Source organism: Micromonospora cynarisoli (assembly GCF_030518815.1).
Classification (GTDB): Bacteria; Actinomycetota; Actinomycetes; order Mycobacteriales; family Micromonosporaceae; genus Micromonospora; species Micromonospora wenchangensis.
This window is the reverse complement of sequence record NZ_CP130426.1, coordinates 461,373-518,596: the sequence shown is the minus strand read 5'-3', so window position 1 is coordinate 518,596 and position 57,224 is coordinate 461,373. Positions and strand designations below refer to the sequence as shown.

At 74.1% G+C, this 57,224-nt stretch carries 51 protein-coding genes (2 of these 51 cut by a window edge); 18 read left to right on the top strand and 33 right to left on the bottom strand.

Annotated elements, in window-relative coordinates; translation table 11 throughout:
- The 9 genes from Q2K16_RS01850 to Q2K16_RS01810 all read right to left on the bottom strand — a co-directional run.
- A protein-coding gene (locus Q2K16_RS01850) for an N-acetylmannosamine-6-phosphate 2-epimerase (protein ID WP_302743214.1) crosses the window boundary here: on the bottom strand, positions 1-513 show its 5' portion. 171 nt of this gene lie to the left of the window's left edge; 513 of the gene's 684 nt are visible here — the first part of the coding sequence; its start codon is at positions 511-513; its stop codon lies off the left edge, out of view.
- Positions 510-1,475, bottom strand: a complete 966-nt coding sequence (locus Q2K16_RS01845) for an N-acetylglucosamine kinase (RefSeq protein WP_302743213.1) — start codon at positions 1,473-1,475, stop codon at positions 510-512. Before Q2K16_RS01845 ends, Q2K16_RS01850 begins: the two co-directional genes overlap by 4 nt.
- Positions 1,472-2,494 (bottom strand): ABC transporter ATP-binding protein, encoded by a 1,023-nt coding sequence (locus Q2K16_RS01840; RefSeq protein ID WP_302743212.1) that lies wholly within the window; start codon positions 2,492-2,494, stop codon positions 1,472-1,474. The genes Q2K16_RS01845 and Q2K16_RS01840 overlap by 4 nt, the downstream gene beginning before the upstream one ends.
- Positions 2,469-3,491 (bottom strand): ABC transporter ATP-binding protein, encoded by a 1,023-nt coding sequence (locus Q2K16_RS01835; RefSeq protein WP_302743211.1) that lies wholly within the window; start codon positions 3,489-3,491, stop codon positions 2,469-2,471. The genes Q2K16_RS01840 and Q2K16_RS01835 overlap by 26 nt, the downstream gene beginning before the upstream one ends.
- 26 nt (positions 3,492-3,517) lie before the next feature.
- Positions 3,518-5,032 (bottom strand): ABC transporter substrate-binding protein, encoded by a 1,515-nt coding sequence (locus Q2K16_RS01830; protein ID WP_302743210.1) that lies wholly within the window; start codon positions 5,030-5,032, stop codon positions 3,518-3,520.
- A gap of 22 nt (positions 5,033-5,054) precedes the next feature.
- A complete protein-coding gene (locus Q2K16_RS01825) occupies positions 5,055-5,999 on the bottom strand; it encodes an ABC transporter permease (RefSeq protein ID WP_302743209.1) in 945 nt (314 codons plus the stop codon).
- A gap of 3 nt (positions 6,000-6,002) precedes the next feature.
- Positions 6,003-6,926 carry an ABC transporter permease gene (locus Q2K16_RS01820; protein WP_302743208.1) on the bottom strand — a complete coding sequence of 308 codons (924 nt, stop codon included), beginning with the start codon at positions 6,924-6,926 and terminating at the stop codon, positions 6,003-6,005.
- Between the two features lie 10 nt (positions 6,927-6,936).
- A complete protein-coding gene (locus tag Q2K16_RS01815) occupies positions 6,937-7,920 on the bottom strand; it encodes a Gfo/Idh/MocA family protein (RefSeq protein WP_302743207.1) in 984 nt (327 codons plus the stop codon).
- A gap of 94 nt (positions 7,921-8,014) precedes the next feature.
- On the bottom strand, positions 8,015-8,905 hold the full coding sequence (locus Q2K16_RS01810; RefSeq protein WP_302743206.1) for a S1 family peptidase: 891 nt from the start codon (positions 8,903-8,905) through the stop codon (positions 8,015-8,017).
- A gap of 187 nt (positions 8,906-9,092) precedes the next feature.
- Between Q2K16_RS01810 and Q2K16_RS01805 the strand changes: the two genes are divergently transcribed.
- Both Q2K16_RS01805 and Q2K16_RS01800 read left to right on the top strand, forming a co-directional pair.
- On the top strand, positions 9,093-9,752 hold the full coding sequence (locus Q2K16_RS01805; RefSeq protein WP_302743205.1) for a response regulator transcription factor: 660 nt from the start codon (positions 9,093-9,095) through the stop codon (positions 9,750-9,752).
- Complete coding sequence (locus tag Q2K16_RS01800) at positions 9,749-10,852, top strand: sensor histidine kinase (RefSeq protein ID WP_302743204.1); 1,104 nt, start codon at positions 9,749-9,751, stop codon at positions 10,850-10,852. Before Q2K16_RS01805 ends, Q2K16_RS01800 begins: the two co-directional genes overlap by 4 nt.
- 29 nt (positions 10,853-10,881) lie before the next feature.
- Here the strand turns inward: Q2K16_RS01800 and Q2K16_RS01795 are convergent, their stop codons facing one another.
- Complete coding sequence (locus Q2K16_RS01795) at positions 10,882-11,352, bottom strand: septum formation initiator (RefSeq protein WP_302743203.1); 471 nt, start codon at positions 11,350-11,352, stop codon at positions 10,882-10,884.
- Between the two features lie 136 nt (positions 11,353-11,488).
- On the opposite strand from Q2K16_RS01795, the gene Q2K16_RS01790 reads away from it, so the two are divergent.
- Together Q2K16_RS01790 and Q2K16_RS01785 are read left to right on the top strand one after the other, a co-directional pair.
- The gene (locus Q2K16_RS01790; RefSeq protein ID WP_302743202.1) at positions 11,489-12,790 is read left to right on the top strand and encodes a sensor histidine kinase; all 1,302 of its coding nucleotides are present in this window, start codon (positions 11,489-11,491) and stop codon (positions 12,788-12,790) included.
- A gap of 75 nt (positions 12,791-12,865) precedes the next feature.
- Positions 12,866-13,354 carry a PepSY domain-containing protein gene (locus Q2K16_RS01785; protein ID WP_302743201.1) on the top strand — a complete coding sequence of 163 codons (489 nt, stop codon included), beginning with the start codon at positions 12,866-12,868 and terminating at the stop codon, positions 13,352-13,354.
- Positions 13,355-13,523: 169 nt separating this feature from the next.
- Here the strand turns inward: Q2K16_RS01785 and Q2K16_RS01780 are convergent, their stop codons facing one another.
- The gene (locus Q2K16_RS01780) at positions 13,524-14,885 is read right to left on the bottom strand and encodes an outer membrane protein assembly factor BamB family protein (RefSeq protein WP_302743200.1); all 1,362 of its coding nucleotides are present in this window, start codon (positions 14,883-14,885) and stop codon (positions 13,524-13,526) included.
- A 271-nt stretch (positions 14,886-15,156) separates the two neighbouring features.
- Here Q2K16_RS01780 and Q2K16_RS01775 point away from each other — a divergent pair, with 271 nt between their 5' ends.
- Together Q2K16_RS01775 and Q2K16_RS01770 are read left to right on the top strand one after the other, a co-directional pair.
- Positions 15,157-17,097 carry a sensor histidine kinase gene (locus Q2K16_RS01775; RefSeq protein ID WP_302743199.1) on the top strand — a complete coding sequence of 647 codons (1,941 nt, stop codon included), beginning with the start codon at positions 15,157-15,159 and terminating at the stop codon, positions 17,095-17,097.
- Positions 17,094-17,783 carry a response regulator gene (locus tag Q2K16_RS01770; RefSeq protein ID WP_302743198.1) on the top strand — a complete coding sequence of 230 codons (690 nt, stop codon included), beginning with the start codon at positions 17,094-17,096 and terminating at the stop codon, positions 17,781-17,783. Before Q2K16_RS01775 ends, Q2K16_RS01770 begins: the two co-directional genes overlap by 4 nt.
- Positions 17,784-17,854: 71 nt before the next feature.
- On the opposite strand, the gene Q2K16_RS01765 is transcribed toward Q2K16_RS01770, so the two are convergent.
- Positions 17,855-18,673 (bottom strand): SDR family NAD(P)-dependent oxidoreductase, encoded by an 819-nt coding sequence (locus tag Q2K16_RS01765; RefSeq protein WP_302743197.1) that lies wholly within the window; start codon positions 18,671-18,673, stop codon positions 17,855-17,857.
- A gap of 145 nt (positions 18,674-18,818) precedes the next feature.
- Between Q2K16_RS01765 and Q2K16_RS01760 the strand changes: the two genes are divergently transcribed.
- Together Q2K16_RS01760 and Q2K16_RS01755 are read left to right on the top strand one after the other, a co-directional pair.
- Positions 18,819-19,688 carry a hypothetical protein gene (locus Q2K16_RS01760; RefSeq protein WP_302743196.1) on the top strand — a complete coding sequence of 290 codons (870 nt, stop codon included), beginning with the start codon at positions 18,819-18,821 and terminating at the stop codon, positions 19,686-19,688.
- A gap of 13 nt (positions 19,689-19,701) precedes the next feature.
- Positions 19,702-22,143, top strand: coding sequence for an ATP-binding protein (locus Q2K16_RS01755; RefSeq protein WP_302743195.1), 2,442 nt, complete (start codon positions 19,702-19,704; stop codon positions 22,141-22,143).
- On the opposite strand, the gene Q2K16_RS01750 is transcribed toward Q2K16_RS01755, so the two are convergent.
- The 4 genes from Q2K16_RS01750 to Q2K16_RS01735 form a co-directional block, all read right to left on the bottom strand.
- The gene (locus tag Q2K16_RS01750) at positions 22,029-22,766 is read right to left on the bottom strand and encodes a hypothetical protein (protein WP_302743194.1); all 738 of its coding nucleotides are present in this window, start codon (positions 22,764-22,766) and stop codon (positions 22,029-22,031) included. The genes Q2K16_RS01755 and Q2K16_RS01750 overlap by 115 nt on opposite strands.
- Before the next feature lie 45 nt (positions 22,767-22,811).
- The gene (locus Q2K16_RS01745) at positions 22,812-23,654 is read right to left on the bottom strand and encodes an AfsR/SARP family transcriptional regulator (RefSeq protein WP_302743193.1); all 843 of its coding nucleotides are present in this window, start codon (positions 23,652-23,654) and stop codon (positions 22,812-22,814) included.
- A gap of 399 nt (positions 23,655-24,053) precedes the next feature.
- Entirely contained in the window at positions 24,054-25,376 is a 1,323-nt protein-coding gene (locus Q2K16_RS01740; RefSeq protein WP_302743192.1) for an FAD-dependent oxidoreductase, read from the bottom strand.
- Complete coding sequence (locus Q2K16_RS01735) at positions 25,376-25,954, bottom strand: 4'-phosphopantetheinyl transferase family protein (RefSeq protein ID WP_302743191.1); 579 nt, start codon at positions 25,952-25,954, stop codon at positions 25,376-25,378. The genes Q2K16_RS01740 and Q2K16_RS01735 overlap by 1 nt, the downstream gene beginning before the upstream one ends.
- Positions 25,955-26,174: 220 nt before the next feature.
- Here Q2K16_RS01735 and Q2K16_RS01730 point away from each other — a divergent pair, with 220 nt between their 5' ends.
- A complete protein-coding gene (locus Q2K16_RS01730) occupies positions 26,175-27,194 on the top strand; it encodes a methyltransferase (protein WP_302743190.1) in 1,020 nt (339 codons plus the stop codon).
- 24 nt (positions 27,195-27,218) lie between these two features.
- Here Q2K16_RS01730 and Q2K16_RS01725 read toward each other — a convergent pair whose 3' ends face one another.
- From Q2K16_RS01725 to Q2K16_RS01710, 4 genes are read right to left on the bottom strand one after another with little or no spacing between them, the layout of a single operon-like run.
- Positions 27,219-28,148: an acyl-CoA thioesterase gene (locus Q2K16_RS01725; RefSeq protein WP_302743189.1), complete on the bottom strand. Its 930-nt coding sequence runs from the start codon at positions 28,146-28,148 to the stop codon at positions 27,219-27,221.
- The gene (locus Q2K16_RS01720; RefSeq protein ID WP_302743188.1) at positions 28,145-29,398 is read right to left on the bottom strand and encodes a glycosyltransferase; all 1,254 of its coding nucleotides are present in this window, start codon (positions 29,396-29,398) and stop codon (positions 28,145-28,147) included. The genes Q2K16_RS01725 and Q2K16_RS01720 overlap by 4 nt, the downstream gene beginning before the upstream one ends.
- A complete protein-coding gene (locus Q2K16_RS01715; RefSeq protein WP_302743187.1) occupies positions 29,361-30,290 on the bottom strand; it encodes an SDR family oxidoreductase in 930 nt (309 codons plus the stop codon). Before Q2K16_RS01715 ends, Q2K16_RS01720 begins: the two co-directional genes overlap by 38 nt.
- Complete coding sequence (locus tag Q2K16_RS01710) at positions 30,287-31,321, bottom strand: ketoacyl-ACP synthase III family protein (protein WP_302743186.1); 1,035 nt, start codon at positions 31,319-31,321, stop codon at positions 30,287-30,289. The genes Q2K16_RS01715 and Q2K16_RS01710 overlap by 4 nt, the downstream gene beginning before the upstream one ends.
- Positions 31,322-31,648: 327 nt before the next feature.
- On the opposite strand from Q2K16_RS01710, the gene Q2K16_RS01705 reads away from it, so the two are divergent.
- Positions 31,649-31,927 carry a phosphopantetheine-binding protein gene (locus Q2K16_RS01705; protein WP_302743185.1) on the top strand — a complete coding sequence of 93 codons (279 nt, stop codon included), beginning with the start codon at positions 31,649-31,651 and terminating at the stop codon, positions 31,925-31,927.
- A gap of 185 nt (positions 31,928-32,112) precedes the next feature.
- Here the strand turns inward: Q2K16_RS01705 and Q2K16_RS01700 are convergent, their stop codons facing one another.
- Complete coding sequence (locus Q2K16_RS01700) at positions 32,113-38,673, bottom strand: type I polyketide synthase (RefSeq protein ID WP_302743184.1); 6,561 nt, start codon at positions 38,671-38,673, stop codon at positions 32,113-32,115.
- Between the two features lie 256 nt (positions 38,674-38,929).
- Here Q2K16_RS01700 and Q2K16_RS01695 point away from each other — a divergent pair, with 256 nt between their 5' ends.
- From Q2K16_RS01695 to Q2K16_RS01685, 3 genes are all read left to right on the top strand, one after another.
- Positions 38,930-39,751, top strand: a complete 822-nt coding sequence (locus Q2K16_RS01695; protein WP_302743183.1) for a glycosyltransferase domain-containing protein — start codon at positions 38,930-38,932, stop codon at positions 39,749-39,751.
- Positions 39,748-40,446, top strand: a complete 699-nt coding sequence (locus Q2K16_RS01690) for a class I SAM-dependent methyltransferase (protein ID WP_302743182.1) — start codon at positions 39,748-39,750, stop codon at positions 40,444-40,446. The genes Q2K16_RS01695 and Q2K16_RS01690 overlap by 4 nt, the downstream gene beginning before the upstream one ends.
- 64 nt (positions 40,447-40,510) lie before the next feature.
- On the top strand, positions 40,511-41,464 hold the full coding sequence (locus Q2K16_RS01685) for a hypothetical protein (RefSeq protein ID WP_302743181.1): 954 nt from the start codon (positions 40,511-40,513) through the stop codon (positions 41,462-41,464).
- Between the two features lie 120 nt (positions 41,465-41,584).
- On the opposite strand, the gene Q2K16_RS01680 is transcribed toward Q2K16_RS01685, so the two are convergent.
- From Q2K16_RS01680 to Q2K16_RS01645, 8 genes are all read right to left on the bottom strand, one after another.
- Positions 41,585-41,845 (bottom strand): hypothetical protein, encoded by a 261-nt coding sequence (locus tag Q2K16_RS01680; protein ID WP_302743180.1) that lies wholly within the window; start codon positions 41,843-41,845, stop codon positions 41,585-41,587.
- 139 nt (positions 41,846-41,984) lie between these two features.
- The gene (locus Q2K16_RS01675; protein ID WP_302743179.1) at positions 41,985-42,395 is read right to left on the bottom strand and encodes a hypothetical protein; all 411 of its coding nucleotides are present in this window, start codon (positions 42,393-42,395) and stop codon (positions 41,985-41,987) included.
- Positions 42,396-42,601: 206 nt separating this feature from the next.
- Entirely contained in the window at positions 42,602-43,276 is a 675-nt protein-coding gene (locus Q2K16_RS01670; protein WP_302743178.1) for a hypothetical protein, read from the bottom strand.
- A 135-nt stretch (positions 43,277-43,411) separates the two neighbouring features.
- On the bottom strand, positions 43,412-43,987 hold the full coding sequence (locus Q2K16_RS01665) for a TetR/AcrR family transcriptional regulator (protein ID WP_302743177.1): 576 nt from the start codon (positions 43,985-43,987) through the stop codon (positions 43,412-43,414).
- 13 nt (positions 43,988-44,000) lie between these two features.
- Entirely contained in the window at positions 44,001-45,509 is a 1,509-nt protein-coding gene (locus tag Q2K16_RS01660) for an MFS transporter (RefSeq protein WP_302743176.1), read from the bottom strand.
- A gap of 101 nt (positions 45,510-45,610) precedes the next feature.
- Entirely contained in the window at positions 45,611-46,495 is an 885-nt protein-coding gene (locus tag Q2K16_RS01655; protein ID WP_302743175.1) for a fructosamine kinase family protein, read from the bottom strand.
- A complete protein-coding gene (locus Q2K16_RS01650) occupies positions 46,492-47,136 on the bottom strand; it encodes a hypothetical protein (protein WP_302743174.1) in 645 nt (214 codons plus the stop codon). The genes Q2K16_RS01655 and Q2K16_RS01650 overlap by 4 nt, the downstream gene beginning before the upstream one ends.
- Positions 47,137-47,309: 173 nt before the next feature.
- Positions 47,310-48,551, bottom strand: a complete 1,242-nt coding sequence (locus tag Q2K16_RS01645) for a hypothetical protein (protein ID WP_302743173.1) — start codon at positions 48,549-48,551, stop codon at positions 47,310-47,312.
- Between the two features lie 168 nt (positions 48,552-48,719).
- Between Q2K16_RS01645 and Q2K16_RS01640 the strand changes: the two genes are divergently transcribed.
- From Q2K16_RS01640 to Q2K16_RS01625, 4 genes are all read left to right on the top strand, one after another.
- Positions 48,720-49,160, top strand: coding sequence for a YkvA family protein (locus Q2K16_RS01640; protein ID WP_302743172.1), 441 nt, complete (start codon positions 48,720-48,722; stop codon positions 49,158-49,160).
- A gap of 391 nt (positions 49,161-49,551) precedes the next feature.
- Positions 49,552-50,127, top strand: coding sequence for a hypothetical protein (locus Q2K16_RS01635; protein WP_302743171.1), 576 nt, complete (start codon positions 49,552-49,554; stop codon positions 50,125-50,127).
- Positions 50,128-50,371: 244 nt separating this feature from the next.
- Positions 50,372-51,055: a lytic polysaccharide monooxygenase auxiliary activity family 9 protein gene (locus Q2K16_RS01630; RefSeq protein ID WP_211291402.1), complete on the top strand. Its 684-nt coding sequence runs from the start codon at positions 50,372-50,374 to the stop codon at positions 51,053-51,055.
- Between the two features lie 202 nt (positions 51,056-51,257).
- On the top strand, positions 51,258-52,058 hold the full coding sequence (locus Q2K16_RS01625; protein ID WP_302743170.1) for an ABC transporter ATP-binding protein: 801 nt from the start codon (positions 51,258-51,260) through the stop codon (positions 52,056-52,058).
- A gap of 37 nt (positions 52,059-52,095) precedes the next feature.
- Here the strand turns inward: Q2K16_RS01625 and Q2K16_RS01620 are convergent, their stop codons facing one another.
- The 4 genes from Q2K16_RS01620 to Q2K16_RS01605 are packed head-to-tail and all read right to left on the bottom strand — an operon-like array spanning position 52,096 to position 56,013.
- Complete coding sequence (locus Q2K16_RS01620) at positions 52,096-52,908, bottom strand: ABC transporter ATP-binding protein (protein WP_302743169.1); 813 nt, start codon at positions 52,906-52,908, stop codon at positions 52,096-52,098.
- On the bottom strand, positions 52,905-53,939 hold the full coding sequence (locus Q2K16_RS01615; RefSeq protein WP_302743168.1) for a FecCD family ABC transporter permease: 1,035 nt from the start codon (positions 53,937-53,939) through the stop codon (positions 52,905-52,907). Before Q2K16_RS01615 ends, Q2K16_RS01620 begins: the two co-directional genes overlap by 4 nt.
- The gene (locus Q2K16_RS01610; RefSeq protein WP_302743167.1) at positions 53,936-54,976 is read right to left on the bottom strand and encodes a FecCD family ABC transporter permease; all 1,041 of its coding nucleotides are present in this window, start codon (positions 54,974-54,976) and stop codon (positions 53,936-53,938) included. Before Q2K16_RS01610 ends, Q2K16_RS01615 begins: the two co-directional genes overlap by 4 nt.
- On the bottom strand, positions 54,976-56,013 hold the full coding sequence (locus Q2K16_RS01605; RefSeq protein WP_302743166.1) for an iron-siderophore ABC transporter substrate-binding protein: 1,038 nt from the start codon (positions 56,011-56,013) through the stop codon (positions 54,976-54,978). The genes Q2K16_RS01610 and Q2K16_RS01605 overlap by 1 nt, the downstream gene beginning before the upstream one ends.
- A 98-nt stretch (positions 56,014-56,111) precedes the next feature.
- On the opposite strand from Q2K16_RS01605, the gene Q2K16_RS01600 reads away from it, so the two are divergent.
- Positions 56,112-57,224: the 5' portion of an ABC transporter ATP-binding protein gene (locus Q2K16_RS01600; RefSeq protein WP_302743165.1), read on the top strand. Its footprint extends 582 nt past the window's final position; 1,113 of the gene's 1,695 nt are visible here — the first part of the coding sequence; its start codon is at positions 56,112-56,114; its stop codon lies beyond the right edge, outside the window.

The window sequence follows — 57,224 nt, the reverse complement described above, 5'->3', positions numbered from 1 at the left end:
TCGACTGAGCGTCCCCACCAGGGCGATGTCCGGTCCGTCCGGAACGGGGCCTGCGGTGTACCCGGACAGCGTGGTGCCGACCAGGTCGGCGCCGGCGTCGACGGCGGCCAGGGCCGCGTCCAGGCTGTCGACGTCCGCCATGAACAACGCGCCGGCGGCGTGGGTCGCCGCGACGAGGTCGGACAGCTTCTCGCCGCCGGGCCGGGGCCGGCCGGTGCCGTCGGCCGCGACGATCTGCGCCCCGGCACCGGTCAGCGCGGTCACGTCGGCCTCGGTCGGGGTGATGTAGACCGGGCTGCCGGGGACGTGCCGCTTGACCAGCCCGACCACCGGCACCCCCAGGTCGACCATGCCCCGCACGTGGTCCACGCCCTGCCCCCGCAGACCGGCGGCGCCGCCGAGCACGGCCGCGGCCGCCATCGCCATCATGTGTCCGGTGTCCCGGAACGGGCTGCGGCCCTGGGCCTGACAGGACACGACCAGGCGTCCACGGATGGCATCGGCCACGTTCATCGGTGTTCTGCCTTTGCGTCGAAGTCGGTCTGGACGATGAGTGCGGCGAACGGGCCGGGCGGTGCGTCGGCCAGGGCCAGCGCGCCGGCGAGCGGGTCCCCGGCGGCCGGCACCGGCTGCGCCGCGGGCGCTGCGGCGCGCAGCGCCGCGGTGAACGACGGCCAGAGCAGGTCGGTGGCCCGGAAGACCCCGCCGGTGCCGGCGACCGGCACCGGGGCCGCACCGAGACCGGCCCGGAACAGCGCCCCGGCCACCGACTCGGCGAGCAGTTCGCCGGCCCGACGCCAGATCCGTGCGGCGTCGTCGTCGCCGGCGCGGGCCAGGTCGGCGACCGTGGCGGCGAAGCCCGCGACCCGTTCCGGGGTCGGTGGGTCGGCCCGCCAGCGGGCCGGCAGCGTCTCGACCGGCCCCCAGGCGGCGGTCACCGCGTCGGCCAGTCGGCCGGGTACGGCCCGGTCCCGGTCGCGCAGGGCGAGCCGGATCGCGGTCCGGCCGATCCAGTGCCCCGACCCCCGGTCGCCGAGCTCGGCGCCCCAGCCGTCGGAGCGGGCGGTCCGGCCGGTGGCGTCGGCGGCGAGGGCCACCGCGCCGGTGCCGGCGGCGACGACCGCGCCGGCGACCGGACCGAGCGCACCGAGGTACGCGGTCACGCTGTCGTCGGCGACCCGCAGCCGTCCGGGCCGGCCCAGGGCACGCAGTCCGGCTCCCAGCGCCCCGGTGGCCGGGGGCCGGCCGTTGAGGCCGGTCATGCCGACCCCGACCAGCACCCTCGGGTCCGGGTCGGGCAGCGGACCCAGGTCGGCCAGCGCACCGGCCACCGCCTCGGCGATCCGGGCGTCGGCGTCACCGGCCCAGAAGCCCGGGGTCTCGGCGTGCCCGGTCGACCGGCCGTGCCGGGCCACCGCACGGCAGCCGCCCTGGCCCAGGTCGACCCCGACCCGGACGGGTTCGACGCCGCTCACCGGGTCACCGCCGGATGCGACGGTGCGCTGTCGGCCAGGCTGGCCTCGGCGTAGTGGCAGGCGACCTCGCGTCCGGCGACCGTGCGCAGTTCCGGTTCGACCTCGGCGCAGTGCGGCTGGGCGAGGCGGCAGCGGGTCCGGAAGCGGCAGCCGGACGGTGGCGAGGCCGGGGACGGCACCTCGCCGGTGAGCAGGATGCGTTCGGTCGGCGGCGTCGCCCAGGGCCGGGGCACCGGGGCCGCCGAGATCAGCGCCCGGGTGTACGGGTGGGCCGGGGTGTCGTACACCGTCGCCGCCGGGCCGGTCTCCACGATCCGGCCCAGGTACATCACCGCGAGGTCGTCGCTGATGTGCCGGACCACCGACAGGTCGTGCGCGATGAACAGGTAGCCCAGCCCCAGGTCGGCCCGCAGGTCGGCGAGGAGGTTGAGGGTCTGCGCCTGGACCGACACGTCCAGCGCGCTCACCGGCTCGTCGCAGACCAGGATCCGGGGCGACATGGCCAGGGCGCGGGCGATGCCGACCCGCTGGCGTTGACCGCCGGACAGCTGGTGCGGATACCGGTCGGCGAGTTCGGCGGCGAGACCGACCCGGGCCAGCAGGTCGGCGGTGCGGGCCGGCCACTGGTCGCGGGGGACGGAACCGCGGTGCACCCGCCACCCCTCGGTCACGATGAAGGACACCTTCTTGCGGGGGTTCAACGACGAGTACGGGTCCTGGTAGACCATCTGGATCTCGGCGGTCAGCCGGCGTCGGCGGGCCGCGTCGGCGGTGTCGACCCGTTCGCCGGCGTACCAGATCTCGCCGCCTGTCGGTCGGCGCAGGCCGACGATGGTCCGGGCCAGGGTGGACTTGCCGCAGCCGGACTCGCCGACCAGGCCCAGGGTGCGGCCGGTGGTGACGGTCAGGCTGAGCCGTTCGACCGCGTGCACGGCCGCCGACCGGTGCAGCAGGCCGCCGTGGGTCGGATAGCTGACCTGAAGCTGCCGGACCTCAAGCCGCGTCTGCGACGTCGACACCGGCCATCACCTCCTCGGCGTAGTGGCAGGCCGCCTCGTGGCCGGCGGCGACGGTGCGCAGGGTCGGCCGGTCGGTGCGGCAGGCGCTGCGGGCGACGGGGCACCGGGGGTGGAACGGGCAGCCGGCCGGCGTCGCCAGTGGCGACGGCGGCATCCCCTCGATCGGGGTCAGCCGCTCGCCGCGGCGGTCGGGGGCGGGGACCGAGGCCATCAACCCCCGGGTGTACGGGTGGGCCGGGGCGTCGTACACGGTGCGCAGCGGGCCCGACTCGACGACCGTGCCGGCGTACATGACGGCGACCCGGTCGGCCACGTCGGCGACCACCCCGAGGTCGTGGGTGATGAGGATCATCGACATCCCGTCGGCCTCGCGCAGTTCGCGCAGCAGGTCCATGATCTGCGCCTGAACCGTCACGTCGAGCGCGGTGGTCGGCTCGTCGGCGATGAGCAGCCGGGGGCGCAGGGCGAGGGCCATCGCGATCACGACCCGCTGGCGCATCCCGCCGGAGAACTGGTGGGGGTAGTCGTGGGCCCGGCGGGCGGCGTTCGGGATGCCGACCCGTTCCAGGCCGGCGACCGCCTGCTGCCAGGCCTCCCGGCGTGAGGTGCGTTGCCGGACCCGGAACAGTTCGGCGATCTGCTGTCCGACCCGGACCACCGGGTTGAGCGCGGTCAACGAGTCCTGGAAGACCATCGCCATCTCGGTGGCGGACAACTCGCGGGTACGCCGTACCGGCAGCGCGGAGATCTCCTCGCCGTCGTACCGGATGGTGCCGCGTTCGATCGTGGCGCTGTGCCGGGGCAGCAGCGCCATCACCGCGCGGACGGTGACCGACTTACCGGACCCGGACTCCCCCAGGATCGCCAGTGTCTCGCCCCTGCCGACGGAGAACGAGACACCGTTGAGCGCCCGGTAGGCGCCGAGCGGGCCGTCGAACGAGACGACGAGATCGTCGACCGTCAACAGGGGACGGGGGGTGTGCGGTGGTGCGACCATCGGGTCCTCCGGGTCCGGTTCTCGGGTCAGCGCAGCGATACGCCGGCGAAGTCGGGCAGGTCGTTCGGGGTCGGGGTGAACCCCTCGACGTTGCCGCGCAGCACGACGTTGCCGTTGAGGTCGAGCGGGAAGATGCCCACCGCCTGGTCCCAGACGATCTTGCCGGCCTGGGCGTACAGGGTGGCCCGCTTGTCCTGGTCGAGTTCGGCGCGGGCGGCGAGCAGGATGCGGTCGAGTTCCGGGTTGGCGTAGCCGTTGCGCTTGGCGGTCGACAGGTACAGCCGGGCCAGGGTGAAGTCGGCGTCGCCGGTGACCGTGCTGCCGGTGGTCATCGTGCTGTCCCAGTCGAGCTTGAGCAGCTTGTCCAGCCAGGTGGCCCGTTCCAGTTCCTGGGGCTTGACCACGATGCCGACCTTGGCCCAGTCGCTGATCATCGCGTCGGCGAAGGAGTTGCCGTTGGTGCAGCAGCCGCTGCTCCACATCATCGTGGTGCTGAACCCGTCCGGGTAGCCGGCCTCGGTGAGCAGCTGTCGGGCCCGGGCCGGGTCGTAGCGGTACGGGTTCTGCCCGGCGGCGCCGAACACGGCCTCCGGCAGCGGGCCGGTGGCCGGGGTCCCGGCCTGGTCGAACAGCGACTTGCTGATCTTGGCGTAGTCGACCGCGTGCCACATGGCCTGCCGGACCCGCGCGTCGGTGAACGGCTTACGGGAGCTGTTGAACCAGATGTAGTAGTTGGCGTACGTCGGGAACGACCGGACGGTGAGGTCCCTGTTGTCCCGCAGCCCGGTCAGCTGGTCCGGCGGCAGGCCCCAGGTCACGTCGATCTCGTTGTTCGACAGCGCCGTCACCCGGCCGGACACCTCGGGGATGTAGCGGTAGGAGATGCTGGTCAGCTTCGGCTGGTCGCCCCGGTACTTGTCGTTGCGGACCAGGTTCACGCTCTGGCCGGCGGTGAACGACGAGACCTTGAACGGGCCGGTGCCGTACGGGGCGTCGAAGAACGCGTTGTCGCCGATCTTGGCGGCGGGGGCGATCCAGAGCAGGGTGAGGTTGCTCAGCACGGTGCCGAGCTGGCTCTTGGTGTGGATGGTCAGGGTGCGCTCGTCGGGGGTGCGGATGTCGTCGACGGTGGCCCACAGCCCGGCCAGCGGCCCCTTGCCGTCGATCAGCGCCTGGAGCGACGCCTTGGCGTCGGCGCTGGTCATCGGCGTCCCGTCGGCGAAGGTGACGCCGCTGCGCAGCACGAACTGCCAGGTCAGCGGGTCGGGGTTGGTCCAGCTCTCGGCGAGCTTCGGGGCGATCTTCCCGTCCTGGCGGACCACGAGGGTCTCGAAGACCTCCTGGACGACGGTGAGGGTGGGCTGGTCCGCCGAGTTCGCGGCGAACGGGTTCAACGACACCACCGGGGTCGGGTTGGCCACCCGGAGGGTGGTGACGCCACCGCCGTCACCGGCGGGGTCGTCGGAGCCGAAGGAGCATGCGGTCAGTCCGAGTACGCCGGCGAGGGCCAACGCACCGAGTCGGGTGGTCGAAGATCTCATGTCTTCCCATTTCACTGACGGGTTACCGGGTGGAGAGGTTCGGATCGGAGCGGTCCCGTAGTTCGTCGCCGAGCACGCCGACGCAGACCACGAAGACGGCCAGGACCAGGCCTGGCAGGGTGGCGATCCACCAGGCGCTGGCCAGGTAGTCGCGTCCGTTGGCGATGGTGGTGCCCCAGCTCGGTGTACCGGCCGGGATGCCCAGCGACAGGAAGCTCAGCGACGCCTCGGCGACGATGACGAATCCGAGCTGGACGGTGGCGATGACCAGCAACGGGCTGGCCACCGCGGGGAGCACGCAGTGCCGTACGACGTGCCACGGCCCGGCACCGAGGGTGCGGGCCGCGTTGGCGAAGTCCCGGGAGCGGGTCGCCATGGTCTGCGCCCGGGCCACCCGCGCGAAGATCGGCCAGGTGGTGATGGACAGGGTGAGTACGACGTTGGTGACGCTGGAACCGAGCACGCCGGCGACGAAGACGGCGAGCAGGATCGACGGGAAGGCCAGTTGGATGTCGGCCAGCCGCATGAGGATCGCGTCCACCACCCCGCCGAGGTAGCCGCAGAGGATGCCGATCGCGGCGCCCACCGTGCCGGCCAGCAGCAGGGTCGCCGCGCCGACCAGCAACGAGATCCGGGCGCCCTGCATGATCTGGGGCAGCAGGTCCCGGCCGACCTGGTCGGTGCCGAGCAGGGCCAGGCCGCCGTCGGACATCCGGCTGCCCGGGGGGAGCAGCCGGTCGGCGACGGAGGTCGCGATCGGGTCGTACCGGGCGATCAGCGGCCCGATCAACCCGGCGACCAGGTAGGCGGCGATCACCCCGAGGGGGAGCCACAGGCGCAGCCGGCGACGTCGGCGGGGTGGGGCGGCAGGTGGGCTCGACGTCCCGTCGGGCGGGCCGCCGTCGGTGGGCACGAGCGGGACGCCGAGCACGGCCGGGCCGGGTACGCCGTCGGACACGGTGGTCACCTCTCAGACGCTCTCGCGGACCCGGGGGTCCAGCCGGACGTACAGCAGGTCGACGAGCAGGTTGATGACGATGAAGACCACCGCGACGGTGATCACGCAGGCCTGCACGACCGAGTAGTCGCGGGCGGCGATGGCGTCGGTCATCAGTCGGCCCACCCCCGGCCAGGCGAAGACGGTCTCGACGATCACCGCCCCGCCCAGCAGGCTGCCGAACTCCAGGCCGGCCACGGTGACGACGGGGATGAGCATGTTGCGCATGGCGTGCCAGCCGACGACCCGGGTCTCGGACAGGCCCTTGGCCCGGGCAGTGACCACGTAGTCCTCGTGCAGCACGTCGAGCAGCCCGGAGCGCACCAGCCGGAGCACCACGCTGAGCAGCGGCAGGGCCAGCGTCACCGCCGGCATGACCATCGCGGCCGGGGACGCGGCGCCGGAGCTGGGCAGCAGGTGCAGGAACCGGGAGAAGACCAGGATCAGCATGATGCCGACCCAGAACGTCGGCAGGGACTGGGTGAGCATCGACAGCACCGAGACCACCCGGTCCACGACGCCGTTGGGTCGGGTCGCGGCCAGGGTGCCCAGGGCGAACCCGAGGACCAGGGCGATGGCGAAGGCGGTCAGCGCCAGGGCGGCGGTCGCCGACAGGTGGGTGAGCACCAGGTTCGTCGCGGCGTCGTGGAGCCGGAACGACTCACCGAAGTCGAGGGTGAGGGCCCGTCGGAGGAACTGGACGTACTGGACGGGCAGCGAGGCGTCGAGTCCGTACTCCCGGCGCAGGGCCTCGATGGCCGACTGGTCGGCGTCCGGGCCGAGCACCGCGGTCGCCGGGTCACCGGAGACCGCCCGCATCGCGAAGAAGACCACCGTCGCCGCGCCGAACAGGACCAGCACCGAGATCGCGAGGCGACGCAGCGCGTACCGCAGCATCCCGGACCCCTCAGTTGCCGGGCGGCGGGTCGCCGGCCAGCGCCGCCTCGATGTCCTCGACGACGGCGACGGCCGCGCGGCCCTCCTCGCCGCTGACCGGTGTCGGCCCGCCGGTCAGCGCGGCGTCGACGAACGCCTCCAGCTCGGTGCGCAGGTTGTAGGCGCCCCCGCCGTCGCGGCTGGGCCAGAAGTAGGTGTCCATGAAGCTGGCCACCCCGTCGCGGCGGGCGTACAGCAGGTCGTTGTGCGAGAGGTTCATTTCGAGGATCCCGTGCTCACCGACGATCCGCAGACCGGCGTCGGCCCGCGACGGGCGGGAGTGCGGCAGCGTCCAGTTGTTCTCCATCGTGCCGATGGCGCCGTCGTCGAAGCGGACCGTGGCGTGCACGACGTCGTGACTGGGCGAGAGCACCTTGCGGCCGACCGCGCCGGTGACCTCGACCTCGCGGCCGGTCACGAACCTGAGCAGGTCGGCATCGTGGATGCCGAGGAACCAGGCGACCGAGGTCCGGTCCCAGATTCCCTCGCCTACCGCCTGGGAGGTGCACCGCCACACCTTGACGTGCCAGATGTCCCCGAGTTCGCCGGAGCGCACCACCTCGCGCAGTCGCAGCACCCGGGGGTCGAACCGCAGCACGTGGCCGATCATCAGGGCGTCGGGATCGGGTCGGCCGGCGATGATCCGGTCGCAACTGGCCCGCGACAGCGCCATCGGCTTCTCCAGCAGCACCCGCTTGCCCGCGGCGAGCGCGGCGAGGGTCGCGTCCTCGTGCAGGTGGTCCGGCGTGCAGACGCTCACCGCGTCGACCTCGTCGAGGAGGTCGCCGACGTCCGGGACGGCCCGGACGCCGAGGTGGGTCTCGGCCCATTGACGGTTACGCGGCGAGACGTCGGCGACGGCCACCAGTTCGGCCTGTCGCACGTCGCGCAACGCGCGGGCGTGCAGCTGCCCCTGGACCCCGATCCCGACGACACCGACCCTTAAGCGGTCCACACCCGGCCCCCACTGTTGCGTACCAACGAAAGCTAGATGTGTACCTAGCTCCGATAGTTGTACACCTGCGGTCCGGGTCGCGCAAGACGCGAATTCACCTCCGCATCCGGCCTCCGACCTGCGGGATCGACGATCGCCGGTGGCCACCCGCGCGGCGGCGACGCAGCAGCACGAAGACCACCGACAGCAGCGCCACCCCCGCACCGACACCGGCCGACAGCCACCGGACCGGCTCCGGCGACGGATCGACCGTGTCGGCGATCCACTCGCCGAGGACGTCGGTACGGGCGCTGAAGTCGGGACCCGGGTGCGGACATCCCGGACCGGTGCTCACCACCGCGACCAGGACGGCCGTACCGTCCGCCCGTTCCCGGAAGTACGGGCCGCCCGAGTCGTGCGGACACGGACTGGTGTCCGCACGGGGCCGCCGACCGGAGGTCTCGATGAGGCCGGCACCGACCCGACCGACGGTGAACTCGCCGGTCTGGAGCCGTTGCGCCGGCGCGGCGGCGTCGGCGGCGGTCAGGCCGTACCCGGTCAACCGCAGCACCTCGCCCGCCACCGGCGGCCCGTCGGCGAGCCCCAGCGGCGGCACACCGGTGATCGCGGTGTCGAGTTCGACCAGGGCCACGTCGGCACCGTCCGCCTGACGGACCGCGACCACGTCGGCCTCGTAGCCGCCCCGACCGCCGAGGTCCGTCCGCCCGACCGTGACGGTGGTCCGCTCGGCCACCGTCCGGCTCACCCGCCGGCCGTCCTCGGTACGGAAGCAGTGGCCCGCGGTGATCACCCAGCGCGGCGCGACCAGCGCGCCGGAACACCAGCTGTCCCGGGCCCCGCCACCGGCCACCGGCAGACCGGTCATGGTCAGCCGGGCGGTGAACCGGTACGCGCCGTCGGCGGCGTCCTCGCCGTGCGCGATCGCCGACGCCGGCCGGGACGCGACGGGAGCGACGGCAACCACCGTGGCCGTCAGGGCGACCATGACACACTGTGTGGCGAGTCGGAGCACGGGTTCACCAGCCTGTACGTACGGAAACAGGAACGCTGCGATGCTGCGACCCCGGCCGTCCGGGCGGCGTCAGCGGCACCCTTATCGGTTCTTTATCTGCCGGGTGCCAACCTTGCGGGCGGTCGGCGGGCACGGGGGAACGACGGGAAAGGGGGACGGCGTGCGGGTGCTGATGGCCGACGACGAGCGGGTGCTGGCCGACATGGTGGCCGAGGGGCTGCGCCGGCTGTCCATGGCCGTCGACGTGGTCTACGACGGCGACAGCGCCCTGGAACGGCTCGCCGTCAACCGCTACGACGTGGCCGTGCTCGACCGGGACATGCCCGGCCAGACCGGCGACGAGGTGTGCCGGTGGATCGCCGGCTCCGCCACCGGCACCCGAGTGCTGCTGCTGACCGCCGCCGCCGGCATCCGGCAACGCGTCGAGGGTCTCGGCCTGGGCGCGGACGACTACCTGACCAAGCCGTTCGCCTTCGCCGAACTCGTCGCCCGGTTGCAGGCGCTGTCCCGGCGATCGACCCCGGCGCTGCCCCCGGTGCTGGAACAGGACGGCATCGTGCTGGACGTCACCCGGCACACGGCCGCCCGCGACGGGATGCCGCTGTCGCTGTCCCCCAAGGAGTACGCCGTCCTGCACGTGCTGATGCGCGCCGGTGGCCGGGTGGTCAGCGCCGAGGACCTGCTGGAACAGGCGTGGGACGAACACGCCGACCCGTTCACCAACACCGTACGGACCACCGTGATGACCCTGCGCCGCAAGCTCGGGGACCCGCCGGTGATCCACACCGTGCCCCGCGTCGGCTACCGGCTCGGAGCATGAACCTGCCCTCACCGGCCCGGCGGATGCTCCTGGTCGTCGGGGCGCTCCTGCTCGTCGCCCCGTTCGTGACGACGGCCGCCGACATGCTGCTCGCGCTGTGGCGGGAGTTCGGCCCGTCCTGGTGCGCCACCCCCGCGTCGCAGGCCCCGGCGGACGACGCCCCGTTCGTCTGTGTCCAGGTGTTCCGGCGGCCGAGCATCCCCCTGGCGATCGCCGTGACGCTGGTGCTGCTGGCCCTGCTGGCCGCCGCCTACCCGGCCGTCCGCTGGTGCCTGCGCCCGCTGCGGGACCTCGTCCCGGTGATCGCCGACGTCGGGCCGCAGAACCTGGGCCACCGGCTCAGGCCCGGCCCCGGCCGCGACGAACTGGCCGTCCTCGGCCGCACCATCGACGAGATGATGGACCGGATCGCGGTGGGGTACGAGGCGCAGCGCCGGTTCGCCGCCGATGCGTCCCACGAGCTGCGCACCCCGCTCGCCGTCCAGCGCACCCTGATCGAGGTCGGCCTCGCCCGCAGCCTCACCGACGACCAGCTCGCACTGCTCGCCGCGCAACTGCTGGAGACCAACGAACGCAACGAGCGCCTGATCGAGGGGCTGCTGGTGCTCAGCGAGAGCGACCGTGGCCTGCTGACCCGCGTCCCGCTGCGGCTCGACCGGATCGTCGCGACGGTGCTCGACGCCCACCGTGGCCGGGCCGAGGAGGCCGGGGTCACGATCGTCAGCCGGCTGAGCCCCCGGCTGGTCGTCGGGGAACAGGTGCTCCTGGAACGGCTGGTCGTCAACCTGGTGCAGAACGGCCTGAAGTACAACCGGCCCGACGGCACCCTCACGGTGCGGGTGGGCACCGACCCGGCGCTGGTCGTCGAGAACACCGGCGACGACGTCCCCCCGGACGAGGTCGCCGCCCTGTTCGAGCCGTTCCGCCGCCGCTCCGGCAGACGCATCGACCACAGCGGCGGCGCGGGCCTCGGGCTGGCGATCGCCCGCTCGATCACCCGGGCGCACGAGGGCATCATCACCGCCTCCTCCACCGGTCGGGACGGGCTGCGGGTGCAGGTCACCTTCCCGACCGTGGCGACCGGCACGGACGACGGCTGAACCTGTGGGCCGGCGGCGGAGGCCGCAGCTCAGTCGCTGTCGCCCGGGCGGGCGACCGGTTCGCCGCCGATGCAGCCCACGTTCACCTCGAACTCCCCCGCCGGGCCGGCGAACGTCACCTCGGCGTCGTCGTCCGGGCCCCGGTCCACGTCCTTCACCCGGTAGTCCTGCGCCGGGGCCCAGGAGACCAGCCGCACCTCGGCCCCCACGCACTCGGCGACCGCCGTACCGCCGGGGGTGGAGAAGCTACGGCGCTGGCCGGGCGTCGGGGCGGGGCCGGTGGTCGGAGCCGGCGGCGCGGACGACGCCGGGGCCGACGGCGACGTCGGGGTCGGCTCCGGGGCGGCCAGGGCCCGCTCGACCTCGGCCTGGCTGCGCACCCCGCCGGGAGTGCCGGTGATGCTCTCCCCGACCAGCCGGATCGCGGCCACCCCGATCAGGGTGGCGAGCACGGCGGCGGCCAGCCAGCCGGCGGTGGCGAGGAGCGTACGGCGACCCATGCCCCGACTATGCCCGACCGGCCGCCAAGCCGGGCCCGGCGGCAGGATAAGCGGAGGTTAAGAGCCGGCCCGCAGGCCGGTGGCACCGGCTAGCCTGCCTAGCGGTGGCAACCCTGCTCCTGATCGGGGACGACGGATGAGACGGCGGCTGGCGCTCCTGGTCGCGGCGACCAGCTGCCTGACCCTGGTGGCCTTCCTGGTGCCGCTGGCCCTGCTGGTGCGCACGGTCGCCGAGGACCGGGCCACCGTCCGGGCGACCGCCGACGTGCAGGGGCTGGTGCCGGTGGTCGGCACCGCCGACACCGCGACGATCCGGTTGACCGTGGAGCAGCTCGCCGCCGAGTCGGGGCGGCCGGTCAGCGTCTACCTGCCCGACGGCACGGTGCTCGGCGCGCAGGAGCCGCGTACCCCCGCGGTGGCGCTCGCCACCCGGGGCCAGAGCCTCACCGCGGAGCTGGACGGTGGCCGGGAGATCGTGATCGCGGTGCAGGGCCGGGCCGACGGCACCGGCGTGATCCGGACCGTGGTGCCCCGCGCGGACGTCACCGCCGGGGTGGCCCGCGCCTGGCTGGTGCTGGCCGCGCTCGGCATCGTGCTCGTGCTGCTCGGCCTCGCCGTCGCCGACCGGCTGGCCCGCACCCTGGTCCGGCCGATCACCGAACTCTCCTCGGTCTCGCACCGGCTGGCCAACGCCGAGCTGACCGCCCGCGCGGAGCCGGCCGGCCCGCCGGAGCTGCGGGAGGTCGCCGGTGCGCTCAACCACCTGGCCGCCCGGATACAGGTGCTGCTGCGGGAGGAACGCGAGCAGGTGGCGGACCTGTCGCACCGGCTGCGGACGCCGTTGACGGCGCTACGGCTGGAGGCGGAGTCGCTGCGCGACCCGGACGACGCGGCCCGGGTGGCGGCGGCCGTGGACGGGTTGGAGCGGGCGGTGACCGGCCTGATCCGGCAGGCGCGCTGGCGCAGCGACCCGGCCGACGGTGATCCCGGCGCGGTCACCGCCGACGCCGCCGCGATCGTCGGGGAACGGGTCGCCTTCTGGTCGGTGCTGGCCGAGGAGACCGGCCGGACGGTCGACCTCGACCTCGCGGCCGGGCCGCTGCCGGTCGGGGTGCCCGCCGACGAGTTGGCCGCCGCCGTGGACGCGCTGCTGGGCAACGTCTTCGCGCACACCCCGGAGGGCACCGGCTTCACCGTCCGGTTGACCCGGGAGGCGACCGGGGCCGCGTTGACCGTCTGCGACGCGGGGCCGGGGATTCCGGCCGTCCTGGTGGAGCGGGGGGCCAGCCAGGCCGGTTCGACCGGGCTCGGCCTGGACATCGCCCGGCGGGCCGCGCAGGCCAGCGGCGGTCGGCTCGACCTGGGGTCGGGCGCGCAGGGCGGCGCGGTGGTGACGCTGCGGCTCGGGCCGCCCCGGTCGGCCTTAACCGGAGCTTAGGGTCGGCGCAGCGCGCCGCTATCCACCGCCGGAGCACGCTGAGCGCACCAACCGAGAACTCCGGAGGTACGCATCATGAAGCGCACATCCCTGCTCCTGGCCGCTGCCGGCGGCGCGGCCGTCCTCGCCGTCACCGGCACGGCGATCGGCGTGTCCGCCGCGCAGCGGGCCCCCGGCCCCACCGCCGCGACGACCGCTCCCGCCCCGGCGGACCCCACCGCCGCGCCGACGGCCGGAACCCCCGGTGGCACGCCGACGGCCGGGACGCCTGGTGGCGGCCCGACGGCGGGGACGCCGGGCAGCACCGCCCCGGCCACCGACGACGCGGTGAGTCGGCAGCGGGCCGGTGAGATCGCGCTGGCCAAGGTGGGCGGTGGTCGGATCACCGAGATCGAGCGGGAGCGGGAGGAGGGCCGCCCGGTCTGGAGTGTGGAGATCATCAACGGCGACACCGAGCACGAGATCGAGGTCGACCGGGAGAACGGCGGCATCGTCAAGTCCGAGCAGGAGAAGGCGGACGCCGACGACCGGTCCGGTCGGGACGACGACTCCGACGACGACTGACGGTCCGGACGTCGGGTGGTGACGCCCGACCCGGTCCGATCCGCCGACCGGCGGTACGCAACGGCCGGTACCGGCACCACACGGTGACGGGTGGGCCGCCCCGGCGACAGCTGCCGGGGCGGCCCACCCGTCGGTGTCGGCGTCGGTCGGCGGTCAGGTCGGTCGGCGGTCAGAAGGTGTGCAGGTCGACCGTGAGGCCACCGGGACCGGAGTGGCTGACCGCCACCCAGTCCGTGCCGGCTCCGGCGAGCCACCCCGGATAGCGGCCGAGTTGGCAGCCGGTGTCCACCTCGTACACCAGCACCATCGGGCGGTCGTTCTCGGTCCCGCTGACCGCCACCAGTCCGGCCGTGACCGCCGACCGCCAGCTCGCCGACGTGCCGGGTAGCGCCGGGTCCGGCGCGGTCCAGCGGGACACACCGGTGGCCAGGTCGAGCAACGCCAGCGCGCCGGTGTCGGCGGTGTCGCGTACCAGGACCGACCTGTCGTCGCCGTCGATCGGGACGCCGGCGGCGACGCCCCGCCAGACCGTCCGGCCGGTGCGCAGGTCGACCAGTTGCGGCCGTTCGTCGGCGGTGACCGCGACGAGTCGGGTCCCGACCCCGATCAGCTCCTTCCCGCTGCGGTCGTGCGCCAGCCGCTTGGCGCACTCGCCGTTCTCCCGACGCCCGCTGTAGACCGCGCCGGACCAGCCCTTGGCACCGGTGTCCGCGTCGACGCTGGCGATGCTGACCGTGCAGCGCTGGTCCCCCTTGGGCGGGTCGTGGTCGGTGCTGACCAGCAGGTCGTCGGCGGCGAAGCCGAACCAGGCCCGGTTCGGCAGCCGCCCGACGCCGGTCCGGCCGGTGGTGGGGACGACCGGGGTGTAGGTGGCCGCCCGGGCGGAGGTGCTCAGCCGCACCACGACGTACCGGCCGGTGGCCGGCGCGTACGGCGGGCGCGCGCCGAGGGTGACGTCGCTGACCCGGGCGAACCGGTCGGACGGCAGCTTCCACAGTTGACGGCCACTGTCCAGCTCCCTGCCGGTGATCACGCAGGTCGCCGCCACGCCGACGCCGACGCAGTCCCGGGCGTAGACGGCCTGCCCGTGGACGACCACGTCCTGGCTCCCGGCCGCCCGCCACCGGGTGACGCCGGTGACCACGTCGAGCACCTCCACACCGCCGTCGTCGTTGTCGCTGACCACGACGGACCCGCCGGCGATGACGTACCGGAAGCTGCCGTCGAACGGGTGCCGCCACCGCTCCTGCCCCGTGCGACGGTCCACCGCCCGCAGCTCCCGTCCGTCGGGAAGGACGATGAGCTGACCGGTCTCCCCCAGTTCCTGGTCGATCCGCCGTACCGGCACCGACCAGGCCGCCTGCGGGCCCTGCGGGGTGGGTGACCTGGTGCCCTCCCGCAGGCGCTCCGGGGTCTGCTCGACAGGCGTCGGTGGTCGCTGCGGCTGGGGCGCGGCGCAGGCGGGAAGCCCGACGACCAGGGTCAGGGCGACGGCGGCGGTACGCCAGCGGGCTGGTCGGTGCGACGGCAACGGGTTCCCCCTCGGTGGACGGTCGAGCCGTCACCCTAGGACCCGCGCGCATCCCGTGCCACCGGACGGCCGATGTGCCGGTCCCGGCGACGCGGGACATCCACCCCTGGCCGGCGGGACAGGACGCGGAACAGGCTGCGCTGCGCGTCCGACGGCGCGCGGTGACCCGGAGGAGACCCGTGGGTGTGCTGGTGCGGTCCCCGTCGCCGACGGCGGCCGGGGACGCCGTCCGTGGCGGTGGTGGTGGTCATGCTGAGACAGTGGACCGGCCATGCCGAACGTATCTGTGACCGCGCGGTGGACCGGGTGGGCGGTTCTCACCGGCACCGTCCTGCTCAGCCTCGGCGCGGTCGTCGCCTGGTCGGTGGCGACGCCGCCGTGGTCCGCCACCCAGCTCTACTCGCTGGTCGACCTGCTCGACGGCATCGTCTACGGCACGTTGGCGTGGCTGATCCTGAGCCGGCAGCGGACCGGCAGTCGGGTGCCCGCCGTGATCGCCTGCGCGGCGGCGCTGGGCGGCGCGGTCGCCGCGTGCGCCGGCCAGTGGCAGCTCGCCGTGGGTGGGCCACCGGTGCTGACCGCGCTGCACCGCTGGGCCTGGGTGCCCGGCCTGTACGCGCTGGTCGTGGTGATGCCCTGGCTGCTGCCGGACCGGCCGCTGGACCGGTTCGGCCGGTGCGCGGTCGCCGCCGGGGTCGGCTACGTGGTGGTGACGATGGCCGCCGCCGTCACCGCGCCACCGCCGCTGGGGGCGCTGCCGCTGCCGGAGGGGCTGCGGGGCGTCCGGGCCGCGCTGCTGCCCGTCCTGCCGTACCCGTTGGTCGGGCTCGGTCTGCTGGCCTGCGCCGGGTTGGGGTGGCGGTGGCGACGCGGTCCCGCCGCGCAGCGCCACGGCCTCGGCTGGGCGACGGCCGGCAGTGGGCTGCTCACCCTCGCCTTCCTCGCCACCCTGCTGCCCCCGGTCGTCCCGGCGGCCCTGCCGGCGCTGCTGATGCTCGCCTCGCAGGCGTTCTTTCCCGCCGCGGTGGCGGTGGTGGTGCTGCGCCAGCAGTTGTGGGGGCTGCGGCTGGCCGTGCGCCGCACCCTCGTGTGGTACCTGATGACCGCGGTGGTGATCGCCGCCTACTGCGCGACGGTGGCGCTGCTCGACCGGCTGCTGCCGCAGCGGCTGCCGCTGCCGCAACTCGTCGTGACCGGGGTCCTCGCGGCGGCCTTCCAACCGATGCGGGAGGCGGTGCAGCGGCGGGTGGACCGGCTCGTGCACGGTGAGGCCCCGGGACCGCTGCTGCACCGGGTGGTGCACAGTGTCGGCAGCACCACCGAGATCAGCGCGACGATCGCCGCCGCGCTCCGGCTCGCCGAGGTGCGCATCACCGAGGGTGGGCCGCCGCCACCACCGCACCCGTACGGCTGCCCGCTGACCGTGCCGTTGACCAGCGGTGACCGGCTCGTCGGCCAGTTGCACGCCTGGCCCCTGCCCGGTGAGCTGCTCGACGGCCGGGCCCGCGAGTCGCTCGCCGTCCTCGCTCCGGTGGTCGCCGCGGTCGTGGACCTGGCCGGCACCAACCGGGACCTGGCCCGCTCGCGGCAACGGCTGGCCGAGGTACGCGACGAGGAGCGCCGCTCCCTGCGCCGCGACCTGCACGACGGCCTCGGCCCCGCGCTCAGCGGCATCGGGTTGGGGCTGGCCGCCACCCGCAACCTGCTGCGCCGCGACCCGGAACGGGCCGAGGACCTGCTGGACCGGTTGACCGGTGAGCTGACGGCACGGGCGGCGGAGGTCCGGGACATGGCGCACGGCCTGCTGCCGCCGGTGCTCGCCGACGGTGGCCTCAGTCCCGCCCTGCACCTGCTGCGTGACCAGTACGCGCGGGCCGGCCTGCGGATCGTGCTGCACGGCCCGGCCACCCTGACGCCGCTGCCGGAGCCGGTCGCGACCGCCGCCTACGGGGTCACCGCCGAGGCGATCCGCAACGTGCAGCGGCACGCCGGGGTGGACCGGTGCACCGTGTCGCTGGAGCAGCGGCCCGACCGGCTGCGGGTCACCGTCACCGATCAGGGTCGGGGCCTTCCGGCCGGCCCCACCAGTCACGGCGTCGGCCTGCACGCGATGCGGGAACGGGCCGAGGCGGTGGGCGCGACCCTCACCGTGGGGCCGGCCGGCTCCCGGGGCACCACCGTCTGCCTGACCGTCCCCCTGGAGCAGCAGTGACCGACACCCCGATCCGCGTCGCCGTGGTGGACGACCACCCGGTCTTCCGGCTGGGCATGGGCGCGTTGCTCGACACGCTGGGTGGCATCGAGTGTGTGGGCGAGGCCGCCGACGCGTCGACCGCCGTGGCGCTCGTCGCCCGGGTGCGCCCGGACGTGGTGCTGATGGACCTGCACCTCGGCCAGGGGTCGGGGATCGAGGTGACCCGGCTGCTGCGCCGCGACCATCCGTCGGTGCGGGTGCTGGTGGTGAGCATGCTCAACGACGACGCGTCGCTGGTCGCCGCGCTGCGCGCCGGAGCCCGTGGCTACCTGCTCAAGGGTGCCTCCGCCGCCGACGTAGAGCGGGGTATCCGGGGGGTGGCCGGCGGCGACCTGATCCTCGGGGGCCCGCTCGCCGACCGGGCCGGCGCGCTGCTGGGTGCCCGCGCCGACGCCCCGTTCCCGCAGCTCACCGACCGGGAACGGGAGATCCTCGAACTGCTCGCCCGGGGACTGTCGAATCCGCTGATCGCGCACCGACTCGGGTTGAGCGCCAAGACCGTCCGCAACAACGTCTCGGTCATCCTGGTCAAGCTGCACCTGGGCAGCCGCGCCGAGGCGATCGCCCTGGCCCGCGATCACGGGCTGGGCGCGCCCAGCCCGGCCGAGGCGCCGGCGGCCCCGGTCCCGGACCGGTCGGCGTGACCGGGGGCGACCGCGGCCCCGGTCACGGGCCGGCCGGCGGTGGGGCCGCCGGCCGGGCCGGGGTCGGGCGGTCACCCGCCGACCGGTGCGACGCCACCGCCGGGGGTTCGGCCCGGTGGGGCGTCGGGCAGGACGACGCCGGTGAGCTGCGCGCAGTAGGCCAGCAGTTCCTCCCCGAGTGGGGCGAGCCGCGACGGCGACGGCCGCCAGTCGCGCGCGCTGACGTACCGCCCGCTGACCAGGACGTCGGGGTCGGTGCCCACGGCGAGGCGCACCTGGGCGCGGGCGGCGTCGTCGGGGCTGGTCGGGGCGGCGGCACCGCCCATCCGGGTGCGTACCCAGCCGGGGTCGAGCGCGTTGCTCAGCGTGGCGGGCCAGCGGCGGGCGACGGCCACGGCGAGTGCCAGGTCCAGCAGCTTCGAGGTGGCGTACGCCTCGACGCCGTTGAAGGGGCGGGTGTCGTACCGCAGGTCACCCAGGTCGGCGACCCCGTCGGCGGCCATCGCCGAGGACACGAACACCAGCCGGCCGGGCGGCGGCAGCAATGCCGTCAGCAGGTACGGCGCGAGCACGTTGACCTGGAACGTGGACTCCAGCCCGTCGCCGGTCAGCTCCCGTTCGGCGGCGTCGAGGCGGGCGATCCCGGCGTTGTGGACGATCGCGTCGTACCGGCCGAACGCGGCGAGCGACCTGGCGAGCGCCGTGGTCTGCGCGAGCGAGGCCAGGTCACCGACCACCACCCCGGCCGCGTCCGGGACCGCCGCCTTGGCCACCGCCGCCCGTTCCTCGTCGCGGGCGTGCAGCACGACGCGGTGCCCGGCGGCGACGAGTCGCGCCGCGGTACGCCGGCCGATGCCGTCCACCGATCCGGTGACCACCATGGTGCCCATGCCGTTCCCTCCGTCCTGGTGCGACCGCACCCCGGGCAGGTCGCTGCCCCGACCGATGGGACCCGGCGTCGCTTGGCGACGGCTAAACGTGGCCGCCGCCGATCGCGCCAGGTGGGGACCAAGTGGTGGTTGCTGTGCTGGGGGCATGAAGAGAATCCTCGCCATCGGTCTGGCGCTCACCCTCAGCGCCGGGCTGACCGTGGCCGCGGCCGGCACCGCGCTCGCCCGCCCCAACTGCGACGTGCCCGACCCGCCGTCGGCCTGCGACGACAGCCCGACCGAGCCGACTCCCCCGCCGGTGGGCAGCGACAAGTACCCGATGGGTTGGCTGGAGTCGTGGGAGTACGTCGGCGGGGCGGTCCGGGTCAGCGGCTGGGCCAGCGACCCCAACGGCGGCCCGGTGCAGGTGACGGTGCAGACCGACGTACCACCGGCGGTGACCCGCCCGGCGAACCTGTGGCACGTCGAGCGGGGCGGTTTCGTCGGCTTCTCGTTCACCGTGCCGAGTTCGGCGCTGGCCGGGGTGCACCGGTTCTGCGTCACCGCCAACAACGTGCCCGACGGCAGCCAGCCGGTGCCGGAGGTCGTCCCGCTGTCGTGTCCGCAGTACCAGATCAGCCCGGCGGCGCCGAGCGGGCTGACGCTGTCCACCGGCTACCAGGAGGGCAGGCGGACGTTGGACGTCACCTTCACCGACAACTCGGTGCGGGAGGACAACTACCGGATCGATCTGAGCTGGTTGCAGACCACGCCGGACGACACCCCGACCGATCCGGGGCTGCCGACCACCCCGCCGGGAGGGCCCTCGCTGCCGATCCCGCAACCCACCTGGGGTGCGCCGATCCCCACCACCGAGGTCGGCGTCGCGCGGGCGGTCATCTACGGCACCCCGGACACCGGGCGGCGTACCTGGCACTTCACCCACATGCCGCAGGCCTTCGTGCACGTGGTGGTGGTGTCGAACGAGGCCGGCCTGACCTCCGCCGCGCTCAGCGGAGGCATCTCCACCCGCTGAGCGGGGTCCGGGCGTGACGACGATCGGTGTGCTCGGCCCGGTGCGGGCGGTCCGCGACGGCACGCCTGTCGACCTCGGTGCGCCCCGGCAACGCGCGGTGCTGGCCCGGCTCGTCGCCGCCGGCGGCCACGTCGTGTCGGTGGACCGGCTCGTCGACGACCTGTGGGCGGGTGACCCGCCGCCCCGGGCCCAGGCCGCCCTCCAGGTGTACGTGTCGAACCTGCGGCGCGTCCTGGAACCGCACCGTCTCGCGCGGACCCCCGCCCGGGTCCTGGTCACCGCCGCTCCCGGGTACGCCCTGCGGCTGCCGACCGCGCACGTGGACGCCTGGCGGTTCGAGGCGGCGCTGCGGTCCGCGACGCCGGACGCCGCACCCGGTCCCGTCGCGGCGCTCACCGTCCTCGACGCGGCGCTCGCCTGCTGGGGTGCGGGCGGCCCGTACGCCGAGTTCGGTGGGGAGCCGTGGGCGGACCGGGAGGGTGAGCGGCTGACCCAGCTCCGGTCGACCGCCGTCGAGCAGCGCGCCGGGCTCCTGCTCGAACTCGACCGGCCGCACGAGGTGGTGCGCGACCTCGACCCGCACGTCCGCGAGCACCCGCTGCGGGAACGGGCCGCGATGCTGCTCGCGGTCGCCCTGTACCGCCTCGGTCGGCAGGCCGACGCGTTGGACGTGCTGCGTGCCGTCCGCACGACGCTGGCCGAGCAGTTGGGCATCGACCCCAGCCGGGCCCTGCGGACCCTGGAGACGGACCTGCTGCGGCAGAGCCCCCGGCTGGAGCCGGCCGTCCCCGGGCCGCCGGTGCACCCCGCCCCGGGTCCGCCGCCGGTGGCAGCCGTTCCCGGCCCGCCACCGGCGGCGGCCGGGCCGCCCGCCGCACCGGACCCGCGCCAGGTGGTGGGGCGTACGGCGGAAGTGGCCCGGCTGCGGGCGGCGGCCGACCGGGCCGCCCGGTCGGGGCTCGGCGTCTGCTGGCTCGGCGCGGAGGCCGGGGCGGGCAAGTCGACGCTGGTGCGGCAGATCGCCGGGACCCTCGCCGACGCCGGGTGGCGGACGGCCGTCGGCACCTGCCCGCCGGTGGAGGGTGCTCCCCCGGCGTGGGCGTGGCGCGAGGTGGTCGCCACCACCAGGCGGTTCCTGCCGCCCGAGGAGACGGAGAACCGGGGCCTGCGCCCGCTGCTGGACCCGGACGGGCCGGACGACGCCCGGGGCGGGCACGACGAGTTCCACCTCCGTCGGGCGTTGGCCGCGCACCTGTCCCGGCTGACCGGGCACGGCCCGCTGCTGCTGGTGGTCGAGGACGTGCACCACGCCGACGGGGCGACCCTGCGTGTCCTGCGGCATCTCGCCGCCGCGCTCACCGGCGCGCCGGTGCTGGTCGTGGTGACGTACCGGCCGGACGAGGTGACCGACGACGTGGTGGCGGCGCGGGCGGCGCTGGCCGGCGTGCCGGCGGTCGAGGTCACGCTCGGTGGTCTCGACGCGGAGGCCGTCACCGCGGTGCTGCGCCGGCACGGCGTGCACGACGCCGGGGTGCTGCGCACGGTCCGGGAACGCTCGGCGGGCAATCCGCTGTTCGCCATCGGGTTGGCCGGGCTGGTCGCGGCGGAGGGGCCGGCGGCGGCGCTCGACGGTGTGCCCGCCGGCGTGCGGCACCTGCTGACCCGCCGGCTGGCGCGGCTGCCGGCGGGCGCGCGGACGGTGCTGCGACAGGCCGCGGTCTGCGGCGTGGAGGTCGACGTCGATCTGCTGCTCGCGGTCGACGGCGGCCCGGAGGAACCGGTCCTCGCCGGCCTGGAGGCCGGCGTGACGGCCGGCCTGCTCGTCGAGCCCGCACCGGGACGGGTGCGGTTCGCCCACGCCCTGATGCGTGACGTGCTCTACCACGGCCTTCCGCTGCTGCGCCGTACCCGGCTGCACGCCCGCGTCCTCGCCGTGCTCCGCGAGCAGCGCTGCGACGACGTGGCGATGCTGGGACGGCACGCACTGGCGGCCCTCACCCCGTCCACCGCCGCCGATGCCGTCGTCCACCTCACCGCCGCCGCCCGCCGCGCCGGGTCACTCGGCGCGGCGGAGGAGGCCGCCGCGTTCTGGGCGGGCGCGTTGCGCGCCGCCGACCTGGCCCCGGCCGTTCCCGCCCGGACCCGGCTCGACCTGCACCGTGAGCTGGCCGCCGCGAGGGCCCTCGCCGGGGAGGTGCCCGCCGCCCGCGCCGACGCGGCACGGCGGGACACCGACTCCGGTGGCCCGGCCGCCGCCCGGACCGCGCCGACCTGTCCCGACGCCCCGGTCGGCCGGATCAGCCGGGCGGGGCGTCGGGTCGACGAGCGGCCGGTCCGGCGTCAGCCGACCACCGCCACCCCCGACTGCGACTCCCCGAATTCCCAGCCCGCCAGCAGCTTGCGCCGGCCGGCGAGGGCCGAGGTGCCGGTCGGCCACTCGGTCGCGCCCAGGTAACAGGCACCCGCGGCCCGCGACCAGAACGGCTCCAGGCAGTGCAGGCCCAGGTGGTCCCGCAGCTGCGGCGGCTCGACCTGCGCCAGCGCCGCCGCCCACTCCTGCTCGACCCGCCGGCGGTCATCCGGCCCGATCGGGAGCAGTTCCGGCAGCCGGTGGGTGAACGTCGCCATCCGCATGGCGTCGTGGGCGGTGCCGTCGGTGGCCAGGCGCAGCAGCGCCGAGAGCCGGTAGTTCCACCGGTGCGCCGACTCCGCCGTCAGGTCGAGGCCGTGCCTGTCGATCAGCACGCCCAGGTCGACGCCGCGCACGAGCAGGTCGGCGTCGGCCGCCCGCACGTCGGCGAGGAACGCCGCCGGCAGCACGTCGTCGGCCCACTCGACCGCGAACAACGAGTTCGCCAGGTCGAACTCCCAGCCGAGGGCGGCGTGGTCGTCGTCGAGGTAGCAGGCGTCGACGTCGGGCAACGTGACCGGAGCCGACGAGGCGAGGGCGTCGGGGGTGAGCCAGCCCGCCGGGAGCAGGAACTCGTCGAGGGTGTCCCCGCCGAAGTAGGCGTCGTGCGGGCCGGTGGGGAGATCGGACCGTCCGAGCAGGGCGGCGAAGGCAAGCGTCAGATCCACCCCGGCAGTCTGCCCCGGGGATACGACACCGCCGGGTGGGGGCGGCTACCGGGTCCGGGGCCGCTGGAGGGCGAGGTGGTCGAGCAGTTGGGTCAGTCCGTCGTCCCGGGGCGCCACCTCCAGCGCCGGGTCGTCCGCGAGGACCGCCTGTTGGAGCAGGTGCAGCCGCTTCGACGGCTCCAGCCCCAGTTCCTCCACCATGGAGGTGCGCAGCCGGTGGAAGACCGCCAGGGCCTCGCGTCGCTGTCCGCTGCGGTGCAACGCGACCATCAGCTGCGCGCACAGGTTCTCGTTGAGCCCGTGCTCGGCGATGAGCAGGGTCAGTTCGGCCAGCACGTCCTGGTGGTGGCCGAGTCGCATGCGTGCCTCGATGCACTGTTCGACGGTGGTGAGCCGGGTCTGCTCCAGCGCCTTGAGCCGGGGCTCGGCCACGGTGCCGGCGCGCACGTCGGCGAGCGCCGGGCCGCGCCAGAGCGCGCAGGCGCGCACCAGCAGTGCCGCCGCGTCGACGTTCTCGCCGGCCGCCAGGGCGCGTCGACCGGCCGAGGCGAGCTTGTCGAACAGGCGCAGGTCGAACTCGTCGGGGCCGACCCGGAGCACGTAGCCGCCGGGGACGGTGACCAGCACCCGCTTGGCCACCTCGGAGACCGGGACGTCGAGCAGGCCGGCGAAACACTTGCGGATCTGGAGCACGTACGTCTGGAGCGTGGTCAGCGCGCTGACCGGCGGGGACGCGCCCCACAGATCCTGGATCAGCGCGGAGACCGGCACGGTCTGGTCCGCGTTGAGCAGCAGCAGGCCCAGCACGCTGCGGGGCTTCGGGGCGGTCGGTGTGGCGGTGTGACCGGCGTGGGCGAGCACGAGCGGTCCCAGGATCTGGATTTCCATGGCCTCTCCCCCAGAGAACGAGCTGCCTTCGTCTCGACGTGCCGCTGCGGGGACCGGACGACAGCGGGAACCGCACCCATCTCCATAGACAGGAGTCAGTTTCAGGCGGCATTCGAGTCTTTTCGCGTCGCAGTGGTACGACGTTCGACTGAGAGGCTAGCCGGTTTCTGGACGACCGTCTTCGATTGTTCGAGCAATTTTCGAGGACCGATGGGTACACCGAGGTCAGGCCGCTCGGCGGGGCGAAAAAACAGCCCCCGGTGGCGGCCCGGACCGGGTGCCGGCCGTAGTACCGTCGCCGGCCATCCGGCCACACATCGACATCATTGATGGCCTTCATTAAAAAATGGGATGTGTCGCCAAGAAGGGTCCCGACCACCGCGCTTCGGGCGGGCAGGTTCAGGGCCGGCGCAGCGCCGCCACCCCGACCCGCCACAGGATGTCCGGACGACGCAGCCGGGCGGGGCCGGCCGTCAGGTTGACGACCTCCAGGAAGGCCCGGTGCACCACCTCGTCGGTCACGGTCGCGTGCTGGACGGCCTCGGCCAGGCCACGGCGCAGCCGCCAGCCGAACGGTCGGGCGACCGTCACGTGTGGCAGGTAGCAGTCCTGCGCGGCGGAGAAGTCCCAGGCGTCGTCCACCACCGCCCGGACCCGCCGGAAGTACCCGTACGCCGGCCGGTCCACCGCGCCGGGCTCGGCGAGCCACTCGGCGAGCGCGACCGCCTGCACGGCCGCCACCGAGATGCCCTGGCCGTAGGTCGGGTTGAACGAGGCGACCGCGTCGCCGATCGCCACCAGGCCGGCCGGGAACCGGTCCAGCCGGTCGAAGTCGCGGCGGACGCTGTCCGGGAAGCGGTGCACGTACACCTCGCTGGCCGGCTCGCACGCGTCCGGCAGCATCCGCAGCGGGGTGGCCGGATCCGACCGGCAGCGCTCCAGGAACCCGCCCAGGTCGCGGCCCGGCCGCCGGTCGCCGTAGCCACTGACCAGCGTCAGCCAGCGGCCACCCTCGACGGGGGTCATCGAGCTCGGGCCGGTGCGCGCCCGGCTCGGCGTGTAGACCGAGTACACCGCCACGTGCCCGGCCAGCCGCTGGCCGGGTTCCCGGTGGAACAGGCAGGTGGCGTAGCCGAGGTCGAGGGCCATCCGGCGCTTGTCGGGCGCGGGGTAGCCGAGCCGGCCGAGCCAGTCGGCCAGCCGGCTGGACCGCCCGGTGGCGTCCACCACCAGGTCCGCCCCGTGCCGCTGGGCGTCGGTGCAGCCCGGGTGGCGGACCAGCGCGCCGTCCACCCGGCCGGCGGTGGCGGTGAGCCCGACGGCGGTCCCTGCGACCAGGGCCACGTTGGGCAGCGCGAGGACCCGCCGGCGGAGGTGCCATTCCAGGAACGGCCGGGACACGCTGACCACGCTGCCGCCGCGTACCGGCACCTTGGCCCGGCCGTTGAGGAACCACTGCGCACCACCGGGACCGCTGGTGACCAGTTGTCCGCCCTCGCGCACCATCTGCCGCACGACGCCGGGCAGCAGCCTGTCGATGACGGTCCGGCCCCGGCCGAGCAGGGTGTGCGCCTGGCTGCCGTGCGGCGCGCCACGGCGGATCACCGGCGCGTCCACCAGTTCGTCGGGCTCGACGATCCACACCTGGTCGGCGTGGTCGGCCAGGACCCGGGCGGCGACCATGCCGGCGACGCTGCCGCCGAGGACCAGAGCGGTCCGCATCAGCGACCGACGGCCGGCCATGGGCGGCCGGGCCACGCGCGGGCGACCGCCAGCACGTGCCCGGCCAACTCCCGGTGGGTCACCAGGACGCCTGGGGCGTCGACGGCGGGCCGCCACGCCGGCGGTTCCGGCGGCGCGGTGCGCCACCGCAGCAGCCGGCCGCCGCGCAGCCCGGTGCCGTACAGCTTGGCGACCGCCTCCTTGCCGGTCCACAGCGCCAGGAAGTCGACGCCGAGCCGCTCCACCGGCCGCCCACGCAGCCAGTCGGTGTCCTCGGGGGCGAACCACCGCCGGCTCAGCGCCACCGCGGGCAACGGGCGCAGCGCCTCCACGTCGACGCCGACCGGCCCGTGTCGGGACACCGCCACCGCGACCAGGCCGCGGGTGTGGCTGACGCTGGTGTGCCAGCCGGTGGCGACGCCACGCAGCACCGGCGCGCCCGTCGCCGTGTGCGCCACCGTGACCGCGGCCGGCGGGGCGTCGGCCATCGCCGCGGCCGTCTCGACGAGCAGCGCGCGGGCCGTCGTCCGCCCGTCGTCCACCGTGCGGCGCAGCCGCACCACCAGGTCAGCCGGCACGGCCGGACGCCGCGACGACCGTACGCCCCGGGTGCCCGGCGGACCGCCCGACCGCGGTGACGGCACCCATTCGACCCCCACGGCTTCCCATTGACGACAATTGTCAGCGCACCCTGGTTAATGCGAGGATGACCGGGCCGAAAATGACCATACCGAGGCGCCTGCGGGCCCGGCCCGCACTTCTCTGGACATTCACTAGAGTCTCAGTGGAGGGCCATCCGTGGCGCGTGACGACGACTACTTCCGCAAGCGGCTGCTGAACGTGCTCTGTGCCACCTGGACGGCGCAGGCGTGTTCGGTGTTCGCCCTGCTCGGCCTGGCCGACCGGATCGCCGCGGGCACCACCGGGGGTGCCGAACTGGCGGCCGCCGCCGGGGTGGACCCGGTGGCGCTGCGCCGGTTGCTCGCCGCGCTCGCCGACGCCGGCGTCCTGCGCCAGACCGGTCCCGACGACTTCGTCCTGTCCGGCATGGGGGAATACCTGCGCACCGACGTCCCCGGTTCGGTCCGCGACACGGCGGTCCTGTACGGCCAGGAGGTCTTCGCCTCGTTCGCCGGCCTGCTCGACACCGTACGCACCGGCCGGCCGGCCTTCACCGACCGCTTCGGCGAGTCCTTCTACCAGTACCTGGGCGGGCATCCGGAGCTGGCGGCGACGTTCAACGGGGCCATGTCCACCGCCCCGGAGCCACCGCCGCCTCCCGCCCGGCTGTTCGACGACGCCCGTACGGTGGTGGATCTCGGCGGCGGCGACGGCGGTCTGCTCGCCGATCTCCTGCGGGCCCGTCCGGAGTTGCGCGGGGTCCTCGTCGAGCTGCCCGAGGCCGCCGCCCGGGGACGCGCCCGGCTCGCCGCCGCCGGGGTCCTGGACCGGGTCGAGATCGTCGTGGGCAGCTTCTTCGACCGGGTGCCCGCCGGCGGTGACCGGTACGTGCTGCGGCGGGTCCTGCACAACTGGAACGACGGGAACGTCGCCCGGGTGCTGTCCCGGGTGCGGGCGGCGATGCCGGCCGGGGCGCGACTGCTGGTGCTGGAGGAGTTGCTGCCGGCACAGCCGCAGCGGGCCGGTGCCGGCGCGGGCACCTGGGGGGCGCCCCGCAACCGGATCGTGGATCTGCTGATGCTGGTCCTGATGGAGGGCCGGGACCGTACCGCCGCGGAGTACGGCCGGCTCCTCACCGACGCCGGCTTCGCCGTCGCGGGCGTCACCGACGGAGCGATCGAGGCGGTTCCCGTCTGAGGGTCGATCCGTCCGTCTCCCGGCTCAGCGGGCGGACCGGGTCAGCAGCAGACCCTCCTGGGCGACCGTGGCCACCAGGTCACCGTCACGCGCGTACAGCCGGCCGGTCGCCAGGCCACGACCGGCGGACGCCCACGGGCTGTCGCAGTCGTACAGCAGCCACTCGTCGGCCCGGCAGGGTCGGTGGAACCACACCGTGTGGTCGATGCTGACACCGACGTCACCCGGGCCCCACTCGGTCGCGTGCCCGGCCACCATCGCGCTGAGCAGCAGGGGCAGATCCGAGACGAGCACCAGCGCGCCGGCGTGCAGCGACACGTCGTCGGGCAGCCTCCCGGCCACCCGTACCCAGGCCCGGCGGTGTGCCTCGCCCGCCCGCTCCCGGTCCGTCTGCGCCCCGGGCGGCGGGCCGAGGTACCTGACGTCGAACGCGAAGAGCATGTCCTGCACGGCGGCCAACCGGGCGGGCGCGTCGGCGAGCAGCCGGGCCAGGGTCGGCACCTCGTCCGGTGGCGGAACCCGGGGCGCGGGGCGCTCGTGCGCCGGCCCGGCGCAGGGATCGTGGAACGAGGCGGTCAGGAAGAAGATCGGGGTGTCGCGCTGGAGGGCGACCACCCGGCGGGTGGACATGGACGGGCCGTCGCGCAGGGTCTCGACCAGGTAGGTAACGGGCCTGCGGCTGTCGCCCGGCCGGGTGAAGTAGGCGTGCAGCGAGTGCACCGGCCGCCCGGAGCGTACGGTGTGCGCGGCGGCGGTCAGCGCCTGTGCGGCGATGAGCCCCCCGTACCGCCGGGTGGTTCCCCGTGCCGTGCCGCGACCGGAGAACACCCCCGCGACGGGAACCAGCCGGTCCGTGGTGACCGTCGCGGGTTCGACAGTCGCCAGGTCGAGCAGTTCGACGACCTCCTCGACGGCTGCCCGGCCACGGTCGGGGGCGGACGCCGGACCGCTCATGCGGCGAGATACCTGTCGACCTCGTCGGCGGCGACGAGCGTGCCGTGGGGTTCCGCGCGCATCCGCTCGCCGAGCTGTGCCGCGCGCCGCCGCAGCGGACCGGTGGTCAGGCGGGACATGCCGGAGAGCAACACGTCCTCGGACAGGTCGGTGAACCGCACGTGCACACCGGCACCGAGCCGTTCCAGCTGGCGGCCCCAGAACGGCTGGTCGGCGTAGGAGGAGCAGACCATCGTGGGGATGCCGGCGCGCACGCCGGCGGCGGTGATGCTGGCGCTGCCGTGGTGCACCACCATGGCGCAGTGCGGCAGCACCAGGTCGTAGTCCACGTAGGGCACCACGCGCAGCTCCGGCGACGTGGACGGCGCGACCCCGGACAGGCCCCAGCCGGTGGCCACCAGGGCACGCACCCCCAGCGACCGGCAGGCCCGCCCGATCCCCGCCATCATCGCCGCCGGGTCCGCCACGTGCGTGCTGCCGAACGTCAGCAGTGCCGGCGGTTCGCCCGCCGAAAGCCACCGCGCCAGCTCGGGATCGAGGGTGGACATGCCGGCGCGGTCCAGGTCGGCCGGGGTCAACCGGAGGTCACCGACGATCGGACGGTAGGCGTCCCAGGTCAGGCCCGGCACCAGGGTGGGGCTGTAGCCCTGCAGTTCCAGCGGTCGCCTCAGGTGCCTCGGGGGCATCGGGGGGAGCCCGAGCTGGCGGCGGAAGTCGAGCATCAGGTCCCGCCGGTACCGCCAGGCCCGTCGGGTGTAGTGCAGGTAGGTCGCCCGGTTCGCCGCGGCGGTCGGCAGCGGGTCGAGGGCCACCAGCGGATGCGGCACCACGTCGTTCGGCCGCGACGGGGTGAGGTCGTACGCGACGAGCGGGACGTCGTACGCCTCGGCCAGGGCCGCGGCCCACTGCTCGCTGACCACGGCGCAGACGATGGCCTCACTGCCGGCGGTGATCTCGATCGCCTCGTCGCCGAACCGGCGGCCGTAGTCCCGGTACGCCTCGATCGTGATCTGGAGGAAGGAGTCGAGGGTGCTCTTGGTGACCCATTCCCGGCCCCGCTCGGTCTGCATCATCGACTGCTGGTTCCACCCGACGGGCACCACGTCGAGCCCCAACTGCCGGGGCAGGTCGACCAGGTTCATCGACGCCCCGACGCGTACCTCGTGGCCATGGCGGGCCAGCTCGGCGGCGAGCGCCGTCAGCGGATGGACGTCACCGCGGCTGCCGAGCGCCAGGACGGTGATGCGCATCGTCGCTCCCCTCCGGTCCTCGGTGCGGCGTCGCCGTCGTCGACCCGTCGCCCGTGCTCAGGTCGGTGGAGAACGCGAGCTGCCGCTGGTCCTCCAGGTCCGCCAGCCGCGCGGTCAGGCCGCGCCGGATCGTGGCGTACGCGTCGCTGCCGAGCGCGAGCCGCAGCGGGGCGGTCGGCCCGGTGGCGACGTCGGCGACGGCGACGGCCATCTTCGCCAGGTCGCCACGGCAGGCCAGCCGGCCGTCCTGCGCCCGGCGACGCAGGATCGCCGCCGGGGTGCCCACGTAGGCGGGCGACGCGCTGGTCAGTTCCTTGCTGGGTCCGAAGAACCCGGTGCTCACGGTGCCGGGCTCGACGATCGTCACGCCTATGCCGAAGCCCTTCACCTCGGCGGCCAGTGACTCGAAGAAGCCCTCCACGCCCCATTTGGTGGCGCAGTAGACGGCCGTGCCGGGCGACCCCCGTTGCCCGGCCATGCTCGAAATCTGGATGATCCGCCCGCCGCCCTGCGCCCGCAGGTACGGCAGCACCGCCTGGGCCAGGTGGATGGGCCCGGTCAGGTTCGTCCGGATCTGCCTGTCGATCTGCTCGCCGCTGGCCTCCTCGGCGGCGCCGACCAGCGCGTACCCGGCGTTGCTGACCACCACGTCGAGGCGGCCGAGCGCGTGGGCGGCGTCGTCGACCACCTGCCTGATGCGTTCCGGGTCGGTGACGTCCAGCCGCGCCGTCCACAGTGTCCCGGCCACGGGGGGCCGCAGGTCCGCCAGGGCGCGCGGATCGCGGGCGGTGGCCGCCACCGTCTCGCCCCGGGCGAGCAGTTCGGTCACCAGCGCCCGGCCGAGCCCGGCCGAGCTGCCGGTGACGAGCCAGGTACGCGGGGACGCTCTCATGCCCCGGCCCACTCCGGGACGTCCAGGATCTCCAGGACCGCGCAGGACAGGGTGGCCGGCGCGCCCCCGTACAGCAGCAGGTGGTCACCGGCGGCGAGCTGCCCGGTGACCAGCAGGTGGTTGAGGGAGAGCAACTGGTCGCTCGCGCCGGTGTGTCCGACGCCGCGTCCGAACTGCCAGGTGGTGCGCTCCATCGTGATGCCCAGCGGCTCCACCAGATCGTGCTGCACCATGTACGCCGCCGCGTTTCCGCAGATGATTCGGGTCATGTCGGCCAGCTTGCGGTCCGCCTCGTCGAGCGTGCGGTCGATCAGGTCGAGCCGGGCCCGGTTCCTCAGTTCGGCGGCGTCGGTCAACGACATCACGTTGTTGCGGAAGTACTCGGCACGTTCGCGCATGTCGATCGTGCGGCCCTGGCCCGCCGCCGGTGGGTACAGCGGTTCACCACCCCGGTACAGCGGTTCCACCCCGGGCACCGCGACGCTGCCCACCGCGCGCAGCCGGGCGAAGCCGTGGTCGCGGTCGAGCAGCAGCGCGCTGCCGGCGTCGCCCAGGATGAACCCGGGTGCCGAGTTCCACCTGTCGATCAGTGGTGAGCCGAGGTTCTCCGCCGTGGTCACCAGCACCGTCGCGTCCGCCGCCGCGCCGGCCAGGTGCCCGGCGGCGATCTCCAGCGCCGCGAACACGCCGTTGCAGCCCAACCGGACCTCGAACGCGGGGGCCGCCGTTCCGACGACCTCCCGTTGGATGTACGGGCCGGGCAGCCACATCTCCGGACCCTGGTGGTGGATGGAGGCGTGCAGCACCAGGCCGACTCCGGTCGGGTCGGCGGCGGCGCGTGCCAGCGCCTGGCGGGCCGCGTGCACGGCCATCTCCGGCGGTGAGACGTCCCCGGCGACGCAGACGCCCGTCAGCCGGTTCTCCAGGTAGGCGGCCGGGCTGTAGTCGCCGCGCCGGGCGGCCTGGCCGGCGTCGGTCACGGGTGGTTGGAAGACACCCAGCCCGGTCAGGTGAACGTTGGTGATCTTCAACCGTGTCTCCCGGGTCGGCCGGCCATGGCGCCACGTCCGCCTTTCGCAAGGACTGTAGTGGCCCCGTCCGGGGAGGCGGTGCACCCGACCTCGACGGCTGACTGAGAACTGCTCGAATTCCGCCGTCGCTCCGCCTTCAGCACCCGTGGAGGCCATGTCCGGCGCATTGACCGGCGCAAGTGTCCGTTGATAATTTCGGCCCACTCATTTCGGAAATATGTCGTCGACCGACGTGATGACGCCGCGGTCGTCGGTGACAGCAGATGACGTCATCGAGCGACGCCGACCCCGCCGCCCCGCGCCATCCGAGAGGAAGGTAGCCCCACCATGTCAGCCGACGAGGTCCTGGCGTTCACCCTGCAGGCGCTGCGCGAGATGAACTTCTACACCGACGACACCGGCCCCGACTCGATGCTCGGACCGTCCGGTGTGGATCTCGACTCGCTCGCCGTGTCCGAACTCGCGCTGCGGGTCGAGGACCAGTTCGGCGTGACGTTCGACGACGACGACATCGAGACGCTCGCCATCATGACGCTTGGCGAGTTCGCCGCGGAGGTGGCCCGGCGGGCGGAGCTGATCCCGCAGGCCGACGCGGCCCGCAGCTGACGGCGCGTCACCCGACCGGCGACGCCCGACGGACGACCCGGTGGCGGTGACCGGCGGGCCCGGTCACCGCCACCACCCGTGCCGGGACCCGACCGCGTCGTCGACGGGACCGGCCCGACCGGCACCGGGGGCCGGTCGACGGCCGCGCGGGGCGATCCGCCGCACCGCCCACCGGCCCGGTCCGGTCAGCGGCGGCCGGCCCCGCCCAGTTGGCTGAACACCTCGCCGGCCAGCTCGGCGACGCTGTGGCCGCCGAGCATCTTCGCGATCGGCAGCAGCATGCCCAGGTCACGCTGGACCCGGGTGCGGACCTCCACGGCCATCAGCGAGTCCAGGCCCTGCCGCTTGAGCGGACGCCTGGTGTGCACCTGCGCCGGCGGCATGCCCAGCACCTCCGCGAGGACCCGGGCCAGGTAGCGCTCCACCGCGTCCCGGTCGGTCAGCGTGCCGGCCACGCCCTGCCCCGTCTCCCCCGTCCCCACCGGCCCGGGGCGGGTCTGCACGGGGACACCGGCGGGTGGGCCGTCGGTGACCGTGGTGGCGGCGTCCGTGGGTCGCACCGGGGGCGGGGAGAGCGGCGGCGACCAGGCCACGACGGGTGCCGGCGCGGCGGACGCGCCGACGGCGGTGGGACCGGCGACGGCGCTGGGATCGGCGACGGCGCTGGGATCGGCGACGGCGCTGGGATCGGCGACGGCGCTGGGATCGGCGACGGCGGGCGGGCCTCCTCCCACGGCGGCGGGGTCGGCGAGCAGGTCACGCAGCAGTGGCGAGGTCGCCGCGTCGGGGTGCGCGTCCGCCCACCGCCGCCAGTCCGCCGGCAGCACCACGCCGTGGGTGGCGTCGCGGGCCAGCAGCAGGCGCAGCGCCTCGATGCCCTCCCGGGGGCTGAACGTGTCCATTCCGGCCGGGTTGATCGCCCGGCCGTGCTCCCGACCGACCCGCGCGGGCATGCCGACCGACCAGAAGCCCCAGTTCACGCTGAGCGCGGTCTGCCCGGCGAGCCGGCGCTGGTCGGCCAGCGAGTCCAGGGCCGCGTTCGCGGCCGCGTACGCGCCGAGCATCGGGGAGCTGAGCACCGCCGAGCCGGAGGAGAACAGCACGAAGAAGTCCAGCGGCTGCTCGGCGAAGAGCCGGTGCAGCACGGCCGCGCCGGTGACCTTCGGGCGCAGGACCGCCGACAGGGTCCGGTCGTCCAGCTCGGACAGGGCGCGGTACTCGATGACCCCGGCCGCGTGCACCACGCCCCGGATCGCCACGCCGTCGGTCCCGAGCCGCCCGACGACCGCCCGCATCGCGTCCTCGTCGGCCACGTCGACCGCCTCGTACGCCACCCGCACCCCGTGCCGCCGCAGCTCCGCCAGCCAGTCCGCGCCGCCGGTCCCGGACAGCGGGGTACGCCCGGTGAGCACGATGTGCCGGGCCCCCTCGCGGACCAGCCAGTCGGTGACCACCCGGCCGAGGTCGCCGAGCCCACCGGTCACCAGGTAGCCGGCGGTCGGGTCGATCCGGACCGGCCGGTGCGGGACCGGTGGTGTGGCGGGCTGCGGCGCGGTCAGCTCCCCGACGGACACCAGCACCTTGCCGACGTGCCGGGCCTGGGCCATGTGCCGGAACGCGCCGACCAGGTCGGTCGCGGGGAAGACGCGGTACGGCAGCGGTTCCAGCAGACCGGCCTGCACCAGGGCCAGGGCCTCCTGGAGGATCGCGCCGAGCCGGCGCGGTTCGTTGAGGCCGAGGTCCACCACGTCGACCACGAAGAACGAGGCCCCGCGCGCCAGCAGCCGCAGGTCCAGCCGGGTGCCCTCGACCAGGTCACGCCGGCTCAGCTCGACGTAGCGGCCCCGGTCGGCCAGCAGCTCGACGCTGCGCAGCAGGCCCTCCCCCGCCTGCGTGTTGAGGACCACGTCGACGCCCTCGCCCCGGGTGGCGTCCCGGATCTCGTCGGCGAACCCGGTGCCGCGCGAGTCGGACACGTGCGCGACGCCCATCATCCGCAGCAGCGCGCGCTTGTCCGGGCTGCCCGCGGTGGCGTACACCTCGGCACCGCGCCAGCGGGCCACCTGCACCGCGGCCAGCCCCACCCCGCCGGTGGCGTGGTGGATCAGCACCCGTTCGCCGGGCCGCACCTGGGCCAGGTGGACCAGCGAGTGGTACGCGGTGACCAGGGCCACCGGCACGGTGGCGGCCTCCTGCGGGGTGAGCCGGGCCGGCCGCCGGTGCACCAGGTGCGCGTCGACGCAGAGGTGGCCGGCGGCGGGTTCGCGCAGCGAGAGCGCCACCACCTCGTCGCCGGGCCGCAGTCCGGCCACGCCCGGCCCGACCCGGGTGACCGTGCCGGCGCACTCGCCGATCACGGTCGCGGGCCGGTCGGACAGGCGCGGATACAGGTCCATGGCGATCAGCACGTCGCGGTAGTTCAGGGCGAGGTGGTCGGCGCGGACCTCCACCTCGCCCGGCCCCGGCGGCCGGCGCGGAACCGGCACCAGGCGCACCCCGTCGAGCAGGCCGGGCGAGGTGACCTGGATCTGGTGGGTGACGTCGGCGTCGTCCGGCCGGGCGGTGGGCGCGGGCAGCAGGCGTGCGGCGTACCACTGGCCGTCGCGCAGCGCCACCTGGTCCTCCGGCCCGACGCCTGCCAACTCCCGACCCAGCTCGGCGGCGAGGTCGGCGGGTGGGGCCGCCGGATCCAGGTCGACGAGGGCACAGCCCAGTTCCCGGTGCTCGTGGGCGATGACCCGGCCCAGGCCCCAGAGCGCGCCCTGCCACATCGACACGGTCCGGTCGGCGTCGCGCACCCGGTGCGCGCCCCGGGTCACCAGCGACAGCCGGGGCGGCTCGGGCAGGCCGGCGTCGGCGAGCGCCCGCAGCAGCCGCAGGACGCTGCCGCAGCCGAGGCGTTCGGCGTCCCCGGCCGCCCGCTGTGCCGGCACGGAGCCGTCGGGCGGCTGCGCGTCCAGCGTCCAGAGGTGCACCACCTCGGTCGGCGCGAGGCCGTCGAACCCGGCCCGGACGTCGGCGAGCAGCCGCCGGTACTGCGCCGGCGCCGTCGGGTCGATCTCGTACCGGTCGGCCGCCAGCCGTTGGTACCCGCTGCCCGCGAACACCCGGACGTCGGCGGGCAGCGCGGCACCGACACCGGACCGGTCGGCGAAGACCAGGCGGCGGCCGGCCGGCCGGTGCGCGTCGGGCAGCGCCGGCAACGGCCGCCACCGCAGCTCGTGGAACCACCCGTCGGGGTCGCGCACCGAGTCCGGGGGTTGCAGGTACTGCAGACGCAGGCCCGCGATCTCGACGATCACCCGGCCGTCGGCGTCGGACACCACGAGGTCGCCACAGACCGAGTCGGACCGCCAGGCGGTGACCGCGACGGCGTGCGCCCAGCCGGGGACGCCCGGGTCGGGGTGGATCGTCACGGCGTCGATGCCGCCCAGGACGAACGCCGACGACCGGTCCCCGGCCGGGATCAGCGACGCGAGGACCTGCCCGCACGCGTCCAGCAGCGCCGGGTGGCAGGTGTACCCGGCCGGGTCGACCCCGGCGGGCACCTGAATGCGGCCCAGGGCCTGACCGTCGCCCGTCCAGAGTTCCGCGACGCCCTGGAACGCGCCCTGCCACTCGTTGCCCCGGGCGGCGAAACGGCGGTAGAAGTCGACCCCGGTCAGGTGGTCGGGGCAGGCGGCGCGCGTCGCCTCCACCGGCAGCCGGCGCTGTCCGGGCGGCGGGGTGCGGGTGACCGTCGCGGTGGCGTGTGTCGTCTCCGCCCCGGTCACCGCCACGTCCCAGGTGTCGGGCCCGCGCGGGGTGAACGTCGTGGTCAGCGCGGGCGGCGGCTGGTCCGGGCGCAGGAACAGCGCGTCGAGGTAGCGGATGTCGCGTAGCACGGGCGTCCGGCCGCCGCAGATCCCGGCGGCGGCGGTGTGCAGCAGCTCGACGTACGCGGTGCCCGGCACGACCACGGTGCCCTGCACCCGGTGGTCGAGCAGGTACGGCTCGCGGGCCGGGTCGACGACCCGGTCCACGCGGTGCGGGGCCGGTTGTCCGGCCGGGGTCGGGGCGAGCCAGTACCGCTGACGTTGCCACGGGTAGGACGGGAGCCGCACGTAGCGGGGCGGGGGCGCGCCGAACACCCGGTGCCAGTCGACCGGGCAGCCGGCGCGGTGCAGGGCCGCGACGGTGTCGAGCAGGTTGGCCCGTTCCGGCTCGTCGCGACGCAGGCAGCCGACGGCGGCACCGTCGGTCCCGGTCGCCGCCAGGGTCTCCTGGATGGCCGGCAGCAGGATGGGGTGCGGGCTGACCTCGACGAACACCGTGTCGCCCGGCCCGGCGAGGTGTGCCACCGCGGCGCCGAACCGTACCGGTTCGCGCAGGTTGCGGATCCAGTAGGCGGCGTCCCATCCGGAACCGTCGCAGCGGGCGTCGTCCACGGTGGAGTGCAGCGGGACCTGCCCCGCGCGGGGGGCGAGGTCGGCGAGGCCGGCCAGCAGGTCGTCGCGGAGCTGGTCCATCTGCGGGCTGTGCGAGGCGACGTCGACCCGGACCTGCCGGCAGAACACGCCGCGTTCGTCGAGGCCCGCGACGATGGTGGCCAGCGCCTGCGGGTCGCCGGAGAGGACCGTCGAGGTGGGGCTGTTGCTGACCGCCACGGAGACGAGGTGCTCGTGGCCGGCCAGGGCGGCCTGCGCGTCGGCGGCGGACAGCTCCACCGAGTACATGACGCCCTGCCCGGCGACGGTGCGCAGCAGCCGGCTGCGCCGGCAGATGACCGCGCCGGCGTCGGCGAGGCTGAGCGCGCCCGCCGCGCCCGCCGCCGCCACCTCACCCATGCTGTGCCCGACCACGTGGTCGGGCTCGATGCCCCAGTCGCGCAGCACCGCGCAGAGCGCGGTCTGCATCGCCCACAGGGTCGGCTGGACGGTGTCGATGGACGCCGGGGCGTCCGTCTCCCCGGTCAGCCGGGCCAGCAGCGACCAGCCGACCTCGGCGCGGATCACCTCGTCGCAGCGGGTGAGCGTGTCGCGGAAGACCGGTGAGCGGGCCAGCAGTTCGCGGCCCATGCCGTCCCACTGCGAGCCCTGTCCGGGGAAGACGAAGACGACAGTGGGCCGGTCGCCGTCCACCGGTGCGGACGCGGTGACGCCCAGCCTGGGGCGGGACTCACCGGCGGCGTACGCCCGTAGCCGCTCGACCAGGTCGTCGGGCGACGTGCCGACCGCGGTCAGCCGGTTCTCGTGGTGGTCGCGGCGGGTGGCCGCGCTGAAGCACACGTCGCGCAGCGGCACGTCCCGGCCGTCGCCGCCCGGTCCGAGGAACCGCGCGTACTCGGTGGCGAGGGCGGTGAGCGCCTCCCGGCCGGGGGCGGAGAGCATCAGGAGCTGCGCGTCCCCGTCGGGCTCGGCGGGTGCGGGGGTCGGTGCGGGCCGGGGGTACTCGCCGAGCACCACGTGCGCGTTGGTCCCGGAGATGCCGAACGAGCTGACCCCGACCAGGCCCGGCCGGTCGGTCTGCGGCCAGGGGGTGCGCTCCCGTACCAGCCGTAGCCGCAGCCCCGCCCAGTCGACCGCGCCGGTCAGGTCGGCGGCGTGCAGGCTCGGTGGGATCTCCCGGTGCTGGAGCGCGAGCACCGCCTTGATGACGCCGGCCAGCCCGGCGGCGGCCTCGGTGTGGCCGATGTTCGTCTTGACCGAGCCGACCAGGCAGTGCCCGTCCCGGCCCGCGCCGGCCACCGCGCCGAGGGCGGCCAACTCCACCGGGTCACCGGCCGGGGTCCCGGTGCCGTGCGCCTCGACGTAGTCCACCAGCGCGGCGGGCACGCCCGCGTCGGCGTACGCCGCGCGCAGCGTCTCCTCCTGGCCGGGCTGGGAGGGGGTGAGCAGGTAGCCGCCGGACTGGCCGTCGTTGCCGACCGCGGACCCGTAGATCACCGCGTGGATGGCGTCGCCGTCGGCCTCGGCCCGGTGAAGCGGTTTGAGCACCAGCACCGCCACCCCCTCGCTGCGGACGAAACCGTCGCCGTGGGCGCTGCCGAACTTGCACCGCCCGTTGGCGGCGAGCATCCGGGCCGCCGAGAACGGGATGGTCTCCTCGGGGGCGACCACCAGGTTCACCCCGCCGGCCAGCGCCAGTTGGGTCTCCCCGTTGCGCACGCTCTGGTAGGCCAGGTGCAGCGCCGCCAGGCTGGAGGAGCAGGCGCAGTCCACCGCCATGCTGGGGCCGCGCAGGTCGAAGGCGAAGGACAGCCGGCCGGCCAGGAAGCTGCGCGCGCCGCCGGTGGCCGCGTGCAGATCCAGCACCGACGCGTCGCTGAGCAGTTGCCCGTACGCCGACGACATGCCGCCGACGTAGACGCCGGTACGGGTGGTGGACAGCCGGTCGCGGGTCAGTCCGGCGTCGGCCAGCGCCTCGGCCGCGGTCTCCAGCAGCAGCCGCTGCTGGGGGTCCATCCGTTCCGCCTCGCGGGGCGCGACCCCGAAGTAGCCGGCGTCGAACTGGTCGATCTGGTCGAGGAAGCCGCCCCGGCGGCTGACGATCCGGTTCGGGGTGCCCGGTCGCGGGTCGTGGTAGGCGTCGATGTCGTACCGGCTGGCCGGCACGTCGGTGATCGCGTCGCCGCCGTCGCCGAGCAGACGCCAGAACTGGGCCAACCCGTTGGCGCCGGGGAACCGGCAGCCGATGCCCACCACGGCGACCGGTGTCCCGCTCGGCGTCGCGGCCCGCGTGTGCGCCGACTCGTCCCGTCCGGTCATCCGCCCCGCCTCTCTCGGCGTCGTGTGCTGGCTGCGACCCGAGTCTTCCGGCCACCGCTTGGAAACGGCTTGAGAAAGCGCGGACGCCGGTGGGTAGACCCGCTCGCCTTCCGGTCGGGACGGGTGCCGTGGGTCGACAACGACGGTCGTGGATCGATAGTTTGGCAGCCGGTCCGTCCCGGCCCACAGGTCGGGCACCAGGGCGTATCCGGTGCGGTCCAACGGCACGAACCGCCAGCACGATTGGACGCCGACCATGAGGGTCATCACCATCGCCACCGACCTCGAACACCCCTTCCTGCGGCGGCTGCTGGAGCCGTCCTGCGCGGCGGTGGGGCTCGGGCTGGTCGTCCTGGAGGGCCGGCAGCGGGGGTTCCGGCCACGGGACAAGCGGGCGCTGCTGACCGACCACCTCGCCCGGCACGTCGCACCGGACGAGCTGGTCCTGTTCACCGACGCGTACGACACGCTCCTGCTGCGCGGGGAGGAGCACATCCGCACGGCGTACGCGGGCTTCACGCAGCGTGTCGTGTTCAGCGCCGAGCCGAACAGCTGGCCGATGGGCCCCGTCGGTCTCGCGTTGCACGAGGACCCGCCCGTCGGCCGGTACCCGTACCTCAACAGCGGCGGTTTCCTCGGGCCCGCCGGTGACATCCTCGCCCTGTGCGCGGCGTATCCGGACCCCCCGAGCGGGCGTTTCCCGCTGCTGAACCGGCTGCGGGCGCACCAGGTCGACACGGACCGGCTGCACGGCACGAGCGACCAGTACTACTGGACCCTCGTCCAGCTCCTCGAACCGGACACCGTCGGGCTCGACCACAATGCGGTCCTGTTCGAGAACTTCGCGCCGAGGGTGACCAACTTCTGCGAGCTGAACCGCTGGACGGACGACTTCCGCACCCACGGCAGGCAGTCGGCCAGCTACCGGCGGGAACGCTCCCGGCTCCTGTCGCGGCTGCGCCAGCCCAGCGGGGCGGCCCAGGTGCACTTCGCCTCCGCCCTGGCCAAGACGGTGGTCCTCGACCTGCTCGACGAGGGTCTGCTGCCCTCCTGGCTGGTGGGGATGGTGCCACGGTGACCGCGCGACCGGAGTACGAGCAGCGCCACCGTCCGTCGCTGCACCGCAACGAGCTCCAACGCAACGACCTGTTGGCGATGCAGGCGCTGGCCCCGCTGTCGCTGACGTACCTGCCGTGGAGCGCGAGCGCCATGCGCCCGAGCGGGGTCGTCGCGGTGCTCAACGAGATCATGGTGAACCGGCGGCGGTGTGTCGTCGAGCTGGGCGGCGGTGTCTCGACCTTCTATCTCGGCCGGCTGCTGCGGCGGCGCGGCGGGCATCTGTGGACAGTGGAGCACGACGGGCGCTGGGCGGAGCTGCTCGGCCAGGAACTGGCGGACGAGGGCCTGGCCGACGTGGTGACCGTGGTGCACGCCCCCCTGACGCCGGTGCCGGTGTCGTGGCCGGGCGAGGAGCCGACCTGGTACGCGCAGGAGCGGCTGCGGGAGATGACGGCGGGTCGGCCCGTCGACCTGCTCCTCGTCGACGGGCCGCCCGCCCACCGGGCCGGGTACGCGCACGCCCGGTATCCCGCCGGGCCCTTCTTCGCGCCGCTGCTCGCCGAGGACTTCGCCGTCGTGCTCGACGACATCGACCGGCAGGGTGAACAGGACATCATCCGGTGCTGGGAGGATGAGCTGGGGGTGACGTTCGAGCACCGCCTGACCAACGGCCGGATCGGCATCGGCCGCCCCGGCCCCGCGTTCACGGTGTGAGCCGGGGCCAACGCGTCGGCGACGGGACGGTTGCGGTCCGGTCGTGGGTGGCTAGCATCGTCGGGTGATCGAGGATCTGGTCAGGCAGGTGGCCGTCGACGGGGACGACGATGCGGTCGAGGAGTTGTCGCTGATCGCGGACGCCGATCCGGGGAGGCTGACGCCGTACCTCGGCACGCTTCTCGACCGGGACGTGCTGTGGCCCGGGAAGCTGTACCGGGCGGCGGACGCCGACGTGGTCCGTCGGGTCGTCGAACGGGTCGACGGCGGCGACGCGCCCGAGCGGCTCAACCAGTTGCTGGTCGTCCTGGCGCACGTCGCCCACCCGCTGGCCGGCAGTGCCCTGCGCCGCTGGTCGGTACAGCCTCCGGCCGGCGCGGACGCGCTGCACGTCGACATCCTGGACTACGCGCGTGAGGGTGGCTGGACGGTCGACCCGCAGGGGCGTCGGCGGGACCTGTGCGGTGACACCGCGTACGAGTGGATCATGCGCGAGGCGCCGGGGCGGCCGGACGGGACGCGCTGCCCGTGGTGCGCGTCGCCGCTGTGGACGGCTGCGGACCTCGATCCGGCGGAGCCCGCCGTCGGCGTCGCGCTGGCGCACACCGGCTGGTCCGGCCGCCTGGTGATCGAGACGTGTCACTTCTGTGCCTGCTACACGACGCTGAACAGCCGGGTCACGTCGAGCGGGGACACGGCCTGGTGGAGCGGGAACACCCGCCCGGACCATCTCGGCTCCACCGAGGCGGAGGACCCGCCCGCGGTGTTGCCGGTGCCCGGTGCGCTCCGGCAGAGCCCCTACCAGGCCAGCGCGTGGGAGCAGGGCGGCTCGACGCTGGGTGGCCGGCCCGACTGGATCCAGGATGCCGAGCACCCCGACTGCCCCGGTTGCCGGCAACCGATGGACTACGTCGGTCTGGTCGGCGGCGCGGACCTGGACGAGTACGGCGAGGGCGCCTACTACCTGCACCTGCACCGGCCGTGCGGGTTCGCCGCGGTGAACTACCAGCAGAGCTGACCGGCCCGGGTGCCACCGGGGCGGCCACCCGCGCCGGTGCTGCGCGCCGTGGTGACCGCCCGTTCGGCGGGTCGGAGGCGGTGGGCCTCCGGCGGGCGGGGGTCCCGCGCGCCGTCGGGCTCAGCGCGCGATCGCGGCCCGGAAGTACCAACCGTTGTACTGGCTGTCGGGCAGGGTGCGGTAGACGCAGTTGCTGGCGACCACGACCCAGGAGCTGGCGTCGATGCGGTACTGCTCGCACTCCTCGTACGTGGCGAAAGCGCCGTTCCAGTCGAACGGCACGGCGGCGGCCGGGGCCGGCTGGACGGTGAAACTGACGGCGGCCGCCGCGGTGGCGACCACCGCGAGTCGGGTGAGCCGGCGGCGCATCGGCTGGGGCATGGGCGGGTCCTTCCGCAGGTGTGACGGGGCTGTGACCGATCGTAAATCCACAGTGGCCGATCACTGATCCGCCGTTCGGGCAGCCCCTCGGGAGACCGGCGCGGGGCGGCCGGGCCGCCCCGCGCCCGTACGGGAGGTGTCAGTCGTTGACGCCGACGTGGAAGTTGAAGACCGCGCCGTTGCGGGTGAGGGTGAGGTTCCACTTCCCGCCGTTCTTCAGCACCGTGGGGTTGGAGGTCGGATACCGCTGGAGGAACCACTCCTCCAACCGCTGCGCCTCCGCGGCGGAGAGCACCCCGACCTGCCCGATCGCCGCCGCGTGGTGCGGCTCCTGGTTGCAGCCGGCGTTGAACCGGTAGCTGGAGTCGCGGTTCCACCGGCCGCTGCCGAGCATCGTGACCGTCACCGGGCCGGAGTGGTGGAACTCCAACTGCGGGACCGCGGGGTCGGCGACGACCACCCCGGGTGGCGTTTCCAGTGACGGGAACGGTACGGCCACCGTCTCGATGACGGCCTGCGATGCCCAGTCGAAGTCCACCTCGAACGCCATGCCATCCTCCTGCCGGGAGTGTCACGTCCGCCGGCCTGTCGTGACGGCACGTCGACGTGACCCATCATGGCCGCACATGGCGTCATCCGACGGGCACTGTCCGTGCCCGGACACTGCCGACCAACCGACAGCGCCGGGCCCGGAGCCGGACCCGGCGGCGACGCCGACCACCGCTGGTGGAGCGGTCGTCGCGCCACCGGCCGTCGTCAGCAGGCGGCGCGCTGGCCGGAGTAGTGGACGCCGATCCGACCGACCACGGTCAGGTCGGTCAGGGCGGTGCCGGCGGCGCGGCTGACGTAGCAGGAGTACCGGTGCTGGTTGATCACCTCAAGGTGGATGTGCGCGCCGCTGTCCCCGTTGACCTGGTAGCAGCTGGAGTACCGGAACCGGCCGGTCTCGCCGAGCTTGGTCCACGGGCCGACCGAGGCACCGACGACCACGCCACCGGGCTTGTTGTTCACGTGCATCACGTCCGCCCGGCCGACGACCCCGCCGGTCGTGGTGTCGCGGGCCTCCAGCCCGATCCGGTATCCACCGTCGGCGAGGTTGCCGGTCGCGCAGCCCGGACGGACGGTGACGACGGTGACCGCGACCGGATGCCCGGCTGCGGTCTTGGTGCCGAACGGGGAGACGACGGTGGCGCCCGGGTTGCGGTAGATGTCGACCGCCCAGTCGTTGGTGTAGCCCCAGTTGCCGAACACGATGTGGTGGCTGGCCGGGCCGGACTCGCCGAACCTGTTCCAGGTGGACGAGCCCTGGATCGGCGGGTAGACCGCGATCGGGTCGGCCGTCTCGTGCGCGGCGGCCGGGGTCGCCGGTACGGCGACGGCTCCCAGTACGAGCGTGAGTGCGCCGAGCGTACGGGCGATGCGGAACCTCATCGTGCCTCCGAAGGGTGTGCGGAGCGGAACGAAACCACCTCGCCGATCGACGAGAGTGGATGAGAATACCGTCTGCGGCGCGACGTCGACAGCTGCCGACGTCGCGGCCGTGACAGGCCGCGCGGGTCGCACGGCTCAGGGCGTGAGGGTCTCCCACAGGTGCGGGTGCCGGGTCAGGTGCAGCAGCCGTTCCGCCAGTCGTCGATGGGCCGGGGTACGCGTCGGGGCGCCCCACAGGGGCGCGGTGCCCATGCCGTCCGCCGCCGCGACCACGAGCGCCAGCACGTCGGCGGGCAGCCCGTCGGCGGCGAGGGCCGCCGCCAGCCGTTCCGCGTCGGCGCGGGCGAGTTCGGCGACCGCGGGCAGCGTCATGAGCTGGGTGATCAGCGCCAGCGAGGCGCGTACGGCGGCGTCGTCCGGCGCGACCGACGCGCGCAGGTAGGCCCGGGTCAGCCGGCCCGGTGCGGTGTCGGCGGGGTCCAGCGCGGCGTCGATGCCGGCCTGGAAGGCGGCGAGCTGGTCGCGGGCCAGTTCCAGGATCAGGTCGTCCTTGCTGGCGAAGTGGTAGATCAGCCCACCCTTGGACACCCCGGCGAAGCGGGCGATGTCGTCCAGCGAGGCGTGTATCCCCCGGGCGCGGACGGCGTCCGCGGCGGCGTCCAGCAGGGCACGACGGGTGTCCTGAGGCGACCGGCCGGCTGTGCGTCCCACGGCGACACCGTACCTACGGCCGCGGCGGGCGCGGTGAGGGGACGAGCACCCAGGCCAGCACCGCCGCGCCGAGGGTCAGTGCCGCGGCGAGCGACGAGGTGACCTGGACGCCGGTGATGAACGCGTCCCGGGCACCGGCCGCGGCCTGCGGCGGCAGCACCTGTAGCGCCGAGCCCAGCGAGTCACGGACCCGGGCCGCGTCGGCGGCCGGCAGCCCGGGCGGCACGCTCACCGCGTGTCGGTAGACCAGCGACAGCAGGGAGCCCAGCACCGCGATGCCCAGCACCACGCCGAGTTCGTTGGCGGTCTCGGTGATCGCCGAGACGGAACCGGCCTTGCGCGGGGGCGCGGCCGAGATGATGGCGTCGCCGGTCAGCGTCATCGCCAGCCCGATGCCGAGGCCGATGGGCACGAGCGCCATCCCCAGCCACAGGTACGGCGCGTGCGCAGCAGCCGCCACCGCGGCCAGCCCCGCGGCGGCCAGGCCCAGGCCGAGCGCGATGGCCCGGCCCCGGCCGAACCGGGCCACGACCAGCGCGATGATCACGACGACGACGATCGAGGCCAGGGTCGCGGGCAACTCGGCCAGGCCCGCCTGCAACGGGCTGAACCCCCTGGCGAACTGGAGGTACTGCGAGAAGAAGAACAGCATGCCGACCAGTGCGAAGATGGCGATGACGTTGGCGACGACCGCCCCGAGGAACGCCGGGTTGCCGAACAGCTCGACGTCGAGCATGGGCTGTTCCAGCCGCCGCTGCCGCCTGACGAACAGCACCCCGGCGGTCACGCCGACCAGCAGGCAGGACACGGTCACGCCGTCGACGCCGGCCCCGACCACGTGCTTGACGGCGTACACCAGCGGCACGACCGCCGCCATGGACAGCACCGCGGAGAGCACGTCGAAGCGGCCCGGTCGCGGGTCGCGGGACTCCGGGAGCAGCAGCAGGCCGGAGGCCACCACCAGGATCATCACCGGGACGTTGATGAGGAAAACCGAGCCCCACCAGAAGTGCTCCAGCAGGAACCCGCCCACCAGCGGTCCGACCGCCGACCCGGCGCCGAAGGCGGTGGACCAGATGGCGATCGCCCGGGTCCGTTCGCCGCTGTCGGTGAAGATGTTGCGGATCAGCGACAGGGTGGACGGCATCAGCGTCGCGCCGGCCACGCCGAGCAGCAGCCGGGCCCCGATCAGGGCCGGGGCGCTGGGGGCGAACGCGGCCAGCAGCGAGGCCGCGCCGAACGCCACCGAACCGATCAGCAGGACCCGTTTACGTCCGAACCGGTCGGCCAGGTTGCCCATCAGCACCAGCAGCCCCGCCAGGGTCAGCGAGTAGACGTCACCGATCCAGAGGACCTGTTCCGCGGTCGGTGCCAGGCTCGCGGTCAGCGCCGGCACCGCGAGCGAGAGCACCGTCCCGTCGACGGCGAGCAGCAGCACCGCCGCGGCCAGCACGGCCAGCGCCGCCCACCGGCGGCGGGTGGACAGCACCGGAGCGGGAACCGGGGTGGAGGACGTGATCACGCCGGAACTGTACCGACCAGCCGGTACAGTTCGTCAGGGTGACCTGCCGCACCCCCGGCTGCCGGGCACAGGCGACCCGGGGCTGCCACGCTCCGGGCCGGTCAGGTCCGCGCCCGGAACGGGGCCAGGGTGGCCCGGATCGTGTCGGCGGCACCCCAGTCGTCGTCGAACTGGGCCAGCACCGCCAGGTGCTGCCGTAGCTGGATGATCGGCATGCGGGCCGGCCAGTCGGCGTCGAGGCCGGTCAGCTCGGCGTAGACGGCGAAGAACCGGCCCGACTCCGGTGGCGCCGCCGTGGTCCACAGGTGCGCCAGGTCCACCTCGGCCCACACGTACGACACCGCCGGATCGATCAGCGCCGCCCGACCCGCCCCGTCGGACAGCACGTTCTGCGACCACAGGTCGCCGTGGGTCAGGCAGGCCGGCCGGACCGGCAGCAGCTCGGGCAGCCGGGCACACAGCCGTTCCACCGCGGCCCGGTCGGCGGCACCGAGCGCGGCCCGGACCCTCGGCTCGCGCAGCCAGCGCAGCAGGCGGTGCTCGGCGAAGAAGGCGAAGCCGTCGTCGGCCCAGGTGTTGACCTGCCGACGACGCCCCAACCAGTTGTCACGGTGCCAGCCGAAACGGGGATGGACGGTGCTGGTGTGCAGGTGGGCCAGCGCGTGCGCGAACCCCTCCCAGAACGCCCCGTCGCGCGGCCTCGGCGCAAGCAGCGACAGCACGAGCAGTTCCCGGGTCGCCACGATCACGTCGGGGGTGGCCAGTCCGCCGAGTTCCCGCAGGGCCGTCAGCCCCTCGGCCTCCGCGTCGAAGGCGTCGCCGTCGGGCGCTTCGCCGAAGGTCTTGACGAAGACCGGCGGTGCGTCCCTGCGGTGGGCGATCCCGGCGAGCGCGGCGAGGCCACCGCTGACCGGCTCGACCGTGACGACGTCACCGATCCCGGCCCGCAGCAACCGTTCGGCGAGCAGTTCCGTCGCCCCGGTCACCCGCCGGTGCCCTCCTCGGCGCCGTCGTGCTGGTCGCCCTCCAGGTAGACGTGCTGGTGGCCGTGGCCGGCGTCGACGTTGACCTGATCGAGTTGGGTGGCGGCGACGGACCAGGCGGCGGCGGCCTGCTCCGCCTGCCGTTTCGCCAGCGCGGTCAGCGCGGCCCGCTGCGCGGGCGGCCCGGTGACCGCGAGGAGATACGACTCGACGGCCAGGGACGTCTGCTCCACCGCGCCGCGCAGCCCACCGCGCGCCACATTGGTCGCCGTGGTGCCCGACGGTGGGTTGGCGAACGGCTCCGCCGCCCGCAGCAGGGTCTGCTGCCACTGGCGTGCCTGCTGCGCGTCGGCCGTCGGCTCGGCCCGCAGGGCATCGAGCACGGGGGCGATCTGCTCGCGGAGGCGTCGAGCGGTGGCGGTCAGCTCGGTGATCTGCTGGGTGTCCCGCTTCGCCTCGGCCCGACGCAGGTCGGCGACCGTCGACTCGGTGGCGTCCGGTCGACCGACCGCGTACCCGATGCCGCCGCCGACGAGGGCGACGACGAGCCCGACCGCGGCGACGACGGCGAGCCGTGACAGCCGGCGGCGTGGTGGTGGCGACGCGGACAGCAGATACGAGGGCCTACCGGTACGACGCGACACGTCATCTCCCTGCTCGACGGGGCCTTGTCGCAGCATAGTGCCGCCCCGGCGGGCAACGGGGTCGGCGAATGTCGCCCGCGCCGGCCGGACCGCGCCGAGCGTTCGTGCCGGTGGCCCCACCCCGGGGGGCACCGGTGCGCGTCAACCGATCTGCCGCCGCCGACCCGCCACGGTCACCGCAGGGGCACCACGGCGTCGGTGTCTCCGTGGTGGCGCAGCACGGTCTCCGGTGCCGGATCGTGGCGCAGCAGCGTGTGCCGGACGAGTTCGGTGCCGGCGGCGAGATCGTCGAAGACCGCGATCTCCAGGCTGACGGCGTGGGTGACGTGGCCGCCGGAGGCGTCCCTGCGCATGCTGCTGCCGCTCTGCCGGGCGTGGCCCAGGCCCCGGTCGCGCAGTGTCCGGTCGAGGGCGCGGGTCACGGTGCTGGCGTACCCGCGCGGATCCGGCCGTCCGCCGATCTCCAGGTGCAGGCTCAGCCGGTGGCGGCGGGCCCCGCGCAGTGCGCTCGGACCGAACCATCGTGCGACGAGGGAGCCCTGCGCCGCGCCGGTGACCGTTTCGAGGATCCAGCAGACCTCGGCGGGGTGCGCGGGTCCGGCGAGTGCGCGCAGGACCACCGGGTGCCGGCCACCGGCGGCGGCGAGCGTCCGGCCGGTCTGCGCGGCCAGGCTCAGGTCGCGGCCGGCGACGGCCCGGGCCGGCAGGTCACCGAGAGCGTCCCGCGCCGGCCCGGGCACGGCATCGGCGACGGTACGCCCGGCGGCGGCGAGCAGCTCACGCCACGCGTCGAACGGGAACTCCGACCGCGGGCCGCGGAGGCTGTAGAGCGTGAAGTCGCCGGCCTGGCCCTCGTCCTGCTCGACGGTCCAGTTCCCGGCGTCGTCGCGTTGCCAGGTGACGCCCCTGTCGCGCCCGTCGCACCGGTACAGCCAGGAGCGGGCCGTCGGCCAGTGGGCGGCGTCGGCGGGGCCGGTGCCGAAGGCGGCGGCCAGCAGCGGGGTGACCGCGTCGATGTCGTCGTGCTCACCGAGCAGCACGAACCGGCCGGCCAGCGCCACCAACGGGCCGGGATGCGGCAGGTCCGGGTCCCGCAACGCGACGGCCCGGGCGATCAGGTCCAGTTCGTCCCAGCGCAGGGCGTGCGGGAAGGGATGCGCGTCGTCGTCCCAGCCCAGCGGCAGCGGCTCGGTCGCGCCGGGCGGGCACACACCGAGGTTCACCACGCCGAGGTCGATGTCGATCTCCAGGACGAGCGTGTGGCCGCCGCCGACGTCGGCCGTCACCGTCCACCCGGGATGGTCCTCCCAGCGCTCGTCGTCGTCATCACCGTCGTCGTCTCCCTCGGGCCGGTCGAAGGCCGACCAGAAGGACGGGTCTTTCAGCAGGTCACGCAGGTCTGGGGCGAGGGGCACGCCGGGCATCGTACCCAGTCCCCCGGCCCGCCCCGGCATACCACCGGGTGCAGGTCCACGACGGCGGGGGTGGGACGACCTCGTCGTCGTGCCGGCCGGCGGGCGCGGTGGGCCTCTGCGACGATGCCCTGGCCGAACGGGCGGGGGTGGCGGAAGGGGGCGGCGCGGATGGCCGTGGACATCCTGGTCGGTGGCGCGGTCGCGGTGGCCGTCTCGTGGGTGGCGTTGCTGGTCGGTCTGCTGATCGTACGACCGAAGGGCCCGTTGCTGAGCGAGGCGCTGCGGATCCTGCCCGACCTGGTGCAGCTGCTGCGGCGGTTGGCAGGTGACGCCACCCTGCCGCGTGGCGTCCGGGTGCGGTTGGGCCTGCTGCTGACCTATCTGGTGATCCCGATCGACCTGATCCCGGACTTCGTCCCGGTGCTCGGGTACGCCGACGACGCGATCGTCGTCGTCGCGGTGCTGCGGTCGGTGGTCCGCAGGGCGGGTCTCGGGGCGGTGCGTCGGCACTGGCCGGGCACGGAGGACGGTTTCGTCGCGCTGTGCCGGCTGACCGGCGTGCGCCACGCCGGCAGCGACCGCCACACGGGCGACGCCGGTCCCGGCTGACGGGGTGCGACCGCCCATCGGATGCCGGGGCGTGGAGAACCGGTTCCGGCGTCCTCACCTGCGGAGACGATCGGGCCGAATCCCTACTGACGCCCGTCAATGTTGCCAGAGCGGCTCCAGACGTGTTGGAATGGCTCATATCGCCGCAGCACGGGGGCAACCGTGCTGAGCACGGCCAGCACGGGAGCACCGCGGTACGGGCAGCGCGCCACCCTGGCGGACGCCTGCACGTCACCGCGCCGGGCCATCGTCCTGACGGCGGGCATCCCTCCGGGCAGGCACCTGCGCCCGCCCTGCGCACCCCTGGCACGTGTCCCCGACGACCGGCGCGTTCGACGCCCCGAGCCGCCGTCGGTCCGCCAGCACAAAACCGGCGACGAGGTGAGAAGCGATGAGTTCCCCCGAGAGTTCCGCGTGGTACCGGCACCGCCTGGTGTGGGTGGCGGTGATCCTGCTGGTGGTGTCGGTCGGTACTGTCGTGCTGGCCAACCGGGGCAGCACGAGGGCGGAGTCGGCGGACCTGCCGGCGCAGATCGTGGCCCGGATGCGTACCACGCTCGAACGGGCGGACCCGGCCCAGCACCAGCATGCCGGACACGACGCCCAGCAGGGTGCCGGCGCGGAGAAGCCGCCGGTGATCTGCGGGGTCCGCGTCTACGGCTACGAGCCGGCCGGGGCCACCACGTTCGCCGACGTCCGGACGGTCTACGGCTTCCACCTGTGCGGGATCGCCGAGCAGAAGCGTCCCTGGGACGTGGCGGTCAAGCTGGCCGGCCCGCTGATCATGGACATGTCCACCGATCCTCCGGGCATCCGGGTCGTCGAGGCGACCGCGGAGGTGAGGTTCGTCGACCGGCTCCGGGAGATGTTCCCGCCCGCGTACGCGACGATGGCGCAGCAGGAGGCGCTCGGCGCGACGGAGATGGCCGACCTGCGTCGCCGTTACGACGCCGCCGCCAAGCTGTGACGCGCCGGGCGTCGTAGCGGTCGTTCCGGCCGCCGGACCCGGTATCGACCTGTGGCGATGCCGTGTCCCCGATCCGTCGTGCCCGTCGCCGATGCGGTGATCTCGGACAGCTCGACCACATCCGACAGCTCGATCCAATCCGACTAAACATCGATCAACGTTGATATTTCTCCGCATAGGTGCCACAGTGGATTCGGGAGCATTCGCCTCCCGATGTCTCGTACCGACGAATGGAGGATGAACAGTGCGTTCACACCAGTCCGACCAATCCGGCGGACGTCCCCGGTCAACCGCCCGCCGGTCCCTCCAGGCGCTCGTCCTGATGTTCGCCATGGTGGTCGGTACGCTGCCCATGACCAGCCCCGCCCAGGCGCACGGGACGATCATCAACCCGGCGACCCGGGCGTACCAGTGTTGGCAGACCTGGGGCAGCCAGCACACCAACCCGGCCATGCAGCAGCAGGACCCGATGTGCTGGCAGGCGTGGCAGGCCAACCCGGACACCATGTGGAACTGGATGAGCGCGTTGCGCGACGGCCTGGCCGGCCAGTACCAGCCCAGCACCCCGGACGGCCAGCTGTGCAGCAACGCCCTGTCCCGGAACAACTCGCTGAACAAGGCGGGGGCCTGGAAGGCGACCACCGTCAGCCGCAACCTCACGGTCCAGATGTACGACCAGGCCAGCCACGGTGCGGACTTCTTCCGGGTCTACGTCACCAAGCAGGGGTTCAACCCGGCCACCCAGACGGTCGGGTGGGGCAACCTCGACCTGATCACCACGACCGGGCGGTACGCACCGGCACAGAACATCTCGTTCAACGTCTCGATCCCGTCGTCGCGTACCGGAAGCCACGTCCTGTTCTTCATCTGGAAGGCGTCGCACGCGGACCAGACCTACATGTGGTGCAGCGACATCAAGATCGCCTGATCGACGACGGAGCACTCATCCGGCCCAGGGCTGCCCCGCCCTGGGCCGGGTCCGTTGCCGATCCTCGACCGCCCGCCTGTCACACCGCTCCCGGCTCAGCCGGTCCGGGGCCCGTCCCACCCCGGGAGATTCGACCGGGCTGACGCTGGAGAAGTTGTTACGGTTTCCGCATGCTGCCCGACCGCTGCCGCAGGGTTTCTCCGTGACCGCGCCGCCGGTGCTGTGCGTGACGGACGCGGCCGTCGTCCGCGACGGCAGGCCGATCCTGTCCGAGGTCTCACTGACGGTACGGGCCGGCGAGCACTGGGCGCTGCTCGGCGCCAACGGGGCGGGCAAGAGCACGCTGCTCAGCCTCCTCGGGGCGGTCGCCCATCCCACCCGCGGCACGGTCGAGGTGCTGGGGCACCGGCTGGGCCGGGTCGACCTGCGGGAGCTGCGTTCCTACGTCGGCCACGTCAATCCACGGCACGACCCGGGTTCGCCGCTCACCGTGCGCGACGTCGTGCTGACCGGGCTGACCAACACCAACGACCGCGTTCCCCGTTGGCAGCCGACGCCGGAGCAGGTCGCCGAGGCCGACCGGTTGATCGGCCTGCTCGGCCTCGGTGAGCGGCGCGGGGAGCGGTGGCCCACCCTGTCGCAGGGGGAACGGGGCCGCACGCTCATCGCCCGCGCGTTGATGCCCAGCCCCCGCCTGCTGCTGCTCGACGAGCCAGCGACCGGCCTCGACGTGGCCGGACGCGAACAGCTCATCGAGCGGCTCGACGCGCTGCAAGACACCTACCCGCAGCTCGCGTCCGTCCTGGTCACCCACCATCTGGAGGAACTTCCTCCCGGGACGACCCACGTCATGCTGCTGCGGGACGGACACCCGCTGGCGTCGGGCCCCGCCGACGAGGTCCTCACCAGCGACCAGGTCAGCAAGTGCTTCGACCATCCCATCCGCCTCACCCGCACCGACGGGCGGTGGAGCGTACGGGCGAGCCGTCCGGCCCGCCGGTGAGCTGAGCCGGCGGGGAGATCCCCGGCCACCGACCGGGCTAGGGGCGGCCGGCCGAGACGTGGTGACGGCCGATCGGCAGCATCAACGGCCGGCCGGAGACCGGGTCGACGATGACCCGGCTGTCCAGGCCGAAGACGGCGCGGACACACTCCTCGGTCAGCACCTCGGCCGGCGGTCCGGCCGCGTGCAGGCCGCCGTCGGCGAGCGCGATGAGGTGGCCCGCGTAGCGGGCCGCCATGTTCAGGTCGTGCAGCACCATCACGATGGTGGTGCCGCGCGTGGCGTTCAGGTCGGTGAGCAGGTCCAGCACCTCGACCTGGTGACTGACGTCGAGAAAGGTGGTCGGTTCGTCGAGCAGCAGCAGCTCGGTCTGCTGGGCCAGCGCCATCGCGATCCACACCCGTTGGCGCTGGCCGCCGGAGAGTTCGTCGACCGACCGGTCGGCCAGGTCGGCGGTGTGGGTGGCGTCGAGGGCGGCGGCGACCGCGCGGTCGTCGTCCCTGCTCCAGCGGGACAGCAACCGCTGGTGCGGGTTGCGGCCCCGGCCCACCAGGTCGGCCACGGTGATGCCCTCCGGCGCGATCGGCGACTGGGGCAGCAGGCCGAGGGTGCGGGCCAGTTCCTTGGCCGGCATCCGGTGCACCTCCCGGCCGTCGAGCATGACGTGACCGGTGCGCGGGGCGAGCAGCCGCGACATCGACCGCAGCAGCGTCGACTTGCCGCAGGCGTTGGCCCCGACGATCGCGGTGATCCGGCCGGGCGGCACGAGCAGGTCGAGCGATTCGATGACGACGCGGTCGCCGTAGCCGACGGTCAGCTTCCGGGTCGTCAGTGCGTGGTCGGTGGTCACAGCGAGCCTCCGGCGCGGTTCGTACGGACGAGCAGGTAGATGAGGTACGGGGCACCGAGCACCCCGGTGATCACCCCCACCGGGAACCGGATGTCGAAGGCGAACTGGCCGATGAAGTCGGCGACCAGCACCAGCAGCGCGCCGACGAGGGCGGACGGGAGCAGCGGTGAGCCACCGGCCCCGACGAGCCGGGCGGCGATCGGCCCGGCCAGGAAGGCCACGAACGCGATCGGCCCGGTGGCCGAGGTGGCGAACGCGATCAGGCCGACGGCCGCGACGATCGCCACCAGCCGGGTACGTTCCAGCCGGGTGCCGAGCGCCGCCGCAGTGTCGTCGCCGAGTTGCAGCATGGTCAGGCTGCGGGCCCGGCTCAGCAGCACCGGGCCGAACAGGGCCAGGGCGACCAGCACCGGCACCGCCTCGTCCCAGGTGGAGCCGTTGAGGCTGCCGTTGAGCCAGCGGGTCGCCGCCTGCAGGTCCCACTGGCCGGCCTGGTTGAGGATGTACGCGGTGGCGCTGTTGAGCATGGCGGCGATGCCGATGCCGATCAGCACGAGCCGGGTGCCGGCCACACCGTCGGTGAACGACAGCAGGTAGATGAGCACGGCGACGCCGAGCGCGGCGACGATGGCGAAGACCGCGACGCCGGTCTCGCCGAGGCCGAGCACGATGATGGCGAAGGCCGCCGCGGCGCTCGCCGCCGAGCTGATGCCGATGATGTCGGGGCTGGCGAGCGGGTTGCGCATCATGGTCTGGAAGGTGACCCCGCCCATGCCGAAGCAGAGCCCGGTGGCCAGGGCGAGGACCGTGCGGGGCAGCCGGAGTTCACCCACGGTGAACGACGCGCCGGGCACGGTCTCGCCGAGGATCACCCGCAGCACGTCGCCGGCCGGGTAGAAGGTCCGCCCGACCATCAACGAGACGGCGACCATGGCGGCCACCGCCAGGGTGAGGGCGGCGAGCACGGCGCGGCGTCGTCGGTTGCGCCGGACCCGGCCGCGGGTGACGGCCTCCAGGGTCGTGGTGCTCACAGTTCACGTACCTTCTGCCGGCGGACGATGTAGATGAAGAAGGGGGCGCCGATGAGGGCGGTGATGATGCCGGCCTCGATCTCGTCGGGGCGGTTCACCACCCGTCCGGCGACGTCCGCGACGGTCAGCAGCGCGGCACCGACCAGGGTCACGAACGGCAGCAGCCAGCGGTGGTCGAGTCCGACGAGCAGCCGGCACAGGTGCGGCACGATCAGGCCGACGAAGGCGATCGGTCCGGCGACCGCGGTGGCGGCACCGCAGAGCACCACCGCGCCGGCGGCGGCGATCCCGCGGACCAGGGCGACGCGTTCGCCGAGGCCGGCGGCGAGTTCGTCGCCGAGCGCGAGGGAGTTCAATGCCCGGGCGCACAGCAGGCAGATGGCCAGCCCGGCGAGCAGGAACGGCAGAACCTGGCCGATGCTGTCCCAACTGGCCCCGCCGACGCCGCCGACCTGCCAGGACTGGAAGTTCTCGGCGATGTCGCCGCGGGGCAGCACGACCGCGGCCACCAGCGACGCGAGGGCGGCGGAGGTGGCCGCCCCGGCCAGGGCGATCTTGAGCGGGGTGGCGCCGCCGCGACCGAGCGAGCCGACCGCGTAGACAAACAGCGAGGACACCGCCGCTCCGGCGATGGCGACCCAGATGTACGCGGTGGCGGTGTACAGGCCGACGGTGGCCATGCCGACGGCGATGGCCAGCATCGCGCCCATGTTCACCCCGAGGATGCCCGGGTCGGCGAGCGGATTGCGGGTGACGCCCTGCATCACGGCGCCGGACAGGGCCAGGGCCGCGCCGACGAGGGCGGCGAGCGCCGTACGGGGCAGGCGTTTGACGACGGCCGCCTGGTCGAGGGTGTCCTGGGTGCCGCCGAGCGCGGCGGTGATGTCGGCCCAGCCGACGATCCGGGAGCCGAAGGCCACCGACGCGACCAGGGCGAGGGCCAGTGCGCCGAGGACGACCAGGAGCCAGGTCAGGCGCGTCCGGGCCGGGCGTCGCCGCAGGGCGACGTCCGGCCCGGATGTCGTCGGAGCGGTCATCAGAGCTTGTCGGCGGCTTTGCCGAGCAGGTCGACGTAGTCCTTGAGGACGTACGAGACGCCGAGCGGCGTCGGGTTGGCGGCGGTGGCGACCGGGGTGCTGCCGGGGAGGGAGACGAAGGAGCCGCGCTTGACGGCGGGGATCTTGGACAGCAGCGGGTCCTTCTGGAGGGTGGCCAGGGTGGTGCCGTCGGCGTCGCCGTAGGTCACGATGATGTCCACGTCGCTGAGGTTCTGCACCTGCTCGGCGCTCTGGGTGAGGCTGAACTCCTTGGTCGTCGCGGAGGCCTTCGCGATGCTCTCCGGGTGGGTCATGCCGAGGTCGGTGAAGAACTGCGCCCGGGTGTCGTTCGTGGTGTAGAAGCTGATCTTGCTGAGGTCGGTCGGGTCGAGGTGGGTCAGGAACATCGCCGACCTGCCGGCGAGCTTCGGGTAGCGGGCGGCCTCGTCCTTCATCTGCTTCTCGATCTTCGCGATCAGGGCATCGCCCTCGGTGGCCAGGCCGAGGGCGATGCTCTCCAGCTTGATGCTGTCCCGCCAGGACGTGGCCCAGGGCGCCTTCGGGTACGCGACGACCGGCGCGATCTTGGTCAGGGTGTCGTAGTCCTGCTTGGTCAGGCCGGAGTAGGCGGCCAGGATGATGTCCGGCCTGGTGTTCGCCACCGCCTCGAAGTCGATGCCGTCGGTCTCGTCGAAGAGCACCGGGGTCGACGCGCCGAGTTCCTTGAGCCGCGCGGCGTCCCAGGGCAGCAGCCCGTCGCCGTCCTCGTCGCCGAAGTTGGCCTTGGCGTAGCCGACCGGGACGACGCCGAGGGCGAGGGGGACCTCGTGGTTGGCCCAGTTGACGGTGGCGACCCGCTCGGGCTTCTTCTCGATGGTGGTGGTGCCCAGCGCGTGGGTGACGGTCAGCGGGAAGGTCGCCGTCGCGGACCCGGACGCGGCGGGCTCCTCGTCGGTGCCGGCGGATCCGCCGCAGGCGGCGAGGGCGAGCGTGGTGGCGACCGCGACGATTCCGGTGAGCAGCCGGGTGGGGCGCATGCGGAGTACTCCAACTCACATAGTAAGGACAGGCTTACCTAAACTTGATCGGTAAAGTACTCCACGTTCCTGAGCCGTTGACCAGGGGGTTCTACGTAGTGAGCAAGGTCAGTACCGGCGCTGCGGTCCTGCGCCGGGCGGTCGCCCGCAACGGGCGACGCCTCTGGACCGGCACGGCGCTGGCCGGCGTCTACCAACTCTGCGCGGCCCTGGTGCCGATCCTCATCGGCGTCATCGTCGACCGGGCCGTCGCCACCGGCGAGGTGACCGCGCTGCTCGGCTGGACCACGACCCTGGCCGTCGTCTATCTCGTCCTGGTGGTGACGTACCGCTTCGGCGCGCGGCACCTGCAACGGGCCATCGCCGAGGAAGGCCACCGACTGCGTGTCGAACTGGCGGCGAAGATCCTCCACCCGCGCGTGCTCCGCACCGGGCGGCACACCGGCGACCTGCTCGCCGTCACCACCACCGACGCCGAATACACCTCCTACCTGCTCGACCACATCCCGCGGGTCACCAGCGCGCTGGTGGCGGTCACGGTCAGCGCGGTCGCGCTGCTGCTGATCTCGACGCCGCTCGGGCTGACCGTGCTCATCGCCATCCCGGTCGTGCTGGCGGTCCTCACCCTCACCGCCCCGATGATCGCCAGGCGGGTCAAGGAACAGCAGGACCAGGCCGGTCGGGCCAGCGCGCTCGCCACCGACCTGGTCACCGGGCTGCGCCCGCTGCGCGGCATCGGCGCGCAGGACGCCGGGGTGCAGCGGTACCGGCGGGTGAGCCGTCACAGCCTGGCGGCCACGCTGCGCGCCTCCCGGACCCAGAACGCGTACCTGGGCGCGTCCACCATGCTGAGCAGTCTGCTCGCCGGGGGCATCGCGCTGATGGCGGGCTGGTTCGCGCTCACCGGCCGCATCACCGTCGGCCAGTTCATCACGGTGATCGGCTCCGCACAGTTCCTCGTCGAACCGTTCGGCGTGCTCGCGGTCGTACCCAGCTGGACCGCTGCCGCCCGCGCGGCGGCGGACCGGGTCGCCGCCGTCCTGCGGGCCGACGTGGTCCTACCGCCCGGCGCCGCCGCGCCCGACGGGTGCGAGCTGCGCCTGACCGACGTGACGTACGGCCCGCTGGCCGGTCTGCACCTGCACGTCCGCGCCGGGGAGTTCGTCGGCGTCGTGGCCCGCCGGCCGGCGGACGCCGAGGCGCTGGCGCGG

Bases quoted from the DNA above. Each gene is read 5' to 3' on its own strand.
- Q2K16_RS01635 (WP_302743171.1), top strand. From the start codon at position 49,552: ATGAGTTCCCCCGAGAGTTCCGCGTGGTACCGGCACCGCCTGGTGTGG.
- Q2K16_RS01715 (WP_302743187.1), bottom strand. From the start codon at position 30,290: ATGAGAGCGTCCCCGCGTACCTGGCTCGTCACCGGCAGCTCGGCCGGG.
- Q2K16_RS01670 (WP_302743178.1), bottom strand. From the start codon at position 43,276: ATGAGGTTCCGCATCGCCCGTACGCTCGGCGCACTCACGCTCGTACTG.
- Q2K16_RS01835 (WP_302743211.1), bottom strand. From the start codon at position 3,491: ATGGTCGCACCACCGCACACCCCCCGTCCCCTGTTGACGGTCGACGAT.
- Q2K16_RS01830 (WP_302743210.1), bottom strand. From the start codon at position 5,032: ATGAGATCTTCGACCACCCGACTCGGTGCGTTGGCCCTCGCCGGCGTA.
- Q2K16_RS01800 (WP_302743204.1), top strand. From the start codon at position 9,749: ATGAACCTGCCCTCACCGGCCCGGCGGATGCTCCTGGTCGTCGGGGCG.
- Q2K16_RS01640 (WP_302743172.1), top strand. From the start codon at position 48,720: ATGGCCGTGGACATCCTGGTCGGTGGCGCGGTCGCGGTGGCCGTCTCG.
- Q2K16_RS01695 (WP_302743183.1), top strand. From the start codon at position 38,930: ATGAGGGTCATCACCATCGCCACCGACCTCGAACACCCCTTCCTGCGG.
- Q2K16_RS01765 (WP_302743197.1), bottom strand. From the start codon at position 18,673: ATGGGCACCATGGTGGTCACCGGATCGGTGGACGGCATCGGCCGGCGT.
- Q2K16_RS01775 (WP_302743199.1), top strand. From the start codon at position 15,157: ATGCCGAACGTATCTGTGACCGCGCGGTGGACCGGGTGGGCGGTTCTC.
- Q2K16_RS01680 (WP_302743180.1), bottom strand. From the start codon at position 41,845: ATGCCCCAGCCGATGCGCCGCCGGCTCACCCGACTCGCGGTGGTCGCC.
- Q2K16_RS01700 (WP_302743184.1), bottom strand. From the start codon at position 38,673: ATGACCGGACGGGACGAGTCGGCGCACACGCGGGCCGCGACGCCGAGC.
- Q2K16_RS01785 (WP_302743201.1), top strand. From the start codon at position 12,866: ATGAAGCGCACATCCCTGCTCCTGGCCGCTGCCGGCGGCGCGGCCGTC.
- Q2K16_RS01810 (WP_302743206.1), bottom strand. From the start codon at position 8,905: ATGGTCGCCCTGACGGCCACGGTGGTTGCCGTCGCTCCCGTCGCGTCC.
- Q2K16_RS01820 (WP_302743208.1), bottom strand. From the start codon at position 6,926: ATGCTGCGGTACGCGCTGCGTCGCCTCGCGATCTCGGTGCTGGTCCTG.
- Q2K16_RS01790 (WP_302743202.1), top strand. From the start codon at position 11,489: ATGAGACGGCGGCTGGCGCTCCTGGTCGCGGCGACCAGCTGCCTGACC.
- Q2K16_RS01610 (WP_302743167.1), bottom strand. From the start codon at position 54,976: ATGACCGCTCCGACGACATCCGGGCCGGACGTCGCCCTGCGGCGACGC.
- Q2K16_RS01760 (WP_302743196.1), top strand. From the start codon at position 18,819: ATGAAGAGAATCCTCGCCATCGGTCTGGCGCTCACCCTCAGCGCCGGG.
- Q2K16_RS01745 (WP_302743193.1), bottom strand. From the start codon at position 23,654: ATGGAAATCCAGATCCTGGGACCGCTCGTGCTCGCCCACGCCGGTCAC.
- Q2K16_RS01675 (WP_302743179.1), bottom strand. From the start codon at position 42,395: ATGGCGTTCGAGGTGGACTTCGACTGGGCATCGCAGGCCGTCATCGAG.
- Q2K16_RS01725 (WP_302743189.1), bottom strand. From the start codon at position 28,148: ATGAGCGGTCCGGCGTCCGCCCCCGACCGTGGCCGGGCAGCCGTCGAG.
- Q2K16_RS01795 (WP_302743203.1), bottom strand. From the start codon at position 11,352: ATGGGTCGCCGTACGCTCCTCGCCACCGCCGGCTGGCTGGCCGCCGCC.
- Q2K16_RS01740 (WP_302743192.1), bottom strand. From the start codon at position 25,376: ATGCGGACCGCTCTGGTCCTCGGCGGCAGCGTCGCCGGCATGGTCGCC.
- Q2K16_RS01705 (WP_302743185.1), top strand. From the start codon at position 31,649: ATGTCAGCCGACGAGGTCCTGGCGTTCACCCTGCAGGCGCTGCGCGAG.
- Q2K16_RS01605 (WP_302743166.1), bottom strand. From the start codon at position 56,013: ATGCGCCCCACCCGGCTGCTCACCGGAATCGTCGCGGTCGCCACCACG.
- Q2K16_RS01720 (WP_302743188.1), bottom strand. From the start codon at position 29,398: ATGCGCATCACCGTCCTGGCGCTCGGCAGCCGCGGTGACGTCCATCCG.